Source organism: Photobacterium galatheae, from assembly GCF_000695255.1.
Lineage (GTDB): Bacteria > Pseudomonadota > Gammaproteobacteria > Enterobacterales > Vibrionaceae > Photobacterium > Photobacterium galatheae.
Genome location: NZ_JMIB01000039.1, coordinates 1 through 45,374, shown reverse-complemented (window position 1 = coordinate 45,374; position 45,374 = coordinate 1). Strand labels below are relative to the sequence as shown.

The window sequence follows — 45,374 nt, the reverse complement described above, 5'->3', positions numbered from 1 at the left end:
TCGGCTTCATCAAACGTATCTGTTTCAAAAAACATCTCTTCTTCATGAAAGCTCTCTTCTGAAGAAGTCACGCCACTTTCTCCCCCGATGGCATCAACCCTTAAATTTAGAACCTTTGTGCTATCCTCACCGATATTCAACGCTAATTCAGTCTCCTCAAAGTCTGAACCGCCGATATTTTCATTTGCATCGAAAGAGATATCAGAATCCGTCTCAAAAAAGTCTCCTTCGGTATGAAAAGACGTTTCTTCTGTATCAAGATCAAAGCCCGTTTCAACATCTTCAAACGTCAAACTTTCATCAGGATCAAGCCCTGATGAATGATCAGATTTTGAGTTAGCTATGGAAATATCTGAGTTATCTTGGGTAGATGTGTCTGAATTCACTTCAGATACACCTTTCCTTTTAAACTCAAAAACATCTGAACTCATTATTTTTATTTCTTTTCATCCATAATAGATTTTAAATGAAATAAAAAAAAGCGCCCGACGGCGCTTTATATATTTTTGAAGTGATTTGTCAATCAGAAAATACGAAAGGTACTCTTTCATCAACCACTTGCTCATTGAACATGATCCCTATTTGTTCATCAATAAACATCGTGACTGTTGGCGGACGATCCATCCGTGCGCGATAAATACCCGACATCTCTTTTAATGGCTCACTTGCTGCCATTTGAATAGCCACTGCCGTACCCGCAGCATCCGCATCAGACTCGGCCGATCCCGCCGCTGCACTGCCAATGATATAACCCTGGGTCAAATCTATTGCTGTTGCCATCGCAAGCCCCCCCCATCGGTATACCCGATGGTAATTCACATCTGAGCTCATAAATTCACTATAAGTCTCCATGTTGACTGCAACAGCGCTGATATCAATCTGTTGACGTCTCCAGATCAGTCGATCGAAAGAAACCTTCACTTTGTCTCTCGGCATATCGACGCGGTCAATAAAAGGAACGTCATAACTGCCTCTCAACATCGCTCCAGCAAGCGGGCCATCCATGATTTCTGCACAAGTGTCGCCTTTATAATCCGTGTTAATCTCACAGGCAATCCTCGCCTTCATGGTGGTTAACGCAGGAATTCTGACAGGTGCATCCTTTTCAGACGTTGGCTGACCTTCGGCTGCGGGCGCACCAGCATCTGCGATCGCGCCACTCGGCAACCCGGCAATCTCAGGGAAGCCTGAATGATCAGAAGATGCATTCGCATTAGATGGCCCTTTCCCTTCCTCAGCTCTTTTCACCCCTTTACCAAACGTAGGCACTGCAATGAGATTATTTTCAGCCTCCATTGCTTGCGCCATACTCACTTGATAGCGAACATAATTATTCAGCAGTGCTTCCTCGCCTGGATTTAAATGAAAGTTGACCTCATTCGAACAAGGCTCCCCATTTTCATCAAGGCCAGCCCGATCACAGCCATATCGATCGATGCCTGTGTCATTGAAGCCATCTTCGTAGAAACCATCCGCGTCTCTGCCAAGCCTATCAAGCCCTGTTTTCTGATTGACGCCATTCGCATCGAAGCCATCTTTATCAATCCCAAGGGCATTCAAACCCGTCACACAGTCGTAACCCAGAACATCCTTCCCGTGTCGATTACACCCTAAACGGTCAAAGCCACGGACTGTAAATCCGTTTTCATTGAAGCCTTGCTTCAGGCCATTTTTCCCAAAGCCAAGCTTATTTAAACCCGTTACTTTATGATAGCCATCTTCACTCCAAGGCTTCTCATGTTTCATTGGGATACACGCTTCACCTTGTCGATTTTTAGAATAGATGTTACAGCCTGTTCTATCGTAACCCTCTCGATCAAGTCCGGTGGCACAGTTGAAGCCCTCTTGATCATAACCTTGTCTGTCGCAGCCGAATCTATCGTAGCCCGCTAAATTGTAGCCATCCTTTCCATAGCCTTGAAAGTCGAGGCCAAGCACGTTAAAACCTAGCTTGTCCCTGCCATCAAGACCAAACCCATCAGCGCCCCATTTTGCATGTGGATTACAAGGTTTGCCTTCCCGATTGACGCCACTCTTGTGGCACCCGAACCGATTAAACCCTTCTTTGTCGAAACCGTCTCTGTCATAGCCTTCGGCGTCTCTGCCGTATTGATCAAATCCGTCTGCACCAATCACCGGTTCACCGCAAGGTTTCCCCTGACGGTCTAACCCTTTACGGTTACAGCCTTCTTTATTGAAGCCATCACGACCATAGCCCTCAGCATCGAAGCCGTATTGATCAAATCCGTCCGGGCCAATGACTGGCTGACCACAGGGCTTGCCCTGACGGTCTAACCCTTTTCGGTTACAGCCCTCTTTATTGAAGCCATCACGACCATAGCCCTCAGCATCAAAGCCGTATTGATCAAATCCGTCTGCACCAATCACAGGCTGGCCACAGGGCTTCCCGTTGCGGTCTCTCCCATTTCTCCCACAGCCTTTCGCATCAAAGCCGTACTGATCGAAACCATCGTCACCAATCACCGACTGACCACAAGGTTTACCCTCTCGGTCGAACCCTTTTTTGTTGCAGCCTTCTTTATTAAAGCCGTACTGATCAAAGCCATCTTTTCCGTATTTTGACTCGCCACAAGGTTTCCCGGCCTTATCAAACCCAGCTCGATTACAGCCTTCTGAGTTAAAACCCCATCGGTCATACCCATCTTTATCGAATCCTGCGATATTGAAGCCAAACTCATCGTAGCCATCGGCAAGGAATTTTGGTTTTTTACATAATTGTCCCTGCCGGTTCAGGCCTTGTCTGTTACAACCTTCTTTGTTGAAACCGTCTCGCCCATAACCTTCAGCGTCATATCCATTCGCGTTGTATTGATCACATCGCTTACCCTGGCGATCCAAGCCTTGCCTGTTACACCCCTCTTTATTGAAACCGTCACGGCCATACCCTTCCGCATCAAAGCCGTACTGATCAAAGCCGTCTTTTCCAATGATCGGCTGACCACATGGCTTACCGTATTTATCGAAACCCTCTCGATTACAGCCTTCTTTGTTGTACCCGAACTGGTCAAATCCATCTTCGTCAAAAATTCTTTCGACTGACTCACAAGGATTCCCGGCTCTGTCCAGCCCTTCCCGACTACAACCATTCACATCGAAGCCTTCTCTGTCGTAACCGAACTGATCAAATCCGTCTTCACCGTACCGAACCGGATCACAAGGATTACCATCGCGATCTATCCCTTCTCTGTTACATCCGTTGATATCGAAGCCATATCGGTCAAAACCGTCTTTATCAAAACCTCTCTCGTCAAATCCAAACTGATCGAAACCATCCTTTCCGTACTTCGGTTTTTCACACAGTTTCCCTTCTTTATTCAGACCTTGGCGATTACATCCGTTTTTATCGAAACCCCATCGATCGTAACCATCTTTATCATACCCTTGCCGATTAAAGCCAAACTGGTCAAAACCGTCTTTCCCGTATTTGATGCTTGAACAAGGCTTCCCTTCGCGGTTGAGCCCTTTTCTGTTACAGCCTTGTCGATTGAATCCGTCTCTTCCAAAACCTTCTTTGTCATAACCGTACTGATCGAATCCATCTTTACCATAGATCGGTTTTTCACAGATGCGGCCTAGCGCATCCAGCCCCTCTCGGTTACATCCATTTTTATCAAATCCCTGCTTATTGTATCCATCTTTATCAAAGCCCTCGCGATTGTAGCCCTCTGCGTTAAATCCTTGCCTGTTATACCCATCAGCATCAATTCCGAACTGATCGAATCCATCTGCACCAAATATTCTTTCAACACAAAGTTCATCAGACTTTGGCAGCTTTGCCTCACCCTGAGTACAGGGTTCGCCATTCACATCCAGCCCCTCTTTTGTACACCCTTTTGCATTCAGGCCCGTGATACAGTTGTAGCCCTCCTCGTCATATTCAGCGCCTTCAAGACAGGCTGATGACATTGAGAACAAACTCTCATTCGTTAAGGCCAAGCCATCAATGATTGCGCCAGCCGTAGGGTCGATATCCGTAAAAACAGACTTGCCTTGATTCACAGCATCCGTATATTGCTTATCTTCCAGCGCTTTGTTGGCTTTCTTCACATCATCTGTGAGCGATATCTGACCGCCATCGTAACCTTGGATATCCGAACCCTGATAAGATCCAGAGTAAGTCCCCTCATCTTCTGACTTCATGGATAAATAAACAAACACCCCAGTGAGAGCCAGAATTAAAGTGCCAAAGACATATTTGATAATTTTATTCTTATCCAATCCCTTTGCACCAGAAACATGGTTATTGTTTTGTTTTAACTTCATCTTATTGATTGGTATTTTTTGGGGTTTTCCAATATCCCGGTGATTAATATCCCATCCTTTTCTATAAAGAGAGAACTGATCCTAGGTATTTTGAATAATTGAATGCCATCAACATTCGGGTGACTTGCAGGCTCTGGCTCTGGCGACATGACCTTTCCTCTCAGTCTCACATAATATGAGTCTTCATATTGCCAGGCCTGAATATCACTGGCTTCCCGACCCTGTATTAAAACATTTAATCGATTTGCCTCTTTTGGCGTCACACCGTCAGACATTTGAAGCACAGCGTCATCTTTTGTCATATTATTATTTGTCAATTCAGCCTGAAGTGGTGTGTAACTAAATTCATTGATTTCAGTATTTGCACCAGCCTTGAGTACTTTTGCCTGAATTGTATAATCGACCTTTTCAGGGTTTTCTTCTAAATTAAAAACGATCGGAGTGATCAAGCCTTTCAGAAGGATGGATAAGTTAGATTTTTTATACTTCTTTTTAGGAAAGAGCCAAATCGTATATGGATTTACTGCCTTATACTCAAAAAAGGCACCCGCGCCAATACCAATATCCTTGATATCCCAAGGACTCCCGTATCTGTCAACAAAGACAATGGTCGTCAGGTAATTTGCGCTCGCGTAAATGGTCGGCTTACCACTCACCATAGAAGGATTAATCGTCAAAGTTCTGTTCTGCTGTTCAGGCTCCCTGACCGAAGCATTGACCATTCGATCCCTGTCTTCAAAGCCCTTTTTCAGTGCTGTGGCATTATTTTCATTCATTGGAATGAATCTACGCTTCAATTGATACGTCGCTAAATCTCTTAGCTCCAGATCTCTTGACTCCTTAAGCATCAATGGTGGTGGCGTTTTTTGCTCTTCATTCGCAAAAGCAACAGATGCCATCCCAAGCAGGATAGAAGAAACAATTAGTTTTCGGAGCATTTTTATCTTGAAAGTTAATATATAAATACCCTATTGACAAATAGACTACCCCTACATTATCACTTCATAATTCACGATTTCTATACCGGCTGGATTACCGTTTTGACCGACAGATTCTTGCACTGAAACCCAAATCGTTTTTTCACCAAAAGTAGAGCGATCGGTTCTTTTCGAGAAAACACCATCCCGCATATAGTTCCCCTTTACATGGAATAACCAAATCGGTCGGGGTTGAGAAATATCAACACCAACAAAGACTGGATCCTCAGTCACAACAAAGCTCGTCACACGAACATCACTATTTAAAAGGAACTGAGCCTCTGCGCTCTTATCTTGCATGAATTTTGAGAAAAAACTTTTCTCAAAGAATGGGGACACATTCTCAAAGTATTCACCGATATCAGACAGCTTCAGTGTTTCAATTTTTGATACGGTTTTCTTGAGACTTGTAGAGATCGTTGTTGCGGTGAGAATGGCCTGATCAAGGGTCTCGATTTTCCTAAGATTTTTCTCTCCTGATAAAGAGACAGAATAAATATCTCTTTTGAAATCCTTCGCAATATCACCTTGCAAATAAATATAAAAACACATTCCACAGACCAATACGAACGTAGAACTTATGAGTGTAACGATTTTATTTTTGATCAATTTTGAACGCACGATTTTCTGAAAATAGTAGCAAAAAAAACAGTATGGCTATTAATTTTTAGCCGGAGATTGATAATACTTCATGAAAACGACGAATAGATATGTCAAATAAACCCCAAAGAGGATTGACAAACAAGGGCTTTTCCACGAGGGCTGATACCCGAAGTGGATTCAAGAAGTTTCTTGACGGATTCTCAAATACAAGGGCGGCAGCACTACCAATTGGTGCTGCTGCGATGTCGTTCATTCCTTCAATGCAGCCCCATGCTGCAGCCATTTTTGCATGTAGCCTACCCTTGGCGGGACTCGCTCTCGGGCGGAAAATCGACACCCCAATCAAGAAACCCTACTATGCAAATAAGAATAGTAAGGAATATGACGGCTTTTTCTTTTTCGGCAACGAAATAGGGACAAACAAAGAGATTTGGCTGGATGATTCAGAAGCCAGGCGACATATTCTGATATTTGGAACGACTGGTAGTGGTAAATCTGAATCATTAATTGGTCTCATCGGCAATTCGCTCGCACAAAACTCCGCTTTTACCTATGTGGATGGTAAAGCAGATACCGGATTGTTCTCGAAAATCTTTGCGATGTGCAGACGATTCGGTCGGGAAGATGATCTGCTCGTGATCAACTATATGGTGGGCACCCTGCGGGCAGACCTGAAAAGAGATAAGAAGTTAAGCAACACCCTGAACCCCTTTGCAACCGCAACCGCAGAAGCCTTATCTGAGCTTTTGACCTCCCTTCTACCTTCAGGAGGTAGCTCCGATGGCATTTGGAAAGACCGCGCATCAAGTTATATCTCTGCATTAATTAAAGCTTTAGTGGCTTTAAGAGATGAAGGAAAGCTACTGCTTGATGTCAGTGTCATCAGAAGTTTCTTCCAATTAGAGAAAACAATAGAGCTTTCTAAACGAACCGATATCAACCCGGATCATCTGGCGGGTTTAGTGGCATATGTTTGCAACCTGCCTGGATATAAGGAAGGCTCAGAGACCATAGAATCAACCGTTTATGAGCAGCATGGCTATATCACCATGCAGTTTTCGCCTTGTTTCGGTATGTTAGCTGATACCTATTCTCACATCATGAGAACACAATTAGCTGATTGTAGCTTTGACGATATTGTGCTTCAAAGACGACCATTACTCGTGTTATTGCCTGCTTTAGAGAAAAGTCCGGCAAATTTAGCAAACCTCGGTAAGATCGTCATTAGCTCAATCAAAGGCATGATGGCTGGCGCACTGGGCGCAGAGCTTGAAGGGAGAACGGAATACATCTTAGATAGTAAACCCACAAACGGAAGAACCTATCAATGCGTGTTCGATGAATATGGATATTACTCAGTAGAAGGTGCGGCAGTGATGCCAGCACAGGCCCGTAAAATCAACATAGATACTGCGGCCTTATATGGAAACATATAAGTGAAAACTTTGTGAATTGCTGGGACTGACCTGAGAGCCTGATTCACCACAACGTAATCAGAAACGATCAGCGTGACGGTTTGAAAAGAATCAGGATTGGCAAATCAGCAGCGAAGCCCCTAAGCGTTGATACGTATGGGGAACGTTCAACGACTATCGAAACGGCAGACGTTGTCTGGAACGGAGTAGAGTACAAGGGCAAGTGCATGGCTCTTGGAAGTGCAAAGCACCTAAGTCCGAAGTGATAGGGTGAAGATATAGTCTCGACATCTGGCTAACCGCCAGAGCAGCCGTAAGGCGGCACTCTCAATGCGAGTGAGTGTGAAGGTAAATGGGTATTGGATTCTCACTGATTTTTGCAGGACAAGACTACCAAGCTTTTAAAAAAGGAAGTGAAGAAGAAGCCGCATCAATTCGAAGTAACTGCGCAACAAAAATCTGTATGTGTCTGGAAGATGCCACAGAGACAGCAGATATCTTTGTTGATGGTGCGGGCGAAGATTATGACCAGGTAGAAACAGGTCTAGAACGGGAAGGCGGCATGTTTGGCTCAAAGTTCGTCAAGAAAAAGGAGATTTCTTATGAAAAAAGAAAAAGAATTGATGTGCTTGATTTAAAAGATCAAGCGCCGGGGGAATTCCACCTCCTGAACATGGCAACATTAATCAGAGGCCGCTCTTTCTATGCCAACCCTGCGAAGCCGAAAGAGCTGAGAGTCAATACTTTTGTGAGAGTGAAACCACCCGCTTACAATGAAGTACATACAACAAAAAAGGGGCTGATCGAACTCAAAAAACGGTTTGCTGAAGTGAAGCGAACAAACAAGAAACTCACCAACCTCTGGAAATCTCATGTTGATGAAGACAACAAAGATCTGTCGAAAAACCTGACATGCTTGGCCAACAAAGCGCCATTAACTCAAGCAGCCTTTGCACTGGCGCTGAGAAAAAATGCCATTGACCAAGTGGATCAAACGATGGCCTTAACCCTGAAAGAGCTTGAGTCTGTTGCAGACAGACAACTCACTTCGGGTGAAGACTTTACCGGAGAAGGCCATACCGAAGCAGACTTTATCGAAGAAGAAACTTTTGAAAAAGTCACCGCAAGCCAGCTCGAGGAAAGCGCCAATCGACTGACTCTCAATGAGACGCCCAAAGAGAAACTCCAAAGGATCGTTCAGGAGAACGAGCAGGTTATTCTCAATGAAGTTGATCTGGATGCGAATCCATTGATTTCATTTGATGTGGAACTGGATTACGCCACTGAAACAATTGAAAGTCTGTCTCATGACATCATTCAGCGTTGGAAATCAAAAGGATTGATTCATGAAGAAACATTTGTGGTTTGCCCTGATGTACAAGCGAACTTAGCCTATGCGGCATCGCAGGCGCTGATCCTGTCAGGAATAAACTTCAAAAAGGTCTTAGAAAAAGAGCAAAACGAAATTGAATAAATCGACTTTGATGCATTCACAAACGAACAAGTCACAATAGAATATGGAAAAAATAAAAGACTTAATGCTGCATGCAGCCCAAGGGGCGGGTATCCCCAATCAGATCGAAATACCGCAAGATGAGAGCATCATGCTGAAGTTCCTCATGAGCGGAAGACTGATTTTGCCTCTCGCAGTCATGCTGACCAACATGAGTCATTACAAGGCATTCGGTAAAACATTAATCCACATTGACGGTGGGATTATCCCAGACAGCACACTCCCCTTCGGGTGTCGAATTGATGGTGATATTGATTTAGAGTCAACAACTGACCCGCTTGGCTACATCCTTATCGCCACCACATCCACCTTCAATGTCCTGAAGCCCTATTTGCTCCACTGTCAGATTGATACGCTCGCGACGTCATGGAAAGAAAGGCTGGAAACAGTGTCGACTGGAAAAAAAGTACTGACAATCAAAGACTACGCCGATCTCCCTCCACTTGCGCCCTTGGAAATCACTTAACAACGAGAGAGGCAGGCTGCCTCTCTCTTTTTTCCTTCTCCAGAACTCAACCACACTTGTCTAAACAGATAAAGGTGGTAATATAGCGACGGTTTAACACAGGCCAGATTGTAGAAGCACATGAACGACACCCAAATCTTAAACTGCGTAAAACAGATGCTCGCAGACAACCGCAACCATGCGGTGATGAGCATCGTGATCGCGCTGCTTGAAAGTGCGAACCAGACATCTCCAGACAATCCGATACATCTTTGCGCCGACACCACATTCTTAAAAAGATACTTTAAGAGCGTGACCGTCGATGAGTTCCTCTCAAACCTGAAAGAACTTGCCACAATCACGACTCCAGTGATGTCGAGCAAAAAGGTATCAAGCAAACAGGTATCAAGTCATCAGTCGATTCAAATTTTCCGGTTCTCCTTTGGCGGCATGACCTCATACTTCAGTATCCCTGTTTGTGAAGGACAGACACTTTACTTAAAAAAACAAGACACTCAAGCGCAAGCCGTGCAACAGGTATGGTGCTATTGGCTGGAAAAAATCGGATCCATTCAAGAAATTTACAAAAAGAAGCCAACACTGACGACAAATGAAAAAACAGGCAGAAAAAAGTTTATCCAGGATGCCTTAGTCTTCGCGACCGCCGAAGAACTTTGCTTAGGGATAGACGGATGCCTCAACAGCCCTTTCCATATGGGCTACAAAATCGATAAGAAAACAGGGAAAGTGACTCAGCAAAAAGCTTATTGCGAACCTTGCAACATTTTTAAAAATCGGGACAAGCTTGAAGCCCTCATGGCTCAAGTGAACGGTAAGCACTATCTCGTTCAGCTGGAAGAGGCCAACATACGGAGAAACCTCAGAAATTTTTCTGCGAGGCCAGATCAAAAAGACATGCTTATCACAGCAGACCGTCACTTGAAAAAAGAGGCTCTCCCTCAATCCAGCAAGCTTCAGATGCTTATGCAGGCTGGAAACTAACTTCACAAACATGGCAAGATCATGACCGATCAACTTCCCGAAGCATTGCGACAACTCTTTTTGTCAGAGCAAGGCATTGAAACCAATCCAAACGATCTGGAAATCACCGAAACAGAAGCTCAAGCTTTTCAAAACGCAAAAACGTTATTTCTTCATGAAGTACACCCACTCTTTACAACGGTGTGGGGCGAAATTTGGATCAGCAACTCACAGATAGAAGAAGGGTTAATGAGCAAAGCTTGTCAGCTTTGGGTCATCGCTCTCCATGGCCTCGATGCCGACCATATCGCCAGCGCAGTCAACGCATTCGTAAAAGAAAATAAAGGGAAATATCCCCCGAACCCGCTCCAGTTTCGAGAGTACTGTCGAGCAGTTCAGTCGGAACATGCTTTAAAGAAAAACCACGACAAAGCGTATGAAATCCTGAATTAGTCACAAAAAATAAAGAGAAAACAATGGCATCTGAACGAAAAAAATACAACCTAGAAGCCGATCGTAATTACTGCGAAAGAATGATTACTTCGTATGCGATTCGGTTCCCTCATATCATTGAGCACATTCCGCTCGATCAGATAAAAAATGGCTCACTCAAAACAATCTGTGGGCAAGCGAAAGCGCTGTTTCAGCAGGAAGAGCCGATAACGCTTGATTTGCTCCAATCCTATGCGATCCAAAGGCTGGTCAGTGCTCATTTTTCTGAAGACAGATGTCGTCATGTCGTTGCTGAGTTATATGACGCCTCAATCCAGCTGGACGATGAAAAGAATCTCACCGGCCACCTCAACAGGCTGAGAGAAATTGAGGCAAAAGATGCAATCCTCGCCATGGCTGGCACCCTGAAAGAAAGAATTGAGGCGGGTGAAGACGTCAACAAAATCTGTGCCATCGGCCATGAGCTGATCGAAGTTGGCGGCCAGCTGAAGGACTCACACAAGTCTGTGACCGTTGGTGATGCCTTTGAAGCTTTAATGAACACAATTCATAAAGCGCGTGAAGACGATCGTGATGTGGGTATCCCTTATCCGATTCAGTGTATGTCGAAGGCATTAGGCACGCTCTACCCTTCAGACTTGGTTGTTGTGGCTGCTCGGCCCGCAGTCGGTAAAACGGCACTTGGACTGAATTTATGTCGATTCACGGATGAACCCTTTGGATTTATCTCATCTGAAATGTCCAAAGAGCAGTTAGCAATGCGGTTTGTTGCAATGGACTCAGGCATACCAGCAAATCGAATTCGTGATGCAAAAAACCTTTCTGATGCTGAAGTTCAGACAATTTCAGACTGCTGGACAAAACACAAAGAACGAAAACTCTTCATTGAAGAAAAAGGGGGGATCAACATCAGTGAAATCGAAGCGATTGCTGAAAGTTGGATCAACATACATGGCATTAAAGCGCTGATTGTCGATTATGCGCAACGGATTAATTCGGATCGAAATCATCACAGTGAGTCTGAAAAAATTGGCTATGTCACAAAACGGCTGAAAGAGTTGGCGAAGCGATTCGGCATCTGTGTTGTCCTTTTGGCTCAGATCAACCGAGAATCCGTCAAGGGAGAACGTAAACCCCAGACGCATGACATTAAAGGAAGTGGTGATATCGAACAAGAAGCTGACGTCATCCTATTAATGCATAAGCCATCGATGGGCACACCTGAAGCGAACGGAAGGTGTGTCATTGAAATGATTGTGGACAAAAACCGTCACGGGAAAGTAGGACTTCTGGTGACAGAATATATCGCTGACCGAGTCCTGTTTACAGATCCCTCTGAAAAGATACTTACACGATACAAGTACGACAGCCTTGCTTAACGGAAAAGCCAAAAGATATAAAAAGGCACGAGTCGTGCCTTTTTTTGTTCTGACCTTTAAATAAAAAATCGTTCTTAATAAGATTAATAGAAAAATGTACTTCAGTAAAAACGAAGTGATTCAACACAGACTCAGTAAAAGCCCAAGAATCTCATATGTTTATGCCACAGAGATTATCAGACGAATCAACATTTTTCTGTCATCGGTCGCACTTTCGCTCATTATCGCAGCGACTTATGTTTTTTTAACTGAGGTCCATCTAGAGAGAGAAGCTTATTTTGTGAAGTCAACCGGTGAATTCAGATTAATCGATTATTCTAAAGAAGTAAGGGAAAAAGCCATCAAGATATTTTATGAAAAGTGAACAGAAAAATAACCAAAATAATCAAGACATCTACGACAAGTCTATCCATAAAAGTAAAGACGGCTCAAAGCCACTGAAACTAGAAATTGCTGGCGTTGCAATCAATATTGCATCCATTGTTATCTGCGCATTCGCCTTAACATCAGCCCTTACCTTTCGAGTCCCGCCAGAAATTATTGCAGTGAACGATAGTGGAAGTTATTTCGAAAAAGTCCCACTAGAACTCCCGAACAAAGGTGATGAAGAGATAAAGCAATGGGTTACAGACCGAATCATCGAAGCATTTGACTACAACTTTACAAATCAGGCCGAGCATGCAGCAAGACTTTCTCAACACTATACACCTGAGGCTTTAAGTAACCTGGATTCGTTTATCAACGGGAAAGCAGCCAATGGTCAGTTTGTGGAAAGTATGCTGAAAAGAAGGGTGAATAAAGAGGCAGGCATCGTCAAGCTCGTTCTCGCCGACGGAATTACACTCACATCAGGAAAAGTGAAGTCCATACATGGCTGGCAAGCAAAAACCAAAGGCGCTCTCGTTCTATACACCAAAGGCGGCATCATTCGATTGGGCCGATATGGGGTAACCATAGTCGTCATTCGAGCTGACGAAAATGAAAACCAGGATGGATTAAAAATTCAATCCATACAAATGGAAAAACTATCATAAATTAAGAATCATGAGTCATAAAATTTCATCCATAAATCAGAAAATCAAAGAAGAGATTGGTGAGTTTATCGACATTTTCAATCACATTGATGTCGATAATTTAGATGAAGCTTCAATCCATGAGCTTCTCACCATCATTGAAGACTTTAAATCTGACATCAGTGATCTTTCCAACCTTGAAGTGTTATCGCAAAACCTTGAGGCCACACTTCAAGCTGGGCTTGCAAACACCCTGACAAAAGATATGAAACTATCCTCAGAACATAACCTCAAGCTTAAAAGTGAGGCCGAAAAAATTGAAAATCAAAAAAGTAATCATTTAGGCTATGACAAACTCCAGAGAGATTAGTCAATTAAGACAAAAGCAAAAGGCCATTCGACATCTTACCCACGAGTCTTATGTTGCTCTCGCAAAAGTCGATAGCCCTCAAGAATCTAAATTTTCTATCGATGGATTAGGTATCATTGCCAATCGAGCGATCGGAAAAGTCCTGAAACTTCTTTCTCCTGATCTTACAAAAATCAAAGAGTTAGAAATGAATTTCAGAGAAAATCCTTCAAAAGATTTGGCACGCAGCCTACTCACGCACGCTCGAGAGCTTCTGGGAAAAAAAATGAACGCCGATGCCGTAAGGGTTTTATCCACGCTGACTCGGAAAAAAGTCCAAAAGGCAATACTCCTGCTGGGTTCAATCTTCATGAATGGCGTCAAAGACAGAATCGGAAAACTTGAGTTCAGGCATCCTCAAAATGCCATGAAATGCCTTACCCTCGGGTTTGAATGTGGTAACATCGAGGCCGGATATCTGCTGGGAGCGCTTTTCCGAACTTTTGGACAGAACCAAAAAGCAAAAGAAATCTTCGCTCAAAATATGGAGAAAGGCTGCGTGAAGTCAGCCGCTGAATTCATTATCCTACTACAGATAGAAGCGGCATCTTCACCAGATGAAAAAAGCAAAGCAATCATTGAACAAAGAATAAAGAACTTAAGAACAGATTTGACCTATTCGCCGAGCTAAATCATGAAGCTATACATCACTGAAAACAAGCATGTTGCAGAAGCGTTTATTCCTGTATTGGGGAGAAAATCCGCGGGTAGTGATGGCTTATCTTACGTCACCAGCAATGGTGATGTCGTCACATGGTTATCAGGACACGTCCTTGAACTCATTGATGCAAAAGACTACGACCCTAAATACGCAAAATGGGACTTAAACGACCTCCCGATATTGCCAGATCCTTTCGTCTTAAGACCCATTCAGGATAAAGTCACCCCATTCGGCAAAGAAGACAACGCATACAAACGAAAAATTCTCAATCATGTCTTAAGCTTGATCAAAAAAGCAAACACCGTCTGTCTTGCCACCGACCCAGATGCCGAAGGTGAACTCCTTGGCCGTGAGGTGATCACATACAGCCAATTTCAGGGAACTTTGACTCGCGTACTACCAACCTCATTAGAAGTCGGAGACATCAAAGCCTGCCTGGCCAATGAATTTTCAGCGAAGAAAACTGAGTTGATCGGCAAAGCAGGGCTTGCACGATCACACATTGACTGGATCGTTGGGATAAACACAACGGTTGGCCTCACCGCTTACAACAAGGATAAAATCTCAAAACCACTCAATGCGGGTCGGGTCCAAACCGCCATCATTCAGATCCTTCACATGAACCATGTCGCCAGAGAGACCTTTGTGCCTCAAAACACATACGAAGTTCATGCAAACGCCTGCGTTGGTGGTGCATCTTTTGAACTAAAGTACATGCCATCAAAGGAAGAATCAGACATTCTCGATGCCAGGTCAGATGGCTATCACAGCAAACGAGCAAAAGCGTTCGTTGATACCCTGACCACGCAACTCAACGGGAAAAACGGGGTTATCTCGTCATCGACAAAGCAGAGAAAACAGACTGAGTGCCCCAAAGGGTACAGTCTGAGTGACTTGCAAATCGACATGAATCAAAAATTTGGCATGACCGCCGCAGATACACTTGCTGCCACCCAATCCCTTTATGATAAAAAGTACGTCACTTACCCGCGTACAGATAACAACTACTTCCCTGAGGATGCGCATCACTATGCGGCCGTAGTTCTTTCCAATTTATCTCAGCTTGAATTTGCACAAGGCATTCAAGGGATCAATCCAAACGTTAAAAATTCAACCTGGGATACAAGTAAGTTTGACAACCACCATGCGATTCTACCCACCCGAATGAAGGCTCCTTTCGACCAATTAGGGTCGGATGAGCAGGTTGTTTACGAGATGATTTGTCGTCGATACATGATGCAGTTCCTTCCGAATTACGAATACGACAATACCACAATCCTGGTTGACATTGACGATGCCCAATTCAAAGCAACCGGCAACATCATGGTGAACCCAGGGTGGAAGCAAGCCCAGAAAGGTTACAATAGCGCTTCGCTGGATGATGCGTCAGAGCAGGAATCGGATAAATCTCTTCCAATGGTCGAGCAAGGAACAGTCACGACAGACACTGCCGTCTTCACTCGGACAGGAAAAACCCAAATTCCCGCCTTGTATACTGAGGCAAAAATTCTCCAGATCCTCAAAAATCCGGCCAAATTGATTGAAAACAACCCATTAAAAAAAGTCTTAAAAGAACGACAACAAGGCATCGGACGAGAATCAACGCGAGCGACCATTCTAAAACAAATGCTCGCGAATGGCTTTTACAGCCTGAAAGGGAATCAAAAGCACTTCCAACTGACTGAAAAAGGGCTGGTTATCGCAGAGATTGCTCCACCGATGCTACTCGACTTATCTCTCACCGCCAAGCTGGAGCACGCTTTTTGGCAAATCGAAAAAGGGGAGCTGACTTATGAAGCGCTTCTGAACGCGTATCAAACGTCAACCAAGGAGATTATCACCTCAATCAAACGAGGTGACTGCAAATTGAACAAGTTTCTCGTGAAAACCGAAACATGTTTCTCTTGCAAAACCGGCACCATGACTCAGAGAACCAATCGAGAGAAAAAACAGTTCTGGAAGTGTACGGATTGTCATGCCCGTTTTAGTGAGAAAGATGGCAAACCTGTGCCAAGGTCTGCCCCCACCCCATGCCCCAAATGCCACCAAAACACACTGTCTCGGTTTAAATTCAAAAGCACAAAAGAGAAATTTGCCTGGTACTGCAAACCCTGTCGCCTCGTTGTGCCAGACAAAGACAACCAACCATGCGTTCCGGTCAACTTTTGCAAGAAATGCGCTTCTCATATCAATTATGGGTACTCAGCGGATAAAATGTTTGCTTACTGGCAGTGCTCTCACAAAAAATGCAACACCTATTATGCAGACAATAACCTCACGGTCGGAAAAGAAAAATCTGTCAACACCGTGTACAACACAGCACCATGCCCAAAATGTGATGGTGAACTTCGTCAGTTCACTCGAAAAAGTGACGGGAAAAAATTTTGGCTTTGCTCAAATCGGGAAGTCTCAAACATTCGATGTCGAGCATCTTACGCGGACAAAGATGATGAACCGATCACTGAAGTGCCAGAAGTGCCGTGTCCAAGCTGTAAATCCGGCGTCTTAAGACAAATAGCCTGGAATGATCGCGTGTTCTGGGGATGCAGTAACTACAAGACCCAAAAACAATGTCGGTTTAGTGCAAAAGATAACCATGGCAAACCCATCCTTCTGCTGAATGACTAGCGACTGACATACAATTCATTTACGAAAAGATGGGTGTTAGAATGCGCCCATCTTTTTTTGTTTTGGCAGTGAGTCTATGGATCGCATTGAGTTAGACGCTGAGTATGGTCTGCTGACCGTCAGGTATGAACACAACCTATGGAAAAAATCTCGGTTGGAACCGCTCAGACTCAGATGGAACCCAAGCAATGAAGTCTATGAAACCTCCCTCAGTCGAGCAAAAGAGGTCATTCAGCATATCCGGGAGATTGGTTCATACGTCAAACTATCCCCAAGAATACAAGAAATTGTAGGTCTAAGTGAATTTGGGCAAACCGCAGAAGAAGCCCAGCTTGATGTCGAAAAATGGGCTTATCACGATTCATTTGCTGAAAACCCATCAGAAAACTTTGATGTGTCGGCTATCGGGTTCCGGGATGGGTTCTCGCCATTTGGATATCAGCTCGCAGGCATTGAGCAGGCCAGAAATAAACAGGGCCGAATTCTGATCGCGGATGATATGGGTCTCGGTAAAACCCTTCAAGCTTGTGGGATTATCGGTTTATTTAGAAAAAATTTACCCGCGGTGATTGTCTGCCCCAAAAGCGTGCTTTATAACTGGAAGTCCGAGCTTTTAAGATTTCTGGACTTTATAAACGAAGATGACATTTGCGTCTTAGACGATACTTCAAAAAAGCCAGGGCAATTAATTTCTATCTGCACCTATAGATATGCAGTAAATCATGCCAAAGCGTTAAAAGAATACCTCAATGTGAACGGCATCTTGATTTCAGATGAAGCCCATACCGGTAAAGAAAAAGACACCCAGGTCGGCTCGACCCTGATTGAGCTGGCTCACTTTGCAAAGTGCTACGTTCCGCTCACCGGAACGCCTATCCTGAACTACGTGAGAGAGATGTTTGCCCTCCTCCACGGACTTGACCCGGTTCGATGGAATGATTACCACACGTTCACGGAAAGATACTGTGAAGGCCACTGGCGAAAAATAAACAAAACGCAAACTGTTTGGTGGGACTATGGCGCATCAAACATAGAAGAGCTGATGACGATTATTCGTCATGAATACATGGTACGACGACTCAAGGTCGATGTGCTCTCCCAGTTACCGGAGAAACACAGAACCACCCAAACCCTCAACATCACCAGTCAGGATTCAGCATTTGATGCGTTCATGGACAACCTGAAAGAGACTGCAAAACCAATACTCATCAAGAACAGATTCTCAGTCCGAAAATCGACAGATGAGATCCGTAAAGCGATTGGCCTTCAGACCGAAGCACTGCCAGAATCAGATCTGGAGTCGATGAACGATGACGAAAGGCGCAAAAAAGACCCTATTTTTAAACTGTACGAGGAATCTGGGTTAAGCAAGGTGGAAAACGTTGCTGAAAGTATTATCGATATGCTGGAGAACAACCCAGAGAACAAATTCATTCTGTTCTTCCAGCACAAGAGCGTCCTCAACAAACTCAGGGATCGACTGCGGGAAAAATACCCTGAATATAGCGACATCCTTATCACCGGTGATATTGCGGGTGATAAACGAGAAGAAGAAAAACTGAAATACCAGAGCGATCCGACATGCAAATTTGCCTATTTAACAATCGGTGCCGGATATGCGGGGATCACCCTGACCGCGGGTAATATTATCGGCATGGTTCAGCAACCTTGGTCGCCCAGAATTGCCGAACAATGTGAAGACAGGGCGCACCGTATCGGACAAGTCGAGGAGGTGATGGTCGTCTACTTCCTCAGCGCAAACAAATTTGATACAGCGCAACACAGCTTATTGGGTAAAAAGGCCGATACCTCAACCACAGTCCTTGATGGTGCAAGAGGAGAACGCTTCGCCACAAACAAGCACGCTGAAGATGATGCATTTCACTCATCAGATGCCTTTGTTGCGCTTCTTGGCGTTATTGCTGAAGAAATACAACAAGAGATTCAGCAGGTAGCCTGATCGTTGAGGGAATCACATTCACCAAAAAGCGGCTGAAGTGAATGAGTGTGATTTGGATTAGGTTTGAATGCAATCTGTCAGTTTCCTTTCCTGGATTGGAGCCGAACCGACAGGCCGCTTTCAAACGGTATGGTTCAATCACACTCGAAAGCCCAAGTCATTCATAGTCCCAGGGAAAAATTCATGGATGAATTTTTAGGTTGTCGGCGCAGGGAGCGCCTACAACCGGCCCGGCCAGCACCAGAGAAAAAAAAGCATTTCTGGGCACTCTTTGTGCTCGCAAAGAGTGTCTGGCGCGCATCAGAAAATACTGAGATTGGTACGAAATTGATGCGCGACATACCATTGAACGAGGCATACATTGCATCCTGAATAAAACACGTTTGCCCAATTTGGAGTGATAAATCCTGCTGGCTGACTATACGCGCGAGTCAGGACTCACTCGAAGATGTGTCATATCAAGTGTAAGCCGCGACAGGTGAAGAAATTATTATCTTGTGATAATAATCTCTTCATCATTCGCATCCAGAAGTTTAATCTTCGATTCTGAGAACTCAACAATCTTATATTGATGAATATGTCTGATCATCGGGTAGAAAATTGCTTCCTTATCCCCTTTCTTAATCACAGTCGTTGCAAATACCGTATCCTCATCATAGTCCTTCCACTCATAAACCATGACAACTTCAACACCAGAAGGTGTCACCTTTTTAATCTTTCCGACAGGTTTATAAAAAGGAGACTCAAAAGACGATTGGTAATCAAATTTAATCGCCTCTTCTTCTTGGGGAACTTCTTCACTTGGCACATCATCTACCTCTGAGTCAACCTGAGGTTCCAACTGACTTTGCATCACTGGCGTCTGCTGAATTTTCGATTCGATATCAGAAAACTTTGCGTTCAAAAAGTCAGCCATTTGTTCAAAAAACTTTTGCTGCTCTTTTTGGATTTTCGAGACATCCACACCCTTATCCTTTGGCTCACCGACCGCATTTCCTCTTGCATCCACCGTTCCAGCGATTTCAATATTATGCGCTAAAACTTCTGAATTCGCAGAGATAATCTCAGCTTGATCGCCCGCCTCCTCCGGTTTGAGGATCGCTTGATGCATCAAACTTAAATCGAGAAATTCCTGAAGCGTATTTACTTCATTAAGTGCACTCTCAGCTGATGAAGAACCAGATGTACCTGTCGCAATCATCCCTGCCGATTTTTGCAGGTTTTTGTTTTGTATCTGCAACTGAATGACTTGGTTCTTCGCCGATTCAATGCCACTCAGCTTTTTCCAGTAATGTTCCTGACCATTCAGAATATCAATGTTCTTCGAGTCTAAAATAGCTTCATGAGTATCGGATTGAGAAGCAAAGCTATAACCTGAAAAAGCCAATACACCAAGAGCGGATATTAATCTAATTTTCTTCATGTTTTTATTCATTATTATTTACGAAATGAAATCTTGATTCAACTCATTGATTGAGATATCAACTTCAATAGAAGCTCCAGCGACAGATTCATTCACTTGCACACCATCGACAAAAATATAAGGTTTCTCAATCACATTCCTGACTGACCAAACACCAAAGATACCATCTTTAATTTTAAGCTTAATGGTTGAGCCTTGAATGATCTTCCTGTCTTTAAATCTGTCATCCGAAATACCCGAAGGAAAATGATGCGTCTCGGTTGGGTTTGACCAAGCATACAAGTCAGTAGATTGAAAAATGGGATATAAGTTTAATTCAATGCCCATCTCCCCAAGAAGTCTGTCTGAATGCTCAGGAGGAACAACGGTTTCTACGGAATGATACTCATCAATCGCCGAATTCATCTTCACTAAGACATCTTTTTTCGATGCTTGGATCTCATCAATTTTCTCTAAAATATATCCGATGGACTGATCATCTCTTCTTTCAAAAATGCCTAAACTATTTACAGATGATTCAACGGTTTCAATCTCTCTTTTCGCTGAGTCTAACTCCTGCTGAGCCTGACGCATTTTCGCCATCGCAATCGCGCGATTGTTAATTGATGTTCTTTTTGCCTCTAGGTAATCCGCGTATTCGCGCCCCTGTCTTCTTTCAACCATGATGTCATACACTCTCTCTTCGCCTCTGTTTGACAGACTCACCGTAGTTGCAATCGTGTCGTGCTTCTCTTTGAGATAATTGACAAGTGCTTCATCGAGATCTTTATAGGTCCCTGATACCGGATGATTTCCGTCTCTTACATAGGTGATGACAAATTTATTGTTTTTATACGCCACCAGAGTTCGAGACCAACCTTTGAGATGAAGCGGCGAAATATCTCGGATCCTGAGAATATTTTCGATAATCTCTTCATTCGTGAGACCTCGCGATAAAACATAATCATTAAATTCTTCCTTACCTAATAAAACCACCTTTTCCTCAGACATTCTTTGAGATTGTTTCTCAAGATTAGAAATATTGTTAAATGTCTTCTTTAACTGATTGTACTTCGAGGTAAAAGAGGCGCTGTGTTCACCATCTCGAATATCAATCACTTCTTGTGGCAAGCTCGTTACCAGAGAGTAAGCAAGAAAGCCTAATCCTCCGACAGAGACAAGACCAGCCAAATAGATTCTGGTTTTCAGATTCCCCGCTTGCCGCTTCACCCTGACCTTTGGCGAACTAAAAGATTTAAGTTCTTCCTCAGATAAAGGCAGATGCTCGACGCGGGGATCTAAGGATGGATCATCCAGATAAACCCGGTCTCCGACATTCACAACCCGAAACTTCGCGGAAGAATCAGACAGATCAACAACCTCTCGAATGTAATCTCTAAGCGGGTATAACTCTTTTAAACTATCACTATCATCCGCAACATCGATACATCCATCTGAATCAAAACTCACAACCCAGTAAAGCTCATTCGAGACTTTTGCAAAGTAAAGTGTGTTCGCTTCTCCGAAAAAGTTGGCAGCCAGCAATGGCATCCCATTGAACTCTTGATTGCAGGAGCCTATTTGTGCATTTGACTTATTCTCAATAATGCACCCCATCGTCGTCCCAGAGGTGATGAGCTGGTTATTCACCTTGAGCTTCCGGGAAAATCCAGATTTCTCCTTGATCGCCGGCAGCCAATTGGCACCCACGTGGAATTTTAAGTCATCGATAATTACGGTATCTTTACCGCTGAGTTCCCATTTCATATGCAATTTATTTATCAGGCGGCCTGAGCCGCCCTTTTTTCTGACTTACTTGAGCACATAAGGTGTCGCGAGAATAATACTGATTTCCCTTCGGTGTTTGGTCTTTTCATTTCCACCTAAAATAAAGGAGTTCGCGCCAAATGGCCCAGAAGCCTCAGCGCTCTTACGGTTGACTTCCTTGATTGAGACGACTCTAGTTTCTCCATTTCGCAACATCGCTTTCACGTTATGCGCATCCAAAGCATTCTTAGGAAGAACAATACTATTCATGTCAGGAACTTCCTTCATGTTCAGGTTCTCAATCAAGCTAATCTTTCCATCGACAAGCACCCTGTCTTTAAAAATTCGGTTTTTCCAGATACTTGTGATACCCGTCTTGTTCACCGCTTTTTTAGGAGTGAGGGTTTCGTTCCCGTTTTCGTCCGTTTCCTTTTCAACCTCAGCGATGTAATGTTCCTCTTCGACGGACTGGAATGGCGTTAAGTGGTTATTCATTGTCAGAATCGGGGTATCAAATCGATAAGAAATAGACCCTAATCTCCCTAAGGCACCAATCATGGCCGTTACCCCAGCTTTATTGAAGCTGAGGTTAAAAATATTCGAAAACGTTGAGAGATCCCCCCCGAGTTTCGTGCCACCTGTAACCGCACCTGCGACGAGATCTGTTGCTGTGAGATTCATGCCAATCTCAGACGTTTCCTCGACAGAAACTTTCACAAAGGTAAGATTCAAAACAACTTGGGAACCTGAAGATGCATTAATCTGATCGACCACTCTGCCAATTTTCTGGATCGCATTCTTTGTATCCGTAACCGCAACTCGCCCATTTTTGAGGTCAAAAGCTGCTTTACCATCCGGGGAGAGCATCTGCTCAACCATCGACTGCACATCCGCCCAGTGATTCGCTTCTTCTGCGAAAGATGCCTTTTGAGATGTACTTGATTTCGATGATGATGCTCCGTCTGATGAGCCCGCATCTGAGTTACTTGATGTATCAATGGTTGACTCAAGTGTGAACTTATCTGTGTTGTCGATAAGCTCAAACACAACCGTATCCAGATCGTACAGGATGAAAGTGTCTGTATCGTCGTCATACTTCCATGAAAGTCCTCTATCGAGCGCGAGCCAATCGAAGAATCCCGTCAGAGAACCCGAGTAATCAATCTTCTGAATTCTCTTATCTTTCGAATTATCCTGCTCTCTGCTATTGCCGAACAAGGCGAGCATATCCTGAGAGGGGTCATAGTCAGAGCTGCCTTGTCCCGATTGCCCTGGAGAAGATGACACTTGTTCAATCTCACCTGTCGACCCCAGGTTCATTAAGCTCACTGCGCCATCACTCATGGTCTCTATATTCTGATCAGTCCCATTGCCGGACGGCTCTTCCGGCGGTGCAACCTCTTCTTCTTTCACAATCATCCGACTGAAACTCAATTTGATGCCATAATCCAGGTAAAGCACTCTCCCCAGCTCTGACTCCGACATTGGCACACCAGAGTAAACAGCAATAGTTTCCGGAAGAAAATCGGGCAGGTTGATTGTATCTTTTGTTTTAATTTTTACAGGTGTTAACTTTACAAATATCTCATCAAGCGTCGCACCACCATTGATCTCAGCAACCGTCTTTCCCTTTAAGCCGTCAATTTCATCGGTAGCGTCAATATTTGACTGCTTAATTTCTTTGAAATCCTGCGTGTGTAACTGAGAACAACCCGAGGCAAAAGCTGCTGTTACTAATATTGAAATTTTAGACTTGTCAAAAATCATGATTTTTATTAATTAACATACATTGATTCATATTTGGATTCAAATATGTAAAGTGTATTCGCACCCCCGCCTGTATAATACTTATGATTCACCGGAACCTCCGCTTTTCTATACTTATTCAGAAGCAATGTTGTCACATCTTTAAATTTCCCTTTGATCCGAATTTCTTGACTGTTAGGGTAGTCAATTCTTTTATTTTCGAAAATTTCATTTTCAACGTAAAAATCATTGAACTCAGCCCACTTTTTGATTGTGTCGAATAATTTCCCTCTCTTAAAAACATACACATACTCTGTGTCTGGATCAGCCTCTTCGACAAACCCGCCACCATTGACAAAATCTTCATATGAACCATCGCCGTGAAGAATGTATGAAGATTGATACTCGGCACGCAATTTCTTATCTCGCTCAATCGCAAGTTTCAGATCAGCCATCTCGCGTTCCTTTTCGATTTGAGCGATATCTTCAGGTTGATTTGTTCCTGACAAGTCAGAAGAAGCACTTTCCACTTCTTTCCCCGTCGGGGAGGCGACCTTGTCAACTTTCGTTTTATCGATCTCTTCATTTCCTTCAAAGGCTTTGGATTCAGATTCAAGCCATTGTGTATCAAGGGCTAATTTCTCAATATCGATTTTCTGAGTTGTACACCCATCCATAGTCGCTTCGGCACAGACAACCAGTGAATCCGTCACAGATTTATCTTCTTCGTGAACAACGGGTTTCATTGAAAATTCATACTTACCTTCAGCGTTCTTCCTGGCGACAGGCACCTCGGCACTTGGTGATTCAGCAACATCCAGTTGATCCAAGTTCAAATCTAACATCTCAGCATCATTCAACTTCATTTGAATCACATTCCTGTTCCAGTCAAAAACAACAACCAGATTATGCCGCTTAGATATTTCAACAATCACATCATCCCAGTTTCCCGTTTTATCCCATGAAACAGAAAACTCAGAGAGTTCATCAGATATATCAATGACCCAATCAGAAGGAACAATCGATGGCAATGCTAATCCTATCGGAAGGTCTGAAGCAAAAGAGTCAACCGGGTGATGTATAAATTTCTTATCACCGATGTCCACAACTCGTTTATAGACCTCTCCATCGAGAACAACTTGTTTTAACTCTTCAGGTCTTCCACTATCGCTAATAATATTTAAATGAGCAAAAGCAGCCATTGGAGCCCCTGCAATAATGAACGCGATAGATTTACGAAGAGTGTGTTTATTAGGGTACATTTGAGTGTTTTTCATTAAATTTAGGTTTTTCTTTAAAATTAAACAACTCTATTTTCTCCGCCTGTACTTAGAACCAGCCAGCCTTAATCTCACTAAACTTAGAAATTCAAAAAAAGTAATATCTTTCTTGCGCAGCAGTGTTAAAAAGACAAAGGCAACCAAAATACCACCAACGGTCATGGCATTAATTTTAAAACACAAGATAGGTATCAGGACAAAGAAATTCGCATCGACAGTAAAGAACAAAGCATCATTCCCTGTATCAGTCCAAAAGTTAGACTCAGACGCTAAGTCCCTTGCCTGTTCAGCACTTTCAACATAGTTTAATTCCATCACTATTTAATTTCGCTTTTTTCACTTAACAATATTGCGTCAACCTGCTTTTTGTCTAAAAGCCCCTGAGAAAGAAAATGACTCGCATGTTCGCCAAAGGACTGACCATATTCTCCAACCAGTTTTCTCATCTCCGACTTCAGATTGATCGGATCGACCTGCTCCAGTCGATGCAAAACATCTCTGTCAAACTGAAGGATTTCTCTTATCGCAACACGCTTTCCATCCGTTGAAGGAAGAAGCCGTTGATTGACAAAAACGCGACTCGAATAAATGATGTCACCAAGCCTCGATCGCTGCTCTTCGACTGGAAATTCATTCAGCAGTCGGTGTCCGGTCTCCGGAACAGAGTTCGTATGTGTTGTGGTGTAGGTTAAGTGGCCCGTCACACAGACTAAAAGCGCCGCTTCAATTTCCTCTTTTTTTCTGGCCTCCCCAATCACCACAACCGAGGGATGCTGTCTCAGTGCTTCCTCAACGCCCTGAACAAAGGTTTTACTATTCTTCGGGACACTCCTTTGAACCACGAGTGTCGATTCTTTCTGGTAAGGATGAAGCACATATTCTATTGGCGATTCTAACGTAATGATTTTCTCGTTTTCACGTTCCTCAAGAATCCGACGTGTGCCTGACGCCAGAAGCGTTGATTTACCGGTACCCGTAGCGCCTGAAACCACAACCAGCCCATTCTCGGGTCTCCAGATATCCCACAAGTTTTCGCCATACCCCATCTCCCCCCAGACGGGGGGCTCCTCATTCAACTGCCGGATGGTGACCGTCGGCGAGGATCTTCCGAATACAGTCGCCGCTGAAGTATTCACACGAAAGTTATAACTCTTGACCTTCTCACTTCCTGGCTTTTTATATCGATATTCGTATTCGTGGTTCAGACTCTCCCCTGCAAGCACCATATCCGAACCCGTTTCACTCTTGTATAGATTGTTGACTAACGCGACAACCTCAAGGCTATCCAGCATGTGACCGCTCACCGCATGGTATCTTCCGTGAACCTCAAACCTGATGTAATTATCACTATTAATATGTATATCTGAAGCTCCAACATCAATTGCATCTTCAATGAGGCTATGTAAAGCACTCACTGAAAAAAAATCGCTTAAGCTGAATATTCTTAATTTATTGATTTCCATCCTTTCGTTTTATAAATTCTTTGAGTTCGAATTCATCAATCATCGGCAAGGGCGTCCAATTATGAATATCCAATTCAAATACAGGAGCACCATCCATCACAAAATTAACAATTCCGATATCAATATTCTTCTGATCACCAGACAAGCCGAGCGTCGACTTGGAAATGACCGGTTCTGAGACGATATTCTTCTTTCTTAACATGTGGTATCGAACCATGCCAAGAAAGTCTAATTTCAGCTTTGAAATTGCATTATCAATCTCGATTTTTGCCTGGACATCCCCTCGTTTCCAGCCGTCATAGATCCCATTCATCCAGTAGGTCAGCTCATTTTGAGTGATAGGAATATTAAATACCGAAGGGTCTCGAACAGGGTACTCCTGAAATGTCAGATAATCTCTGTAATTTGGTATTCTGTCCGTAAATCTAGCTTGAGAAGTAATGGAATAACTAAAGTCGAACTTTGAAAACTTATCATCAGATACCGTGATGCCATCTTTTCTTATGTTGATGATGGGGGGGATAACGGTGTTCTTATGAAGCATATAATGGTCAAAATTATAATTCGAAGCTAAACTATTTGATTCTTTATTGATTTGGCTTTGAAAATTCATGAGCGTGTTTCGTAATGCAACCTGAGCGCCATATCGAACCGCTTCATTATAAATGATATTCCCTCGCGTCTTCTTCTCTAGTTGTGTTTTTCTTCGCTCAAGCACATCTTCTCTGCCTCTGGCCTCCGATTGAATTTTTGATAAACCAGGTGTTGTGAACAGCAAGACGCCTTTCAGAGAAATATCTTCATTTGAAAAATGACTGAGGCCAATCTCATCAGATAAAATATACTTTCGTACATTTTCATCATGGTGAAATGATTTTAAATCACGGCGTTGGTCATCACGAGTTAAAACATGTTCACCTTCATCGGCATTCGGAATAAACTGGCCTAGATCTTCTGTCGATAGATTATCCATTAGTAGAAGTAGTTGATGTTAATAATTTTGCTATCCTCAATGATATCGATTGAGATTTCTTCTTTATTCGAAGCCTCTATAGCCCGAATGACATCATTTACATTCAACTGCTTCCCTGTTTTGACTGTATTCAACCGAACAATAGGCTCAAATAAGGGTTTATGCGCAGGCTCTGCCACCACATAGCCCGCCATTTCTGCCACAACCTTAAGTAAAGGCATCGCGGGGCCAGACCATTCGATATCACCCACACTACGCTCCATGTCTCTCGGTATATACGACTTCTGAAATACATACTCATTGTACTGCGCTCTTGTCATCTGCTGAGAAGCCATCCCATTCGCCAGCTCAGCCAGTGCACGCTGCGCATTTGCTGCAACTTCTGCACTTTCGCTCAATTTATATAAAGAGGTCGATATAGAATCATTCGAAAAAGACTCCTCATTAAATCTTAGCGCGATTGGCTCAACATCTTTGAAAGAAGAACAGCCAGAAGCAAAAATCAATGATACTGGTAAGAGTGCTTTCGCTATTTTCATTTTTAATTTAAAGATAGGTAAAAAACATACGTAAGAAAAGACCCGCCATCAGGCAGGTCTCAATCATGATGTTGTAGATAGAATATCTTTATTTTGTCGAGAGCCCACCCTGACCACAGTACTGGATCATCATAAAATCCATCTCTACCTCAATATTAGCTGTGTTATTTGTTCCATATTTTCTCGGTGAAATTAAATAGAATCTGGGAGAGAATTTCCCACCATTTACATTCATAAACCATGCCTGAGCATAATCACCTTCCCAGCGACAGCCGATGTTGTACTCCATACTCACTGATCCCTCAATTGAAGTTTTGGTCGGCATCCGAAGTTGGAGACCAAGCTTAATCTCAGGCAACCTCTTCCCCTTAACATAAGGACAAACCTGATCGATTTGATTCTGACTCATCAATAGCGTTGACTTCGCAGGAAAACCAATCACTTCTGCATATTTTCCGTCAGGACATGCATAAAGGTTATATGATTTCCCAGATTTACCACTTTTAATATCAATAATCTGATTAAAACTATGAAGATAGCCCTTGGTCACTAACTGATTTGCTAATTGCTGCGATTTACTTGTATTAGTCGTTTTCGCGAATATATCCGTATCTTGCAACGTTGGAATCACACCATTAAAGTGAATCTGAGTGTTATCGAGTATCATTTGTTGTTGACTGTTTTCACTTTTGATGCTGGCATTTTCCTCTACAGTCAGGCTTCCTTTCGTTTTCACATTTCCTGTCTCTGCATCAACTTCAAACGTCTTTTTTGAATCACTCACAGTATAAATAGAGCCACCAACCGAAATCTCATGCAATGCTGCTCTCGATATCACTTTACTTGGATCACTTGGATTCTTCAGTAATGTTAAACCACAGGCAACACTAGTACCACTGGAAACAACGCAAGACACGGGAATGAATGAACCCGTGCTATTTTTTATGGTGTTATTCGCTAAGTAAAACTTCTCTGAATGCGCGCTTCTCGCCAACACACTCAAGTCCTGGCTGGGTTGATCATAGTCAAGCCCGCACTCTGCATCAGAAGCAACACCATCATCTTTTATCTTTGTGCAGGCAAGCGTCGCACTACCAACCCCTTGAAACCGAATGTCGCCTCTCATGAAATTAGAACCATTCACTCTCAGGTAAGGGTCTTCACCCATGCCAACATAATTTGTTGAGTATTCGGCTCTAAAAGCACATTGGCTTTTTGCAAGCTGACACTCACTGGGGGTCAATTCTGCACCGGAACCCTTATTGACCAGATAGTATTTATGGGTCCCCGTCATTTGAGGCGCATCCATGATTCTTGCATAGTTGACCAACTGCGAGTAAACAGACGAATGCTTATCAAACGCTGCATCGGATGCATGATACAACTCAATCCCGTAACTCCGAATCGTGCCATCCGGTGTTAATTCATAAGCACCATCCATATCCATTTTGAAAGGCATCTTGCCGTAATTAAACAAATTACAGGGAATTAAATTCATCGCACCATTGGCTGCATCCACGGGAGACCACCCCCCACTGCAGGCTGCACTCGAATCACCAATTAAAGATACTTCTAAAAAGTTTTGAACCGTATCTTGAGCACCTGTAAAACTAGTTGTAGGTAAGTTCAGGGTATGACCATCTAAAAGGGTTCTTTTATCAATCGCATAAGGAATTTTGACCACATCAGAGGCCAGTTCTTTAACCTGATCGATCTGTTTGTGCTTCAGCTCTATTTGGCTCCGAAATAGAATTGCAGAAGAGATGATTGCTGAAGCCAGTATCGCTTCCAGTAATAAATAACCACTCTTTCTAAAAGTTAGCATTTCATTTTTTATAATTATAGATAAAAAAAAGCCACTGCAAAAAGCAGTGGCTTCAAGATTATGACATTAAGACTTAAGTCTTGTGGATAAATTTAAAATCCACAACAGCAGTCGAGTCTTTCGCTGCACACAATTTGGCAATGTCCTTTGTTTTGGTTTCTGCAATTACTTTGCCTGAAGTTCCGATTTTGATCTCGGCCCATCCGGCATCACGCCCCAATTTAGCAAATTCAGTACAGGCGATACCCATGGGCACCTTTTTGTATTCGATATAGAATCCGTTGCTCCCTTCTGTATTTACATTTATCTCATTTTTCCAAACACTATAAACTAGAGTTCCGTCCGTCGTGAATGAACGAGGCAACTGAGCCTTCCAAGCATCCGAAACTCCATCAAAATTCAGATCACCATCATATAGGTTTTCGATACGCTGACGTAATTCAGTCATCTTATCAAATTCAGACTTTGCCTGACTTGCTTTTTGCTGTTCGAAGAATCGTGGTAGAAGTGTTGCTGAAAGAATCGCAATTACGACAAGAACAACAGTTATCTCGATAATCGAGAAACCCTTTCTCACCAGGGGTTTAAAACTAACTTTATTGTTGCGCATAGTTTTTATTTCAATAGTAAAATCTTAAAATTTCTTTTTCAAACAAAATATTAAATTAACGTGATTTTTTTCATGACTTGATCAAAGGTGACAGATTCTTCTCTGGCAGCAATCGCTGCCTCATCTGAAATTGAAAGCCACCCTTGCTCTAGCCTTAAATTAGCCGCCATATCGACAGGGCTTTGGTTTTCTGATATCCATTTTTTTAAAGACTTCGATGATTCGACAACCTCAGAGAGGATTAATGTTTTTATGGCTACACTTTCTATTCCTGAAATAGGGTCGATGAGAATAAGTTCATCTTTAGTTGGCGATGTTTTTAATGATGCCCATCGATAACATGACTCATGTTCACCAAATTTAACCTTAGGTAATCTGACACCTTTTACATATGGTAAGTAATTTAAATAGAGTGCCCCTGAAAATAGAGAAGCAAAAATTTGAGCATCTAATTCATTCTGAGAGGTATAAATTGAAAACATTGCACTGATGCCACACTCACAATAAATAACACTTTTTCCTTTTAACGAAAGTTCTAATGCTTCTGATATGCCATGAAATCCAGAATAAGCCTCAAATAAAACAAACCGATAGGGGGAAGACTGTATGTAATTCACAGCTTGAGATAGACCCTTAAAATCCACCTGGCTAACGACGAATGAACCGCAAGACGAATACTCTAAAACCCTATAAGTACCATTCAAATAAACCAGTCGGCAGACGCTACCAGATAGTCTTCTCTCGACATAATCCAGTAAAGCAGCATTTAAAATTACTGAAGGTGAGCCAACAAGTGCCAGACCATTTCCACTTGTTGCTGATTTCAAAAACTTATAAACATTAGTTTCAAGCGTACTAATATCCATCAAGTCATTAATATTAGAATAAGCTAAAACAAATTCACCCCGATTTCTAACAGAAACCTGTTTATGAAAAATATCCAGCATCATATCTTGCCTGGATAGCTTCTCAATGAAGAAGCCAGTGTCCTCTAAATGAACTAAACAATCCACACCCCGATGAAGAAGTAACGTTGAGTTCGACGAAGCGGAAAGTGCTATGCCATCGATATCTAGCCCTAAGTAGCTAAAAACACTATCATAATAAATACTTAAACCTTTCTGAGAGGCTGGATTTGAAGATATGATTCTTGTGATTGAATCTTTTAATACTTTCATGCTGAACCATTTACACTGATGACTTTTTAGGAAAGAAAAGGGTATACACTAAGAACCACCATTTTTTAAAGTTTGGCATATCCATCGATTCAATCTTTAAACCCATCATCAAACCTCTTTTCCATCTCAATTTTGCTTCAAATTCTATCGTATGACCGATATCAGAGAAGTCCGCCATATCAATCTGAGCTTTCAGTATCTTTTTATTTTCAAACCCATCTGGAAACTCACCTGAACTCGGTGAAAAAGAAAGACCATCACAGGAGACGTCAGCAACATAGCCATCTAAGCTTGAGGACTCATCAAAAATAATTTTGCAAGGGATTGAGCAACCTACTCTTGGCATTGTACGTTTAATATCCATGCTTTTCTAAAAAAGATAGCAACTGTAAAAATGAAAATACAATAGACACGCCCCGAATTACAATGAATAATGAATTAATCTTAAATATTAAAAATGGCGCCAATGAATAGTAAATCAATAGAAGATATTTTTCCTTCAGTCGACATTGATGATTCTGGTTTTGTAGAAGAAATAGAATCTATTGATGACTTCGATGGTCAACGTGAATTCCTTGATGCTGTAAAAAACACTGCTGAGAACAAACACAAAGATGCAGCCTCTCGATATATGCTTGAAGCTGGACGCACAAAGCTTCTCACAAAAGGACAGGAAATAATCATCAGTCAGCAAATTGAGTATACAAAAAACTCATCACTGGCATTTGTATTATTATTTAAACCCGCATTAAGACTACTAAAAGATGAACTAGAAAGGCAGAACAGGCAAGTCAACTCTCATCCTAAGATCTCTTGCTATAGCAAAAAGAAAAATGATGAAGAGACTGAAAATAACGAGGCTGAGCCTGATGATGATAACCTTGACCAAGTCACTGGCATCATCGAATCCATCTCAGAAACAGCTCCCGCTTTAATCAAGGTACTGAACACCCAGACGGTCGATCAAATGGAGGTGTTTTTCAAAAGCCTTGATCCGACCCTGATTACCAAAACGAAAGAAAAAATCCTGGTTAAACAGAAGTTAAAAAAGGGTGAGTCTCAAGAGTATACGGCACCATACAACTTCTACTCGTTTCAGTATGCCGATATGGCGTCTTTTAAAACCTTACCGAAAGAAGCAAAGGCATATATCGAGAACATCATTCAACTGACGAAGTTCAATGTTGACAATGATTATATAAAGCAGCTCATCAAAGCAGCAAAATTAATCAGCAATAAGTTATCCGATTGCAAAAAAAGATACATGAGCTTAGAACGAGAGGCAAAAGTAAAACGAGAAACGCTTATCAATCATTATTATGCCACGGTTGATCGAGGGACACTTGATTCTTTAGAGGTACCTCACCTGTTGAAAAACAGACTCACGCTGCTCAGTCAGGATCTCTGTGATCTGTCGGAGGAACTGGAAATTTCTCCAACACTCATAGAAAAAATATGGGGCGTCACGTTCTCATATAGCCATAAAACGACAGACAGCATCAACAAAATGTGTGAGTCAAACTTATTGCTCGTCATTCACGTTGCGAAAAAATACAAAAGTCCAACGTTAGAGTTTATGGATCTCGTTCAGGAAGGAAACATTGGACTTCAAAGGGCCGTTGAAAAATTTGACTACAGGATGGGAAATAAGTTTAGCACCTACGCAACCTGGTGGATCAGACAAGCAATCACCCGTGCTATCAATGATCAGGCAACACAAATCAGAATACCGGCGCATATGCAGGAACTGATCAAAAAGATTGATAAGTTCACCAAAGAATATTTAGCGGTTAATACGACGCAACCCACAGAGGCAGAGGTTGCTGAACACCTGAATGTCGGCATTGATAAAGTTAAATTAGCAATCAGTGCTAAAAGAGATCCAATCAGTCTCCATATCGCCCCATCATCAAACAATAGTGATGAGTCGAATGCATCTCTGTTGTCATTGATTGAATATGATGAAGAAGAAGGCACGGTTGGATGCTGCCCAAGCACAAGCTACGAGCTTGCAGAAAGGCGTAAAGTTTTATTAGAGCTACTCAAAAATCTCCCTGAACGTGATGCAACAATCATCATGATGAGATACGGATTTGAAGTACCACATGAGCACACACTTGAAGAAGCAGGAAAGCAATTTAATGTGACGAGAGAAAGAATCCGCCAACTCGAGAAAAAAGGTTGTGAAAAACTATCTGAGGTGACAAAGGGTGAAAAGCTGACAGACTATCTATAACCGTCTTGGACGTGCAACAGTGCACCTCATTCGCAACCAGCAATTGAGAATCATCAATGCAACAGGGAAAGATAAACCTTTCCCTGATGGTGATATTTAGGTTTTGTCGGTCACACACAGTCTGACAATCGCAGATCAGTCAAGTTCTCTACCTTATCATCCATTCGATTCCCTCCAGTGCTTCAGTTGATGCACCAATGAGCTCTGTTCTATTCGTTGTTAACTTACACCAGGATATCGCTTCAGCTAAGTGATACTTCACGACTTCTTCTATGGCTCTATTGTTTCCTTTTTCAGCAAGCGCATGCAACAGGGTTAACCCTCTTGAAGGATCCTTCTCAAAGATAGTGCCAAAAACACCTTCAGCGCCATTGAGGCAAATAATACCTAACATTAAAGAACTCTCTTCACAGCCAAAGTGGCAGGCAATCTCGTAAAATCTCGCAGCTTCAGATAAATCCTGCGAAACTACCTTCCCTTCTTTATAAAAGTGAGCAACATATCGCGCTGCGCTCGATCTCTTTCTGTCAGAGATCTCAAATTCTTGATTGATGGCGATATCCCTGAACCATTGTTCACTTTTCGACTTATCTTCCGGATAGCCCATGTCACCATAAAAATATGCTGTGGCCACAAAGTACATTGCTTCAGGACAACGTTGCTTTGTGATCATCTTACTTAACCTTTCCCGACCTGCAACATCATTTTTTTCAACTTTGTATCCTGATATCTGAAGATAACAATAAGCAACAATTGCTTCTTTCATGTTTGCTTTTGCATCATCCCTAATTTTCTTCACTAAGCCATCTATCTTAGCCTGAGCCTCTTTCGGGTTTCTTATTTGCTTAGCCTCAATGATCTCATCCAGATATGAGTTACAATATTTTTCCATGATTTGATTTTGCGATATTTTCTAGATGAGATTGACAAAATTTCTTGTTATTTTTAACTGAGTATTCATAAACATCCAACCCATCTCTATTTCTTAAATTTATATCATATCCCTTAGATATTGCCAAAAGCATCATCAAATAATTATCGCTGGCGCAGAAAACATGTCCCAGATTATCACGACTTAAATATTTTAACGTTTCATTTGGATTTGCACCCTTTTCAATCAAATAACTGAAAATTTTCCCGCTGAGATCTACATCCTTTATCAGTGCAGTGGCAGAGAGCGGCGATATCCCCCCTTCAAGCTCATAATTCAGATTAAACGTTTCATTTTCAGACATAAACGCTTGTATTGCCGGGAAAGACCCCTTTGCAACAGCCCGAACAAAATCGACTTTATTATCTTCACCCGTGAAGACTTCTGACATGCTCTTTCCAGAATGATTATTGTAATACTTTCTATAGAATTTCTTCTGAAGGATGTACTCAATGGGTTTAATCTGATATTTCCTGGAGTAATCCAATGCTGTTCTTCCGTGAGCGTCTTTGACAAAAGGATTAAAGGACGGGTCCAGAATGAATTGATTCATTTTATCTAGTGGATCTCCATATTTCCATACCGACATCTCGCGCATGAATTGAGTCCGCTGTGATTCATCTAACGCATTGACTGAAGCGTAAACACTCTGACAAAGTGATCCAATAATAAGCCCTGAAATAAAAAACTTTTTCATCATAATGCATTTCTCCATTTTAAAACTTCATTTAGGCCATGTTCACGAATAAGATCATCAATCCGAGAAAAAATCCGATAGTAGAGTGAGCAGTAAGGGTCTTTATTCGAAAAACCGCGGCCTAAATCCACAGAATATGCCATGCAGCCACCTTTACAACTGACAAAGTGCTCACAGGCAGAACACGTGACGGCAATATTTTCCTCTCTCAACTTAGCGGTTGTGATGGGTAAGTTATCTAAGTCACCTGAAATCAGATTACCTAACTTTAATACTTTCAAATCGGCCAACTCCTGGCAGAAGTAAAAGTCTCCGTTTGGCTCTATACTGACGCCCTGCGTATGACACTTATTTGTAAAGTTACAGGATTCAAAACAACCCTGTGTTCTATCGCCCAGTTGAGACAACTTCCGGTTCAGCATATAAAGCAATGGATCTATCGCAACTTGGGATTGCATAAACCAATCATTTAAAGTTTTGATATACATATCAGTCAAAGCATCAATATCAGTATCAAACTGAAAAGAGCTTTCCCCCTTGTAGTTTTGACGGGCGACAATCAGTTTTATTGGATACCCATTCTTTTTTGCTAAGGATATTTCCTTTTCTGCATAAGTAATCGATTCTCCAGAGACGACATAACAAGCCCCGAGGGATTTTCCTTTTGTTTCACTGATATGGTTTAAATTTTTATGAAACGTTTCTCTATATAAATTTGCACTGCCTTTAAATCGTCTGGCATCCGAGAAGTTATCAATACTTGTTCCTATGTTGCCATCAAACAATTCATAAATTAAATCCAACTTCCCCGTACTCATGATCAGGTTTGTTTGCATACCCAGAACAATACTCGAAAACGCTTTCATTGACGCCTCAACTAAATATTTTGCTTTGCATAAATAGTCATAATTGAGTGTTGACAGTTCGCCACCCAGAAAGCAAACTGTCAAATCGGTTTCTGGAGGATTTAACCCGAGCGTTTCCATATAGTTTTTGAGCGAATCCAAAGATTCGCTCAATTGCAGTAGTGACATGTAATCTGATGACTTTGTATCTGTACTACAATAGTCGCACTCCGCATTACATCGATTTGTAAGACGGAGCATGATGCAAAAACTATCCATTTCCAGAAATTTGCTCCTCAACAGAACGATAAGTGGCATAGGAGAAAACCTTCACCGATTCCTCAAACTTATCTTTTCCCCCTAAAGTCTCATAAACAACCTCAGCCAATGAAGTTTTGATCTCATCCACAGCACCTGGCGTCAATATGTCTTTAAAGGTTTTCTTGGTATAAATGTCTTTCGGCTCTAAAACTTCTACGCCGCAAAGAATATTTGCAGCCATATATTCAAGATAGTTACAGACCGGATATAGATAAGGTGAACTTCCTCTGAATTTGAGCAAAGCAATCGTCGCTTCTCCTAATACCTGCTTGTATTGACTCAAAGATGCTTCGCTTTCGACGCTTGGAGGAACAAGTGAGATACCAACCTGAAGGTTCCCGCAGACCAGAATCAGTCTGGAGACCATCCCTGGCTCCAAATCCTTAAACTCAACAATGGTATAAACCCCCTTTGGCTTGCACTTAATCGTCCAGGTCACCAATTTAGTCACAAACTCAGGACACAAAGCACCAGACTTAAGCTCTGCCACCACAGAGACCTCGCGAAGGTTCTCTGGAATGTCTTTGGGTACTTCATCTAAAACCAACCCGTGAAGTGACGCTTTATCACTCCTGCATATTTCTGAAAGTTTCATCAAATTCATTTGTTTTTATTATATTAAGAATATTATTTCTCAAAGTAAAAGCTCCGTTGCACTCACCGCTTTCATCAACCTTGGTATTTGCAACACAACCTGTATTACATATTTTGATAAACTGACACCCATCGCAACTTTTGACTCGTACCTCTCGAATCGACTCAAGTTGCTTGGGTGTAATCAGACTCACCACTTCTTTGACCGCAGGATTATCCGCTTCAGAGTTTATGGCAGTACAACCAAACTTATAGCCATTAGAATCTATCGTATGGAATCGAGTATCACACACGCCAGATGTGCATCCTCTCAACTCTAGTTCACCACCATAAACAAGAGAATGAATATCAGACTCATAATCACTGAGTGGAGATATGCCATCAAACCAGTCTTTATTGACTGACATCCAGCTTCTGGAATAAAGATAAATCAAGCTGAGAAGGTTACTGTACTGCTGATTTGTTAATCCCACATTTGGCCAATTCAACCTTGCATTACCGGTTTTTGTGATTTTTTCCAAATGTAAGCTTTTCGGCCTTACTTTTTCAATAAAGCTGAAAAACTCAGATGGATCACTCAAGACCCAATCATGGAATGGTTTAGACACGGTGATCGTTAAATCAAAGTCTATGCCATCTTCAGAAAGCTGCTGAACTTTTCGGCCAAATAGCGAATCAAACGCCTCACCTCTTGCATGTCTTATCTTGTAATCCCACGAGACACCTATCCTTGACTGAAAGTAACGCTTATATAGCTCACCCCATTGGCTGTCATAGTTCGCTAAATTCGTTTGGATTCCATGAATAATTACTCGATCATCAATCGAATCATTTAAATAAGAAAGCACTTCCTGAAACCGATGAATTCCGAAGAGCGTTGGTTCTCCTCCGTGCCACTGAAGAATGATCCTATCCCCTGATTTCGAAATTCTTTCTAAAATTTCAGGGATCTTTTTACAATCATTAACAGACATCTTTTTGGGGTTGGCTGGGATGAAGCAATGATCACATCTCATATTACAAGCTTCAGTTAGCCTGATATAGACAAGCTGATTAAACCTGTTTGCTTCGTTAACATTTTTCATAACTTCCAGTTAAATAATATTTTAGTTGTTCTGTATCAGTCTCATACAAACGCTGTATATGTTTGAGGAAAACTTTATAACCGGAGCACTCACCTTCTTTTTCCCATGAATTCATTGTGATTGGACAGCCCGAACGGCACCAATGAAAGAACTCACAAGCATAACAATGATCTTTCGGATGAGAGATCTTATGGTCAGTAATCACTCTTATTCTCTTTTCAGAGTTTGCAAATCCATTTGAATCTGTATAGGTCTCTTCCGCTGATATCTTATCCGGACAAGTATTTGTGGTGCCATCTGGATTGATGACAATATAATCTTCAAGACAGGTTACCCCCCATCGGTCACCAGATTTATCATTTAAAACACCATCAATACCCGCCAGCAACGTTGAACAGACAGGCACTTTATCTTTGTTCTTAATCCGTTGGATCGACTCATCTAAAAGGTTTCTCAAGAATGCTGAATGCTCCTGATTGGTTGGCCGATTCACATCCTCATGTTCACCAAAACTATTATATCTATCAATGGCAAAGCTGCTGACATTATGCTGGACCAACCAATCTAACAGTGCTTTTTCCTTACCGATATCCTGTTTAGACGGACATACATTTGCGCTGATCGAAATCCCCATCGCCTGAGCATTTCGAATTCTTTTCTCCAGAGCCCTCTCATATCGTGCTACATCACCGTTAAGACTTCTTGACGAAGGATCGATGCTCACACCAACACTCGAGTTAAAGTATCGTTTGATGATCTCTCCCCACTCTGCATCAAAATTAATTAAAGCGGTTTGCATGCCATGCGACACAGATATCCCATTCGAAAAGAAAAAGTTCTCAGCTTGGGTGAGTCGCTGAACAAATGATTTTTTATCAAACTGCAAAGGCTCACCGCCGTGCCACAAAAGCAGCACATCTTTTTCACCCTGGGTATTACACAGCTCCCTGATTAGCCGCATTGATTCATGAAAAACATCATGATGCATCATACGGTTATCTGATCTGACACTTTCAGGTAAATAACAGTGAGAGCAACCCATATTGCAGTAGTTGGACAGTTTAATGTAGGCAGATATCATATTATACCGATATAAAAAAGGGTGGCCTTGAACGCCACCACTTGATTCTGATTGTTATCTCCAACCTCGGGAGCTGTGATTGCCGTGGCAATTTCCGTGGCAGTTTCCATGGCATGGTACAACAGCACTAGCCTTACCACGTGCGGTTATTTTATCACCAACCGCAGCCTTATGTGTTCCATTCTTGTATTCATTTAATTTAATATCATAATTACCAGAACTATTCACAGAGGCATATATATCAACAAGACGAACATTCTCTTTGTAGATATTGTGGACCAACTGAGCGAAATTGTTGTCAATCACCTCTTTCACCAGAGGTGTTTTCAGAAAAGCATGCGCCTCTTTCACACCTTCATCACTAATGCCAGACAGATCAATCGTCGAAATATCAATCTTATCTACATTTGCCATTGCACCAATTGTGGCTGCTGCGACGACTACATTGAGTACATTATTCATAAAATTTTTTTGAAATTTAGTTTTTAGATTTTACAATGTCAAGTAACAAAAGTTACTCACTCAAGTCTATCAAATATTTCATAAAATCATAAATTTAAAGTCGTACTCACCTTTCTTAACAGATCCTCTGTACGACCTGATTCTGATAACGATTTAATATGGCCAAATATGATTTTATTCGTTGCACAATAAGGATATCTCCCGTCTCCCACTTTTTTGTTTAATTGGCTCAAGGCACCACAGCCCCCTCGACATGCATAATAAAATTCACATTCTGCACAATAAGGGTCAATCTGATGCATCCTGGTTGTTAACTCTTTTAATGGATCACTTGAAAGAATAGCTTCCATTGAATCGTTGTCCAGGTTCCCGTATTTGAAGTCAAATCCAGTGTAATGAACCATATCATCGCAATTATAAACATCGCCATTTGGCTCTATATTCAGAAATGTTCCTGCACACTTATTGGTCCAAGGACAGGTCGTATTTTGTCCATGATTAAAATAAAATCGAATAAAAGAATCAATTGGTGTAATTGTAAAATTAGCATCTTTATCATCTAACCAATCATCTAAAAGCTCTACCAATTTTTGACCATAACGAACAGGGTCTAATTGAAATGCACCCGAAAATCCCTCACCAAACCTGTCCACTTTAGGGTTGATTCTAAAATCGAGACCTACACCGTACTTTTCTTCATACTTTTTCGATAGAGCATACATATCAGATGCCTGATCGATATTTGAATCATCAAAGACACCGATGACGAATGGTGTAATTCTGTTATCCATCAGGGTATCCAAAGCACCAAAAAAACGATCGTTATACTTCTCTGAATTGCCAGAAATGGTTCTGGAAACCTCATCGATATCATAACTTGTCGAGATCCTTTGATTAATGTCATTCTTAATGTATGAAAGCCATTTATCTTCCTGGAACAGAGTCAGGTTGCTTTGCATAGAGAAGTTAATTTTCAAGCCGCTTTTTCTCGCGTAGCGCTCTGCCTCTCTGTAAAATGCGACCCCCATCAACATAGGCTCCCCACCATGCCAAATCCACTGAACGGGCTCCTGAAGGTAAGGCTCAATTTTATCGAAGTACGCTTTGAATCGGTCAATCGTCCATCTGTCTCGATCATAAGGTTTCGCAAAACAATATGAGCAATCGGCGTTACAGGCTTTTGTGGGCTTCGCTAAAATAACAGAGATCCGTCGAACCGGATGCGCGTTTGGATTAAACTTTTTCACTTTGCCAGTTGAGGCGTCAAACATGTTGATCAACATCTTATATATCTCTTAGTTTTATCGGTTGATTTGTATGAAGTAGTGTTTGCTGTGCATAAATCTCACTCCCAAGCAGATCAAGTTTTTGCTGCTTGATTGTTTTCGCAGCAGATTGTGTATCTGCCAAAAACTCAAATTTCAACTTGCCTGCATCCCATTCCTGGTGCAGACAAAGCCTAAAGCCGTTCTGAAGTAACGAATACGCCTCATCCCTGCTCATTTCTTCGGTTGTGTACGACACGAGTCGTTGTAACGCTGAAGTCACGGAATCGCCGTGCATCGTCGCAACCACTAAACGCCCATCCAGTGAAGCTCTCAAAGCAAGAGAAGCAGATTTAGAGTCTCTGATCTCCCCGATGAACATGATCCCTGCCTTATCTGCTGGATAACATCTGAGCGCCAGTCTGCCGGCTTCCAGGAAATCTTCCTTCGTTTCAATTTCATATTGAATGCAAAGACCGTTTCCAATACGCCCATGCATGGGAAGCTCAGCCGGATCTTCAATAGTCAGCAAAACCCCACCAAACAACTCAACACGAGCTTTTGCTATCGCCGCACAGGTAGTTGTTTTCCCGCTACCGACTGCACCCACGACAAGAATTAACCCTCCCTTGCACAGTCTTTCATTCAACGTCCAGTTTTTTATCTGAGAAGGAAATCCGATTTGGTTGAGCGGTATAAGCTGCCTCGGCTGAGCACGACATTCGGCCATCATGCCATCAACACTTTTGATAATGGTGACACGATATAGTCGATTGAAATATGCGATTCGAAAGCTTAATTGATTTGTTTCAGAATATTTTTTCTTAATAATGTCAGCCATCCGCTTTACATGAGGTGCGCTGTCTGTATTTACATCAAGTGTTGCTCTGAACTTCTTAAAAAAAAGGTAACTTTTCTCTGCGGGGTCTTTTAAATGTATATAAATATCCGAGAAATCTAATATTTCGCTTTCACCAATCACAAGATCTGTTTGGTTCATCTTTTTTAACAAGGTTAAAACGATTGATGAATAAAAGGCAAATTAAAAGGCTCGACGATGGAGCCTTTTTGCCACCTTATTTCACAGGGACTAAGTGATGGAGCCGACAATCTCGTAGAAAGCGCCCATTGCGAACATCACGACCATGAGACACCCGCCAATCATGAGTTTTCCGATGATGGCCAACTTTGCTGGCAGAGATTCCAGTACCTCTTCCATCGTTTCGGTGGCGACCTCTTCCAGGGCCTCTTCAAGCGAGTCACCTTGAGCCATATCTGCCAGGTCTTTTCCGTTTTCACCTAAAAAAGGGGTCACAAAACATTCACTTAGTTCTCCACCACTCGAAATTTTGTCTCTCATTTCCGTCACTCTATTGCCAACATACTTTGGGCTGTTTTGAACAATTAATTCAAGCGCATCTTTGATTCTGACGCCTGATGTGAGTAGCGTTGCTAAAGATCGAAGGAAGATTGAAGCTTGGATGGTTCGGTAGATTCCGAAAAAAGGTGCATATTTATCCAGAAGATTTCGGATTTCAGGTCTTCCTTTCACATCAAAGTTTGGGATTGCCCACGCCAGTAAGATGACGGTAAATAATGCAATGGCAATTGTTCTTATCGGATCTGCGCCAAACACCTCTGTAATTGCCAACAACTGCAATGGCGTTTCTCCCCATTCTTCAACGGGTTGAACCTCTTTCAACAGGGGAATCCCTTTTTGATATGCGCCCACCAAAACACCAAGGAGTAGCGCGGAAGCAAATGTCGGTAAAAACGAGGCTTTTTTGATCGTTTTTTTAATCAGTCCAATTTGCTTATCCAGTGTCACGCACTGATCGATCGCTTCAGCGATCTGCCCTGTTTCTTCACCAGTCCGAATTAGCACTAACTGCTCAGGGGGTAGCCATCCGGCAAAACACTCAGACAGAGGACGACCACTCCCAAGCACTTCTCTGCCATTTCTCAAAAAAGCATAGACCGGGTCTATTCGATACATCGCATCGCCACTGTTCTCAATCGACTCAGCAAGGTCTTTGAAACAATCAAGTGCCTTCCGGCCCACTCTCATGCGACTGCCTATCTTCTTCAACACCTTTGCTTTTTTAGGGTTTGAAGCGAACCTCGCTTGCATAAATTTAGTCAACATCTCTCATTTTTTATTTTTAGACTGAAACTGAATCAAGCAGATCTAAGTGGGACTCAATATCCACGGGATCGACCAATCCTTGTCTCATTTTGACGATGGCGTCTTCCAGTGCAAAACGGCCACCTTTGTTCTTTCTCCAGTATGAGGTCAGTGCCTGCTCATCATTTTTAGCAACCATATCAAGCATTTCCATGTCAAAGTTGATACCTTCGCTCACCGGTATTCGCCCGATAATCCCACTACCTTTACACGCTTTACAGCCAGTTCCTCTGAAGAGAATAAGGTCATTTTTAACATCCGAAACTTTCTTGATCCGATCGAGAAGACGCTCTGCCTTTTCTTTGTTATTAAACATCATATAAGAACCCGCAATTGTGTCCGCCTGTTCGCAGTTAATGGCCCTGCAATCTTGCAAATATCGGATAAAAGAAATCTTTGTATGAGACTCAAGATACCGCCCATACCAAAGGTCTGTGGCATCCTGGTTGAGTATCTTTAGTGAGGTTAAAAAGTCTTTTTCAGTTAATCGGAATGGAATCGTATCTCCGGTTAAAGGTTTTGTGCAGTGCGGACATACCTTTGCTAAAAGCTTCTGATAAAAAAGACCTGATAAGAAATTTTGCGAAGCCATCACCTCTCGGTCTAAACCCAGTGCTTCTAACCGGCTGATTGTGGCAATACAAGAAGAGGCATGCACTGTCGAGTAAACCGGATGGCCAGACTGAACTGCCGACCGCATTAATGCACAACTTTGGGAGTCCCTGATTTCACCCACCATCAGTAGGTCAGGGTCGCTTCGCATCGCGGTTCTCATTGCTGCGCCGAAGCTTTTTTCTGCATTGCCATCTTGATCACGAACCACACTGACCTGTGTCGCATTCGGGATAAAGTATTCAACCGGGTCTTCTACAGTGATCACCTTGATCTGAGCTTTTTCCTGAAGAATTTTGCTCATCAACAAGTTCTGCAAAGTTGTCGATTTACCACTTCCTGTCGTTCCAGCAATGATGATCACACCAGAAGGCTTGTTGGTCGCTATTTCGATTCTATCGATTTCACAGTCGGAATAACCCAGCGCGCTGAGCGATTGTGGCTTCGTCGCATTCTGAATTTTCAGCAGCCGTATCACCATATCAAAGCCATCAGGCTGGACTGGTGCGGTCGCAACACGTCCCCGAAGTCTCATGGTGCCTAAATCTTTATCGATCAAACCGTCCTGTACTTTGTTTGGATCAAAAATTTCTGCACCGACTGTCACAAGAACGTTGTAAATTGTGTTCCCTAAACTTCTCCCTTCATGAGGCGTCAGGGGTTTCAACAATGAAATACTACCGTTAATACGACGTCGAATTTTTGCCTCATCGCCACGGACCTCTAAGTGAAGATCCGATGCATTATCTTTTAAACATTGCTCAATGAGTGCAGTCGCTTCTTTCACGTTACCCAATTCAGCAACAGCGTCACTCTTTCTCTCATCTTTGATGCTGACTTTATTGTTTTTTACACGCTCATCCCACTCCAGATAAATCTTTTTCAGTACCGTGGGATGATCAATGGGCTGAACCTGACGTCGCAGTTTATATTTTGCTGACACTTCAGCAACCAGGAGGCGTCCTTGCTCTGAAGCTAAGAATTTCTTGTATCCCAAGAAATACAGGATTCTCTGATCGCCTTCGTTACCCTCAACCTTGACACTAATAATAGCGACATACTGTTGGTGTCGTTTAGGGATTTTTATATGTTGGGTGTCACCTTTTTCTACACCAATCAGTGTCCAGTCATTCCCTAAGTCACTGACATTCTTAATATCTTGGAATTGCCCTGCCATTTTTATTCATCGTTTTAAGTAAAAGTGCAGAGAATTACATCTACACTCTTTCTTGAAAAATTAAGCAAAAATAAGAATGAGATCAAGAAAGAGGGCGCGTGAAAACCTGCTTGCTGCTGATTACGAGATAGAAATATACAAATGACTTTGACCAATCACTGAGGGACAGTTCTTATTTTATTGAATTGCAAAATGGTCAATCACCATATTGTCTCAAGCCCCATACAGGACAAAAAATTTTCTATCAAACAAAATAGCCTTCTAATTATTCGATTGGTTTTCTATACATCATCTCGTTTTACGCACAATCAATCGTTAGGTGGATGAGTACGTTAGAAATAGCTTATATGAAGAAAAACGGCGCTGTTCTCATAAACTG

The 45,374-nt window shown here is 42.3% G+C and carries 40 protein-coding genes; 13 read left to right on the top strand and 27 right to left on the bottom strand.

The window, feature by feature from the left end:
* The 4 genes from EA58_RS18845 to EA58_RS18830 all read right to left on the bottom strand — a co-directional run.
* Nucleotides 1–431, bottom strand: a 431-nt coding sequence (locus tag EA58_RS18845) for a hypothetical protein (RefSeq protein ID WP_036756544.1), incomplete at its 3' end; no start/stop codon positions are given.
* Nucleotides 432–519: 88 nt separating this feature from the next.
* Entirely contained in the window at nucleotides 520–4,284 is a 3,765-nt protein-coding gene (locus tag EA58_RS18840; RefSeq protein WP_036756541.1) for a DotG/IcmE/VirB10 family type IV secretion system protein, read from the bottom strand.
* The gene (locus tag EA58_RS18835; protein ID WP_036756538.1) at nucleotides 4,281–5,222 is read right to left on the bottom strand and encodes a DotH/IcmK family type IV secretion protein; all 942 of its coding nucleotides are present in this window, start codon (nucleotides 5,220–5,222) and stop codon (nucleotides 4,281–4,283) included. Before EA58_RS18835 ends, EA58_RS18840 begins: the two co-directional genes overlap by 4 nt.
* Before the next feature lie 51 nt (nucleotides 5,223–5,273).
* Nucleotides 5,274–5,882, bottom strand: coding sequence for a hypothetical protein (locus EA58_RS18830; protein WP_152548123.1), 609 nt, complete (start codon nucleotides 5,880–5,882; stop codon nucleotides 5,274–5,276).
* Between the two features lie 89 nt (nucleotides 5,883–5,971).
* Between EA58_RS18830 and EA58_RS18825 the strand changes: the two genes are divergently transcribed.
* The 12 genes from EA58_RS18825 (at nucleotide 5,972) to EA58_RS18765 (ending at nucleotide 19,093) form a co-directional block, all read left to right on the top strand.
* The gene (locus tag EA58_RS18825) at nucleotides 5,972–7,300 is read left to right on the top strand and encodes an FtsK/SpoIIIE domain-containing protein (RefSeq protein WP_051642233.1); all 1,329 of its coding nucleotides are present in this window, start codon (nucleotides 5,972–5,974) and stop codon (nucleotides 7,298–7,300) included.
* A gap of 331 nt (nucleotides 7,301–7,631) precedes the next feature.
* Nucleotides 7,632–8,753: a DEAD/DEAH box helicase family protein gene (locus EA58_RS18820; RefSeq protein ID WP_036756532.1), complete on the top strand. Its 1,122-nt coding sequence runs from the start codon at nucleotides 7,632–7,634 to the stop codon at nucleotides 8,751–8,753.
* Nucleotides 8,754–8,796: 43 nt separating this feature from the next.
* Nucleotides 8,797–9,258: a hypothetical protein gene (locus EA58_RS18815; protein ID WP_036756529.1), complete on the top strand. Its 462-nt coding sequence runs from the start codon at nucleotides 8,797–8,799 to the stop codon at nucleotides 9,256–9,258.
* A 120-nt stretch (nucleotides 9,259–9,378) separates the two neighbouring features.
* Complete coding sequence (locus tag EA58_RS18810; protein ID WP_152548122.1) at nucleotides 9,379–10,239, top strand: hypothetical protein; 861 nt, start codon at nucleotides 9,379–9,381, stop codon at nucleotides 10,237–10,239.
* A 21-nt stretch (nucleotides 10,240–10,260) separates the two neighbouring features.
* On the top strand, nucleotides 10,261–10,671 hold the full coding sequence (locus EA58_RS18805) for a hypothetical protein (protein ID WP_036756523.1): 411 nt from the start codon (nucleotides 10,261–10,263) through the stop codon (nucleotides 10,669–10,671).
* A gap of 23 nt (nucleotides 10,672–10,694) precedes the next feature.
* Complete coding sequence (locus tag EA58_RS18800; RefSeq protein ID WP_036756522.1) at nucleotides 10,695–12,050, top strand: DnaB-like helicase C-terminal domain-containing protein; 1,356 nt, start codon at nucleotides 10,695–10,697, stop codon at nucleotides 12,048–12,050.
* Nucleotides 12,051–12,403: 353 nt separating this feature from the next.
* On the top strand, nucleotides 12,404–13,084 hold the full coding sequence (locus EA58_RS18790) for a DotI/IcmL/TraM family protein (RefSeq protein ID WP_036756518.1): 681 nt from the start codon (nucleotides 12,404–12,406) through the stop codon (nucleotides 13,082–13,084).
* A 10-nt stretch (nucleotides 13,085–13,094) separates the two neighbouring features.
* Nucleotides 13,095–13,433 (top strand): hypothetical protein, encoded by a 339-nt coding sequence (locus EA58_RS18785; RefSeq protein ID WP_036756516.1) that lies wholly within the window; start codon nucleotides 13,095–13,097, stop codon nucleotides 13,431–13,433.
* Nucleotides 13,411–14,103, top strand: a complete 693-nt coding sequence (locus EA58_RS18780; protein WP_036756514.1) for a hypothetical protein — start codon at nucleotides 13,411–13,413, stop codon at nucleotides 14,101–14,103. Before EA58_RS18785 ends, EA58_RS18780 begins: the two co-directional genes overlap by 23 nt.
* Nucleotides 14,104–14,106: 3 nt before the next feature.
* Nucleotides 14,107–16,761: a DNA topoisomerase gene (locus EA58_RS18775; RefSeq protein WP_036756511.1), complete on the top strand. Its 2,655-nt coding sequence runs from the start codon at nucleotides 14,107–14,109 to the stop codon at nucleotides 16,759–16,761.
* 76 nt (nucleotides 16,762–16,837) lie between these two features.
* Nucleotides 16,838–18,721, top strand: coding sequence for a DEAD/DEAH box helicase (locus EA58_RS18770; RefSeq protein WP_036756508.1), 1,884 nt, complete (start codon nucleotides 16,838–16,840; stop codon nucleotides 18,719–18,721).
* Nucleotides 18,722–18,904: 183 nt separating this feature from the next.
* Nucleotides 18,905–19,093, top strand: a complete 189-nt coding sequence (locus tag EA58_RS18765) for a hypothetical protein (RefSeq protein ID WP_036756505.1) — start codon at nucleotides 18,905–18,907, stop codon at nucleotides 19,091–19,093.
* A 118-nt stretch (nucleotides 19,094–19,211) separates the two neighbouring features.
* On the opposite strand, the gene EA58_RS18760 is transcribed toward EA58_RS18765, so the two are convergent.
* The 12 genes from EA58_RS18760 to EA58_RS18705 all read right to left on the bottom strand — a co-directional run bounded on the left by EA58_RS18760 (nucleotide 19,212) and on the right by EA58_RS18705 (nucleotide 31,868).
* Nucleotides 19,212–20,144, bottom strand: coding sequence for a hypothetical protein (locus EA58_RS18760; protein ID WP_152548121.1), 933 nt, complete (start codon nucleotides 20,142–20,144; stop codon nucleotides 19,212–19,214).
* Between the two features lie 18 nt (nucleotides 20,145–20,162).
* Nucleotides 20,163–21,890: a hypothetical protein gene (locus EA58_RS18755; protein WP_036756499.1), complete on the bottom strand. Its 1,728-nt coding sequence runs from the start codon at nucleotides 21,888–21,890 to the stop codon at nucleotides 20,163–20,165.
* Between the two features lie 45 nt (nucleotides 21,891–21,935).
* Nucleotides 21,936–23,657 (bottom strand): hypothetical protein, encoded by a 1,722-nt coding sequence (locus tag EA58_RS18750; RefSeq protein ID WP_036756497.1) that lies wholly within the window; start codon nucleotides 23,655–23,657, stop codon nucleotides 21,936–21,938.
* Nucleotides 23,658–23,665: 8 nt separating this feature from the next.
* Entirely contained in the window at nucleotides 23,666–24,838 is a 1,173-nt protein-coding gene (locus tag EA58_RS18745) for a hypothetical protein (protein ID WP_152548120.1), read from the bottom strand.
* Nucleotides 24,839–24,946: 108 nt separating this feature from the next.
* Nucleotides 24,947–25,231: a hypothetical protein gene (locus EA58_RS18740; RefSeq protein ID WP_036756492.1), complete on the bottom strand. Its 285-nt coding sequence runs from the start codon at nucleotides 25,229–25,231 to the stop codon at nucleotides 24,947–24,949.
* 2 nt (nucleotides 25,232–25,233) lie between these two features.
* The gene (locus EA58_RS18735; RefSeq protein ID WP_036756489.1) at nucleotides 25,234–26,379 is read right to left on the bottom strand and encodes a type IV pilus twitching motility protein PilT; all 1,146 of its coding nucleotides are present in this window, start codon (nucleotides 26,377–26,379) and stop codon (nucleotides 25,234–25,236) included.
* The gene (locus tag EA58_RS18730; RefSeq protein ID WP_036756487.1) at nucleotides 26,366–27,352 is read right to left on the bottom strand and encodes a type IV secretory system conjugative DNA transfer family protein; all 987 of its coding nucleotides are present in this window, start codon (nucleotides 27,350–27,352) and stop codon (nucleotides 26,366–26,368) included. The genes EA58_RS18735 and EA58_RS18730 overlap by 14 nt, the downstream gene beginning before the upstream one ends.
* Nucleotides 27,352–27,891 carry a DotD/TraH family lipoprotein gene (locus tag EA58_RS18725; RefSeq protein WP_152548119.1) on the bottom strand — a complete coding sequence of 180 codons (540 nt, stop codon included), beginning with the start codon at nucleotides 27,889–27,891 and terminating at the stop codon, nucleotides 27,352–27,354. The genes EA58_RS18730 and EA58_RS18725 overlap by 1 nt, the downstream gene beginning before the upstream one ends.
* A gap of 88 nt (nucleotides 27,892–27,979) precedes the next feature.
* Complete coding sequence (locus EA58_RS18720) at nucleotides 27,980–29,716, bottom strand: hypothetical protein (protein WP_036756482.1); 1,737 nt, start codon at nucleotides 29,714–29,716, stop codon at nucleotides 27,980–27,982.
* A gap of 73 nt (nucleotides 29,717–29,789) precedes the next feature.
* Nucleotides 29,790–30,326 (bottom strand): type 4 pilus major pilin, encoded by a 537-nt coding sequence (locus tag EA58_RS18715; protein WP_036756479.1) that lies wholly within the window; start codon nucleotides 30,324–30,326, stop codon nucleotides 29,790–29,792.
* 50 nt (nucleotides 30,327–30,376) lie between these two features.
* Nucleotides 30,377–31,504, bottom strand: coding sequence for a hypothetical protein (locus EA58_RS18710; RefSeq protein WP_036756477.1), 1,128 nt, complete (start codon nucleotides 31,502–31,504; stop codon nucleotides 30,377–30,379).
* A 10-nt stretch (nucleotides 31,505–31,514) separates the two neighbouring features.
* Nucleotides 31,515–31,868: a PilZ domain-containing protein gene (locus EA58_RS18705; RefSeq protein WP_081819759.1), complete on the bottom strand. Its 354-nt coding sequence runs from the start codon at nucleotides 31,866–31,868 to the stop codon at nucleotides 31,515–31,517.
* 102 nt (nucleotides 31,869–31,970) lie between these two features.
* Between EA58_RS18705 and EA58_RS18700 the strand changes: the two genes are divergently transcribed.
* Nucleotides 31,971–33,740 (top strand): sigma-70 family RNA polymerase sigma factor, encoded by a 1,770-nt coding sequence (locus EA58_RS18700; RefSeq protein ID WP_161781081.1) that lies wholly within the window; start codon nucleotides 31,971–31,973, stop codon nucleotides 33,738–33,740.
* Between the two features lie 148 nt (nucleotides 33,741–33,888).
* Here the strand turns inward: EA58_RS18700 and EA58_RS18695 are convergent, their stop codons facing one another.
* From EA58_RS18695 to EA58_RS21150, 11 genes are all read right to left on the bottom strand, one after another.
* A complete protein-coding gene (locus EA58_RS18695) occupies nucleotides 33,889–34,632 on the bottom strand; it encodes a tetratricopeptide repeat protein (protein WP_036756471.1) in 744 nt (247 codons plus the stop codon).
* Entirely contained in the window at nucleotides 34,616–35,371 is a 756-nt protein-coding gene (locus tag EA58_RS18690; protein ID WP_152548118.1) for a hypothetical protein, read from the bottom strand. Before EA58_RS18690 ends, EA58_RS18695 begins: the two co-directional genes overlap by 17 nt.
* On the bottom strand, nucleotides 35,368–36,402 hold the full coding sequence (locus EA58_RS18685) for an SPASM domain-containing protein (RefSeq protein WP_036756467.1): 1,035 nt from the start codon (nucleotides 36,400–36,402) through the stop codon (nucleotides 35,368–35,370). Before EA58_RS18685 ends, EA58_RS18690 begins: the two co-directional genes overlap by 4 nt.
* Before the next feature lie 82 nt (nucleotides 36,403–36,484).
* Nucleotides 36,485–37,129: a hypothetical protein gene (locus tag EA58_RS18680; RefSeq protein WP_036756465.1), complete on the bottom strand. Its 645-nt coding sequence runs from the start codon at nucleotides 37,127–37,129 to the stop codon at nucleotides 36,485–36,487.
* A complete protein-coding gene (locus EA58_RS18675; RefSeq protein WP_051642232.1) occupies nucleotides 37,101–38,213 on the bottom strand; it encodes a radical SAM protein in 1,113 nt (370 codons plus the stop codon). The genes EA58_RS18680 and EA58_RS18675 overlap by 29 nt, the downstream gene beginning before the upstream one ends.
* The gene (locus EA58_RS18670) at nucleotides 38,200–39,294 is read right to left on the bottom strand and encodes a radical SAM/SPASM domain-containing protein (protein WP_152548117.1); all 1,095 of its coding nucleotides are present in this window, start codon (nucleotides 39,292–39,294) and stop codon (nucleotides 38,200–38,202) included. The genes EA58_RS18675 and EA58_RS18670 overlap by 14 nt, the downstream gene beginning before the upstream one ends.
* Before the next feature lie 54 nt (nucleotides 39,295–39,348).
* Entirely contained in the window at nucleotides 39,349–39,756 is a 408-nt protein-coding gene (locus EA58_RS18665) for a hypothetical protein (RefSeq protein WP_152548116.1), read from the bottom strand.
* An 86-nt stretch (nucleotides 39,757–39,842) separates the two neighbouring features.
* A complete protein-coding gene (locus EA58_RS18660; protein ID WP_036756462.1) occupies nucleotides 39,843–41,039 on the bottom strand; it encodes a radical SAM protein in 1,197 nt (398 codons plus the stop codon).
* Between the two features lies 1 nt (nucleotide 41,040).
* Nucleotides 41,041–42,021 carry an ATPase, T2SS/T4P/T4SS family gene (locus EA58_RS21155; RefSeq protein WP_051642231.1) on the bottom strand — a complete coding sequence of 327 codons (981 nt, stop codon included), beginning with the start codon at nucleotides 42,019–42,021 and terminating at the stop codon, nucleotides 41,041–41,043.
* Between the two features lie 90 nt (nucleotides 42,022–42,111).
* A complete protein-coding gene (locus EA58_RS18650; RefSeq protein WP_036756461.1) occupies nucleotides 42,112–43,167 on the bottom strand; it encodes a type II secretion system F family protein in 1,056 nt (351 codons plus the stop codon).
* 16 nt (nucleotides 43,168–43,183) lie between these two features.
* Complete coding sequence (locus EA58_RS21150; RefSeq protein WP_051642230.1) at nucleotides 43,184–44,995, bottom strand: GspE/PulE family protein; 1,812 nt, start codon at nucleotides 44,993–44,995, stop codon at nucleotides 43,184–43,186.
* Nucleotides 44,996–45,374: the final 379 nt, after the last annotated feature.

What these genes read in the sequence shown, in the direction of transcription:
- EA58_RS18750 (WP_036756497.1), bottom strand. Translation starts at nt 23,657, where the DNA reads ATGATTTTTGACAAGTCTAAAATTTCAATATTAGTAACAGCAGCTTTT.
- EA58_RS18745 (WP_152548120.1), bottom strand. Translation starts at nt 24,838, where the DNA reads ATGGCTGCTTTTGCTCATTTAAATATTATTAGCGATAGTGGAAGACCT.
- EA58_RS18680 (WP_036756465.1), bottom strand. Translation starts at nt 37,129, where the DNA reads ATGAAACTTTCAGAAATATGCAGGAGTGATAAAGCGTCACTTCACGGG.
- EA58_RS18785 (WP_036756516.1), top strand. Translation starts at nt 13,095, where the DNA reads ATGAGTCATAAAATTTCATCCATAAATCAGAAAATCAAAGAAGAGATT.
- EA58_RS18820 (WP_036756532.1), top strand. Translation starts at nt 7,632, where the DNA reads ATGGGTATTGGATTCTCACTGATTTTTGCAGGACAAGACTACCAAGCT.
- EA58_RS18690 (WP_152548118.1), bottom strand. Translation starts at nt 35,371, where the DNA reads ATGATGAAAAAGTTTTTTATTTCAGGGCTTATTATTGGATCACTTTGT.
- EA58_RS18765 (WP_036756505.1), top strand. Translation starts at nt 18,905, where the DNA reads ATGGATGAATTTTTAGGTTGTCGGCGCAGGGAGCGCCTACAACCGGCC.
- EA58_RS18810 (WP_152548122.1), top strand. Translation starts at nt 9,379, where the DNA reads ATGAACGACACCCAAATCTTAAACTGCGTAAAACAGATGCTCGCAGAC.
- EA58_RS18825 (WP_051642233.1), top strand. Translation starts at nt 5,972, where the DNA reads ATGTCAAATAAACCCCAAAGAGGATTGACAAACAAGGGCTTTTCCACG.
- EA58_RS18710 (WP_036756477.1), bottom strand. Translation starts at nt 31,504, where the DNA reads ATGAAAGTATTAAAAGATTCAATCACAAGAATCATATCTTCAAATCCA.
- EA58_RS21150 (WP_051642230.1), bottom strand. Translation starts at nt 44,995, where the DNA reads ATGGCAGGGCAATTCCAAGATATTAAGAATGTCAGTGACTTAGGGAAT.
- EA58_RS18660 (WP_036756462.1), bottom strand. Translation starts at nt 41,039, where the DNA reads ATGTTGATCAACATGTTTGACGCCTCAACTGGCAAAGTGAAAAAGTTT.
- EA58_RS18715 (WP_036756479.1), bottom strand. Translation starts at nt 30,326, where the DNA reads ATGCGCAACAATAAAGTTAGTTTTAAACCCCTGGTGAGAAAGGGTTTC.
- EA58_RS18725 (WP_152548119.1), bottom strand. Translation starts at nt 27,891, where the DNA reads ATGAAAATAGCGAAAGCACTCTTACCAGTATCATTGATTTTTGCTTCT.
- EA58_RS18665 (WP_152548116.1), bottom strand. Translation starts at nt 39,756, where the DNA reads ATGAATAATGTACTCAATGTAGTCGTCGCAGCAGCCACAATTGGTGCA.
- EA58_RS18840 (WP_036756541.1), bottom strand. Translation starts at nt 4,284, where the DNA reads ATGAAGTTAAAACAAAACAATAACCATGTTTCTGGTGCAAAGGGATTG.
- EA58_RS18770 (WP_036756508.1), top strand. Translation starts at nt 16,838, where the DNA reads ATGGATCGCATTGAGTTAGACGCTGAGTATGGTCTGCTGACCGTCAGG.
- EA58_RS18650 (WP_036756461.1), bottom strand. Translation starts at nt 43,167, where the DNA reads ATGTTGACTAAATTTATGCAAGCGAGGTTCGCTTCAAACCCTAAAAAA.
- EA58_RS18755 (WP_036756499.1), bottom strand. Translation starts at nt 21,890, where the DNA reads ATGAAATGGGAACTCAGCGGTAAAGATACCGTAATTATCGATGACTTA.
- EA58_RS18685 (WP_036756467.1), bottom strand. Translation starts at nt 36,402, where the DNA reads ATGTCACTACTGCAATTGAGCGAATCTTTGGATTCGCTCAAAAACTAT.
- EA58_RS18815 (WP_036756529.1), top strand. Translation starts at nt 8,797, where the DNA reads ATGGAAAAAATAAAAGACTTAATGCTGCATGCAGCCCAAGGGGCGGGT.
- EA58_RS18730 (WP_036756487.1), bottom strand. Translation starts at nt 27,352, where the DNA reads ATGGATAATCTATCGACAGAAGATCTAGGCCAGTTTATTCCGAATGCC.
- EA58_RS18700 (WP_161781081.1), top strand. Translation starts at nt 31,971, where the DNA reads ATGAATAGTAAATCAATAGAAGATATTTTTCCTTCAGTCGACATTGAT.
- EA58_RS18800 (WP_036756522.1), top strand. Translation starts at nt 10,695, where the DNA reads ATGGCATCTGAACGAAAAAAATACAACCTAGAAGCCGATCGTAATTAC.
- EA58_RS18780 (WP_036756514.1), top strand. Translation starts at nt 13,411, where the DNA reads ATGACAAACTCCAGAGAGATTAGTCAATTAAGACAAAAGCAAAAGGCC.
- EA58_RS21155 (WP_051642231.1), bottom strand. Translation starts at nt 42,021, where the DNA reads ATGAACCAAACAGATCTTGTGATTGGTGAAAGCGAAATATTAGATTTC.
- EA58_RS18790 (WP_036756518.1), top strand. Translation starts at nt 12,404, where the DNA reads ATGAAAAGTGAACAGAAAAATAACCAAAATAATCAAGACATCTACGAC.
- EA58_RS18720 (WP_036756482.1), bottom strand. Translation starts at nt 29,716, where the DNA reads ATGCTAACTTTTAGAAAGAGTGGTTATTTATTACTGGAAGCGATACTG.
- EA58_RS18695 (WP_036756471.1), bottom strand. Translation starts at nt 34,632, where the DNA reads ATGGAAAAATATTGTAACTCATATCTGGATGAGATCATTGAGGCTAAG.
- EA58_RS18670 (WP_152548117.1), bottom strand. Translation starts at nt 39,294, where the DNA reads ATGATATCTGCCTACATTAAACTGTCCAACTACTGCAATATGGGTTGC.
- EA58_RS18760 (WP_152548121.1), bottom strand. Translation starts at nt 20,144, where the DNA reads ATGAAGAAAATTAGATTAATATCCGCTCTTGGTGTATTGGCTTTTTCA.
- EA58_RS18705 (WP_081819759.1), bottom strand. Translation starts at nt 31,868, where the DNA reads ATGGATATTAAACGTACAATGCCAAGAGTAGGTTGCTCAATCCCTTGC.
- EA58_RS18740 (WP_036756492.1), bottom strand. Translation starts at nt 25,231, where the DNA reads ATGGAATTAAACTATGTTGAAAGTGCTGAACAGGCAAGGGACTTAGCG.
- EA58_RS18835 (WP_036756538.1), bottom strand. Translation starts at nt 5,222, where the DNA reads ATGCTCCGAAAACTAATTGTTTCTTCTATCCTGCTTGGGATGGCATCT.
- EA58_RS18775 (WP_036756511.1), top strand. Translation starts at nt 14,107, where the DNA reads ATGAAGCTATACATCACTGAAAACAAGCATGTTGCAGAAGCGTTTATT.
- EA58_RS18735 (WP_036756489.1), bottom strand. Translation starts at nt 26,379, where the DNA reads ATGGAAATCAATAAATTAAGAATATTCAGCTTAAGCGATTTTTTTTCA.
- EA58_RS18675 (WP_051642232.1), bottom strand. Translation starts at nt 38,213, where the DNA reads ATGAAAAATGTTAACGAAGCAAACAGGTTTAATCAGCTTGTCTATATC.
- EA58_RS18805 (WP_036756523.1), top strand. Translation starts at nt 10,261, where the DNA reads ATGACCGATCAACTTCCCGAAGCATTGCGACAACTCTTTTTGTCAGAG.